This window comes from Micromonospora sp. CPCC 206060 (assembly GCF_036906895.1).
Taxonomy (GTDB): domain Bacteria; phylum Actinomycetota; class Actinomycetes; order Mycobacteriales; family Micromonosporaceae; genus Micromonospora.
Map to the genome: position 1 here is coordinate 1 of NZ_JBAKHU010000038.1, position 57,671 is coordinate 57,671.

Annotated in this window: 49 protein-coding genes and 1 pseudogene (1 of these 50 running past the window's edge); 36 read left to right on the forward strand and 14 right to left on the reverse strand. The window is 73.2% G+C overall.

What is annotated here, in order from left to right; translation table 11 throughout:
- Positions 1 to 286: 286 nt before the first annotated feature.
- The gene (locus V6U90_RS21650) at positions 287 to 1,201 is read left to right on the forward strand and encodes a DUF2726 domain-containing protein (protein WP_334439598.1); all 915 of its coding nucleotides are present in this window, start codon (positions 287 to 289) and stop codon (positions 1,199 to 1,201) included.
- Positions 1,202 to 1,433: 232 nt separating this feature from the next.
- On the opposite strand, the gene V6U90_RS21655 is transcribed toward V6U90_RS21650, so the two are convergent.
- Complete coding sequence (locus V6U90_RS21655) at positions 1,434 to 1,781, reverse strand: histone-like nucleoid-structuring protein Lsr2 (protein WP_334439600.1); 348 nt, start codon at positions 1,779 to 1,781, stop codon at positions 1,434 to 1,436.
- A 242-nt stretch (positions 1,782 to 2,023) separates the two neighbouring features.
- Here V6U90_RS21655 and lon point away from each other — a divergent pair, with 242 nt between their 5' ends.
- Positions 2,024 to 4,369: an endopeptidase La gene (gene lon, locus V6U90_RS21660; protein WP_334439602.1), complete on the forward strand. Its 2,346-nt coding sequence runs from the start codon at positions 2,024 to 2,026 to the stop codon at positions 4,367 to 4,369.
- Between the two features lie 220 nt (positions 4,370 to 4,589).
- Positions 4,590 to 4,961 (forward strand): DoxX family protein, encoded by a 372-nt coding sequence (locus V6U90_RS21665; protein WP_334439604.1) that lies wholly within the window; start codon positions 4,590 to 4,592, stop codon positions 4,959 to 4,961.
- Between the two features lie 165 nt (positions 4,962 to 5,126).
- Here the strand turns inward: V6U90_RS21665 and V6U90_RS21670 are convergent, their stop codons facing one another.
- The gene (locus V6U90_RS21670) at positions 5,127 to 5,603 is read right to left on the reverse strand and encodes a MarR family winged helix-turn-helix transcriptional regulator (RefSeq protein ID WP_334439606.1); all 477 of its coding nucleotides are present in this window, start codon (positions 5,601 to 5,603) and stop codon (positions 5,127 to 5,129) included.
- Positions 5,604 to 5,706: 103 nt separating this feature from the next.
- Between V6U90_RS21670 and V6U90_RS21675 the strand changes: the two genes are divergently transcribed.
- On the forward strand, positions 5,707 to 6,078 hold the full coding sequence (locus V6U90_RS21675) for a DoxX family protein (RefSeq protein ID WP_334439609.1): 372 nt from the start codon (positions 5,707 to 5,709) through the stop codon (positions 6,076 to 6,078).
- A 50-nt stretch (positions 6,079 to 6,128) separates the two neighbouring features.
- On the opposite strand, the gene V6U90_RS21680 is transcribed toward V6U90_RS21675, so the two are convergent.
- Entirely contained in the window at positions 6,129 to 7,853 is a 1,725-nt protein-coding gene (locus V6U90_RS21680) for a DEAD/DEAH box helicase (protein ID WP_334439612.1), read from the reverse strand.
- A 168-nt stretch (positions 7,854 to 8,021) separates the two neighbouring features.
- Here V6U90_RS21680 and V6U90_RS21685 point away from each other — a divergent pair, with 168 nt between their 5' ends.
- Positions 8,022 to 8,207 (forward strand): hypothetical protein, encoded by a 186-nt coding sequence (locus V6U90_RS21685; protein ID WP_334439614.1) that lies wholly within the window; start codon positions 8,022 to 8,024, stop codon positions 8,205 to 8,207.
- Between the two features lie 62 nt (positions 8,208 to 8,269).
- Here the strand turns inward: V6U90_RS21685 and V6U90_RS21690 are convergent, their stop codons facing one another.
- Positions 8,270 to 10,534: a family 43 glycosylhydrolase gene (locus V6U90_RS21690; protein WP_334439617.1), complete on the reverse strand. Its 2,265-nt coding sequence runs from the start codon at positions 10,532 to 10,534 to the stop codon at positions 8,270 to 8,272.
- Between the two features lie 328 nt (positions 10,535 to 10,862).
- Here V6U90_RS21690 and V6U90_RS21695 point away from each other — a divergent pair, with 328 nt between their 5' ends.
- The 8 genes from V6U90_RS21695 to V6U90_RS21730 all read left to right on the forward strand — a co-directional run bounded on the left by V6U90_RS21695 (position 10,863) and on the right by V6U90_RS21730 (position 23,208).
- Entirely contained in the window at positions 10,863 to 12,203 is a 1,341-nt protein-coding gene (locus V6U90_RS21695; protein WP_334439726.1) for a cellulase family glycosylhydrolase, read from the forward strand.
- Positions 12,204 to 12,378: 175 nt separating this feature from the next.
- Entirely contained in the window at positions 12,379 to 13,338 is a 960-nt protein-coding gene (locus V6U90_RS21700; RefSeq protein WP_334439620.1) for a DUF5715 family protein, read from the forward strand.
- A gap of 241 nt (positions 13,339 to 13,579) precedes the next feature.
- Entirely contained in the window at positions 13,580 to 15,070 is a 1,491-nt protein-coding gene (locus V6U90_RS21705; RefSeq protein ID WP_334439623.1) for a diaminobutyrate--2-oxoglutarate transaminase family protein, read from the forward strand.
- A complete protein-coding gene (locus V6U90_RS21710) occupies positions 15,067 to 16,605 on the forward strand; it encodes a pyridoxal phosphate-dependent decarboxylase family protein (protein ID WP_334439626.1) in 1,539 nt (512 codons plus the stop codon). The genes V6U90_RS21705 and V6U90_RS21710 overlap by 4 nt, the downstream gene beginning before the upstream one ends.
- Positions 16,602 to 17,975 (forward strand): lysine N(6)-hydroxylase/L-ornithine N(5)-oxygenase family protein, encoded by a 1,374-nt coding sequence (locus V6U90_RS21715; RefSeq protein WP_334439629.1) that lies wholly within the window; start codon positions 16,602 to 16,604, stop codon positions 17,973 to 17,975. Before V6U90_RS21710 ends, V6U90_RS21715 begins: the two co-directional genes overlap by 4 nt.
- Positions 17,959 to 19,884, forward strand: a complete 1,926-nt coding sequence (locus V6U90_RS21720) for an IucA/IucC family protein (protein ID WP_334439632.1) — start codon at positions 17,959 to 17,961, stop codon at positions 19,882 to 19,884. Before V6U90_RS21715 ends, V6U90_RS21720 begins: the two co-directional genes overlap by 17 nt.
- Before the next feature lies 1 nt (position 19,885).
- On the forward strand, positions 19,886 to 21,670 hold the full coding sequence (locus tag V6U90_RS21725; RefSeq protein WP_334439635.1) for an IucA/IucC family protein: 1,785 nt from the start codon (positions 19,886 to 19,888) through the stop codon (positions 21,668 to 21,670).
- A gap of 83 nt (positions 21,671 to 21,753) precedes the next feature.
- On the forward strand, positions 21,754 to 23,208 hold the full coding sequence (locus V6U90_RS21730; RefSeq protein WP_334439638.1) for a glutamine synthetase family protein: 1,455 nt from the start codon (positions 21,754 to 21,756) through the stop codon (positions 23,206 to 23,208).
- A 204-nt stretch (positions 23,209 to 23,412) separates the two neighbouring features.
- Here the strand turns inward: V6U90_RS21730 and V6U90_RS21735 are convergent, their stop codons facing one another.
- Positions 23,413 to 26,298 carry an AfsR/SARP family transcriptional regulator gene (locus V6U90_RS21735; protein ID WP_334439641.1) on the reverse strand — a complete coding sequence of 962 codons (2,886 nt, stop codon included), beginning with the start codon at positions 26,296 to 26,298 and terminating at the stop codon, positions 23,413 to 23,415.
- Positions 26,299 to 26,513: 215 nt separating this feature from the next.
- Between V6U90_RS21735 and V6U90_RS21740 the strand changes: the two genes are divergently transcribed.
- On the forward strand, positions 26,514 to 27,026 hold the full coding sequence (locus V6U90_RS21740; RefSeq protein ID WP_334439644.1) for a DinB family protein: 513 nt from the start codon (positions 26,514 to 26,516) through the stop codon (positions 27,024 to 27,026).
- 541 nt (positions 27,027 to 27,567) lie between these two features.
- Positions 27,568 to 28,224 (forward strand): lytic polysaccharide monooxygenase auxiliary activity family 9 protein, encoded by a 657-nt coding sequence (locus V6U90_RS21745; protein WP_334439647.1) that lies wholly within the window; start codon positions 27,568 to 27,570, stop codon positions 28,222 to 28,224.
- Positions 28,225 to 28,289: 65 nt separating this feature from the next.
- On the opposite strand, the gene V6U90_RS21750 is transcribed toward V6U90_RS21745, so the two are convergent.
- The gene (locus V6U90_RS21750) at positions 28,290 to 29,474 is read right to left on the reverse strand and encodes an alanine racemase (RefSeq protein ID WP_334439649.1); all 1,185 of its coding nucleotides are present in this window, start codon (positions 29,472 to 29,474) and stop codon (positions 28,290 to 28,292) included.
- 128 nt (positions 29,475 to 29,602) lie between these two features.
- On the opposite strand from V6U90_RS21750, the gene V6U90_RS21755 reads away from it, so the two are divergent.
- From V6U90_RS21755 to V6U90_RS21780, 6 genes and pseudogenes are all read left to right on the forward strand, one after another.
- The gene (locus V6U90_RS21755) at positions 29,603 to 30,619 is read left to right on the forward strand and encodes a FecCD family ABC transporter permease (protein ID WP_334439651.1); all 1,017 of its coding nucleotides are present in this window, start codon (positions 29,603 to 29,605) and stop codon (positions 30,617 to 30,619) included.
- The gene (locus tag V6U90_RS21760; RefSeq protein ID WP_334439654.1) at positions 30,616 to 31,662 is read left to right on the forward strand and encodes an iron chelate uptake ABC transporter family permease subunit; all 1,047 of its coding nucleotides are present in this window, start codon (positions 30,616 to 30,618) and stop codon (positions 31,660 to 31,662) included. Before V6U90_RS21755 ends, V6U90_RS21760 begins: the two co-directional genes overlap by 4 nt.
- Position 31,663: 1 nt before the next feature.
- On the forward strand, positions 31,664 to 32,488 hold the full coding sequence (locus V6U90_RS21765) for an ABC transporter ATP-binding protein (RefSeq protein ID WP_334439657.1): 825 nt from the start codon (positions 31,664 to 31,666) through the stop codon (positions 32,486 to 32,488).
- A 29-nt stretch (positions 32,489 to 32,517) separates the two neighbouring features.
- Positions 32,518 to 33,498 (forward strand): ABC transporter substrate-binding protein, encoded by a 981-nt coding sequence (locus V6U90_RS21770; protein WP_334439659.1) that lies wholly within the window; start codon positions 32,518 to 32,520, stop codon positions 33,496 to 33,498.
- Between the two features lie 125 nt (positions 33,499 to 33,623).
- Positions 33,624 to 33,842 (forward strand): annotated as a pseudogene (locus tag V6U90_RS21775) (carbohydrate kinase family protein); the annotation flags it as partial.
- 67 nt (positions 33,843 to 33,909) lie between these two features.
- Positions 33,910 to 34,551, forward strand: a complete 642-nt coding sequence (locus V6U90_RS21780) for a PfkB family carbohydrate kinase (RefSeq protein WP_334439662.1) — start codon at positions 33,910 to 33,912, stop codon at positions 34,549 to 34,551.
- Between the two features lie 117 nt (positions 34,552 to 34,668).
- Here V6U90_RS21780 and V6U90_RS21785 read toward each other — a convergent pair whose 3' ends face one another.
- On the reverse strand, positions 34,669 to 34,890 hold the full coding sequence (locus V6U90_RS21785) for a DUF2188 domain-containing protein (RefSeq protein ID WP_334439664.1): 222 nt from the start codon (positions 34,888 to 34,890) through the stop codon (positions 34,669 to 34,671).
- 171 nt (positions 34,891 to 35,061) lie between these two features.
- On the opposite strand from V6U90_RS21785, the gene V6U90_RS21790 reads away from it, so the two are divergent.
- A complete protein-coding gene (locus V6U90_RS21790; protein ID WP_334439666.1) occupies positions 35,062 to 36,096 on the forward strand; it encodes a linear amide C-N hydrolase in 1,035 nt (344 codons plus the stop codon).
- Positions 36,097 to 36,141: 45 nt separating this feature from the next.
- On the opposite strand, the gene V6U90_RS21795 is transcribed toward V6U90_RS21790, so the two are convergent.
- From V6U90_RS21795 to V6U90_RS21810, 4 genes are all read right to left on the reverse strand, one after another.
- Positions 36,142 to 37,074: a pentapeptide repeat-containing protein gene (locus V6U90_RS21795; RefSeq protein WP_442933642.1), complete on the reverse strand. Its 933-nt coding sequence runs from the start codon at positions 37,072 to 37,074 to the stop codon at positions 36,142 to 36,144.
- 152 nt (positions 37,075 to 37,226) lie between these two features.
- Entirely contained in the window at positions 37,227 to 38,273 is a 1,047-nt protein-coding gene (locus V6U90_RS21800; RefSeq protein WP_334439668.1) for a T3SS (YopN, CesT) and YbjN peptide-binding chaperone 1, read from the reverse strand.
- The gene (locus tag V6U90_RS21805; protein WP_334439671.1) at positions 38,260 to 38,619 is read right to left on the reverse strand and encodes a hypothetical protein; all 360 of its coding nucleotides are present in this window, start codon (positions 38,617 to 38,619) and stop codon (positions 38,260 to 38,262) included. The genes V6U90_RS21800 and V6U90_RS21805 overlap by 14 nt, the downstream gene beginning before the upstream one ends.
- A gap of 149 nt (positions 38,620 to 38,768) precedes the next feature.
- Entirely contained in the window at positions 38,769 to 40,142 is a 1,374-nt protein-coding gene (locus V6U90_RS21810) for a protein kinase domain-containing protein (protein ID WP_334439673.1), read from the reverse strand.
- A 577-nt stretch (positions 40,143 to 40,719) separates the two neighbouring features.
- Here V6U90_RS21810 and V6U90_RS21815 point away from each other — a divergent pair.
- The 10 genes from V6U90_RS21815 to V6U90_RS21860 all read left to right on the forward strand — a co-directional run bounded on the left by V6U90_RS21815 (position 40,720) and on the right by V6U90_RS21860 (position 48,399).
- On the forward strand, positions 40,720 to 41,352 hold the full coding sequence (locus V6U90_RS21815) for an RNA polymerase sigma factor (RefSeq protein ID WP_334439676.1): 633 nt from the start codon (positions 40,720 to 40,722) through the stop codon (positions 41,350 to 41,352).
- A 10-nt stretch (positions 41,353 to 41,362) separates the two neighbouring features.
- A complete protein-coding gene (locus V6U90_RS21820; RefSeq protein ID WP_334439678.1) occupies positions 41,363 to 42,100 on the forward strand; it encodes a hypothetical protein in 738 nt (245 codons plus the stop codon).
- Between the two features lie 133 nt (positions 42,101 to 42,233).
- A complete protein-coding gene (gene egtA / locus V6U90_RS21825; RefSeq protein WP_334439680.1) occupies positions 42,234 to 43,466 on the forward strand; it encodes an ergothioneine biosynthesis glutamate--cysteine ligase EgtA in 1,233 nt (410 codons plus the stop codon).
- Positions 43,467 to 43,510: 44 nt separating this feature from the next.
- Entirely contained in the window at positions 43,511 to 44,824 is a 1,314-nt protein-coding gene (egtB, locus tag V6U90_RS21830; RefSeq protein ID WP_334439732.1) for an ergothioneine biosynthesis protein EgtB, read from the forward strand.
- Between the two features lie 12 nt (positions 44,825 to 44,836).
- Positions 44,837 to 45,589 (forward strand): ergothioneine biosynthesis protein EgtC, encoded by a 753-nt coding sequence (egtC, locus tag V6U90_RS21835; RefSeq protein ID WP_334439682.1) that lies wholly within the window; start codon positions 44,837 to 44,839, stop codon positions 45,587 to 45,589.
- Positions 45,590 to 46,555, forward strand: a complete 966-nt coding sequence (gene egtD / locus V6U90_RS21840) for an L-histidine N(alpha)-methyltransferase (protein WP_334439684.1) — start codon at positions 45,590 to 45,592, stop codon at positions 46,553 to 46,555. It begins immediately after the preceding gene.
- Positions 46,556 to 46,797: 242 nt separating this feature from the next.
- The gene (locus tag V6U90_RS21845; RefSeq protein ID WP_334439687.1) at positions 46,798 to 47,382 is read left to right on the forward strand and encodes a TMEM165/GDT1 family protein; all 585 of its coding nucleotides are present in this window, start codon (positions 46,798 to 46,800) and stop codon (positions 47,380 to 47,382) included.
- 57 nt (positions 47,383 to 47,439) lie between these two features.
- Positions 47,440 to 47,859 carry a DUF1622 domain-containing protein gene (locus V6U90_RS21850; RefSeq protein ID WP_334439690.1) on the forward strand — a complete coding sequence of 140 codons (420 nt, stop codon included), beginning with the start codon at positions 47,440 to 47,442 and terminating at the stop codon, positions 47,857 to 47,859.
- On the forward strand, positions 47,856 to 48,146 hold the full coding sequence (locus tag V6U90_RS21855) for a hypothetical protein (RefSeq protein ID WP_334439692.1): 291 nt from the start codon (positions 47,856 to 47,858) through the stop codon (positions 48,144 to 48,146). The genes V6U90_RS21850 and V6U90_RS21855 overlap by 4 nt, the downstream gene beginning before the upstream one ends.
- Before the next feature lie 55 nt (positions 48,147 to 48,201).
- Positions 48,202 to 48,399: a hypothetical protein gene (locus V6U90_RS21860; RefSeq protein WP_334439694.1), complete on the forward strand. Its 198-nt coding sequence runs from the start codon at positions 48,202 to 48,204 to the stop codon at positions 48,397 to 48,399.
- Between the two features lie 58 nt (positions 48,400 to 48,457).
- Here V6U90_RS21860 and nhaA read toward each other — a convergent pair whose 3' ends face one another.
- The gene (gene nhaA / locus V6U90_RS21865) at positions 48,458 to 49,825 is read right to left on the reverse strand and encodes a Na+/H+ antiporter NhaA (protein ID WP_334439696.1); all 1,368 of its coding nucleotides are present in this window, start codon (positions 49,823 to 49,825) and stop codon (positions 48,458 to 48,460) included.
- A gap of 346 nt (positions 49,826 to 50,171) precedes the next feature.
- Here nhaA and V6U90_RS21870 point away from each other — a divergent pair, with 346 nt between their 5' ends.
- On the forward strand, positions 50,172 to 51,632 hold the full coding sequence (locus tag V6U90_RS21870) for a polysaccharide biosynthesis tyrosine autokinase (protein ID WP_334439698.1): 1,461 nt from the start codon (positions 50,172 to 50,174) through the stop codon (positions 51,630 to 51,632).
- Here the strand turns inward: V6U90_RS21870 and V6U90_RS21875 are convergent.
- Positions 51,613 to 52,245, reverse strand: a complete 633-nt coding sequence (locus tag V6U90_RS21875) for an arsenate reductase/protein-tyrosine-phosphatase family protein (protein WP_334439701.1) — start codon at positions 52,243 to 52,245, stop codon at positions 51,613 to 51,615. The genes V6U90_RS21870 and V6U90_RS21875 overlap by 20 nt on opposite strands.
- 206 nt (positions 52,246 to 52,451) lie before the next feature.
- Between V6U90_RS21875 and V6U90_RS21880 the strand changes: the two genes are divergently transcribed.
- The 3 genes from V6U90_RS21880 (at position 52,452) to V6U90_RS21890 (ending at position 56,328) form a co-directional block, all read left to right on the forward strand.
- The gene (locus V6U90_RS21880) at positions 52,452 to 53,672 is read left to right on the forward strand and encodes a glycosyltransferase family 4 protein (RefSeq protein WP_334439704.1); all 1,221 of its coding nucleotides are present in this window, start codon (positions 52,452 to 52,454) and stop codon (positions 53,670 to 53,672) included.
- A gap of 169 nt (positions 53,673 to 53,841) precedes the next feature.
- A complete protein-coding gene (locus V6U90_RS21885) occupies positions 53,842 to 55,620 on the forward strand; it encodes a DUF4012 domain-containing protein (protein ID WP_334439707.1) in 1,779 nt (592 codons plus the stop codon).
- Between the two features lie 12 nt (positions 55,621 to 55,632).
- The gene (locus V6U90_RS21890) at positions 55,633 to 56,328 is read left to right on the forward strand and encodes a hypothetical protein (RefSeq protein ID WP_334439710.1); all 696 of its coding nucleotides are present in this window, start codon (positions 55,633 to 55,635) and stop codon (positions 56,326 to 56,328) included.
- A gap of 127 nt (positions 56,329 to 56,455) precedes the next feature.
- On the opposite strand, the gene V6U90_RS21895 is transcribed toward V6U90_RS21890, so the two are convergent.
- Positions 56,456 to 57,671, reverse strand: the 3' portion of a protein-coding gene (locus V6U90_RS21895) for an MFS transporter (RefSeq protein ID WP_442933643.1). The gene runs 224 nt beyond the window's last position; the window shows 1,216 of its 1,440 coding nt (coding positions 225-1,440); its start codon lies beyond the right edge, outside the window — the gene reads right to left on this strand; the stop codon is at positions 56,456 to 56,458.

Genomic DNA, 57,671 nt, shown 5'->3' on the forward strand with positions numbered 1-57,671 from the left:
CCTACTGGATCACCGCCGAGGACCTCACCGCCTGGACCGCCACCCGCGGCTACTCCGCCTGACCAACGGCGCGCGTAGAACGACAGCAGAAAACGGTACCGAAAGGGCCGGCCCATCACGGGCCGGCCCTTTCGCGTGCGCGGGAACAGTGCGAGTACCACCAGCCGGCCGCCACGCCGCCCGGTACGCGTACCCGGCGACCGGGTCGGCCGGTGCGGACTCCTAGCATGGCCGCAGACGCCCGACGGTGACGGCGCGGGGCGTACGGACGACGGAACAGGTAAGGATGACGGCAACCGGTAACGGCGGGGGCGGCTTTCTGCGCCCGCTGGTGATGTCCGGTCCGGCGGGTGACGGTGGCACCCCCGGCCGGGGTTTCGAACGCGGCGACTGGGTGGTGCTGCCCGATCAGTCGCTCGGCGCGTTGGTGCACGCCCGGCCCCCGGAGGTGACCGGAAGCCAGTGGAACACCGCTATCCGGACCCGGTACGACTTCGTCGCCTGTGATCGGCGTACCGGTCGGCCGGTCTTCGCCGTCGAGCTGTCGGACCCGGACACCACCGGCACCGGCCGCTCCGGCGGTGCCGAGCGGGCCGACCGGATGCGGACGGCGGTCTGCGACGCGGTCGGCTTGGAGGTGCTGCGGATCGTCTCACCGATCCTGCGCCCGGCCGGTGTGGGACGACGAATCGTCGAGTACCTGCTCGACGCACGCAGCTACGCGACAGCCGTGCGGGACGCCGTCGACCCGACCGACCCGCTCGCCGAACCGGCGGTCGGCTACCGGGACATCATCGGGCGACTGCCCGACGGGCGGGACGGGTTCGTCAACGATCTCGGCGCGCTGGCCCGGGCGGCGGCGGTCGACGCGTACGTCTCCCGCCGGCTCACCGATCCGATCCTGCGCGGCCTGTACGTGCACTGGGTGGACGGCCCGGCCGAGGGATGGGGCTGGGTGGAGGTGGGGGAGGGGCGCTGCCTCTTCGAGCGGGTGCTGCTCTGGCCGCACCGGTTCTCCTGCGGGGTGCCCCCGGAGCGGCTCGCCGAGGATCTGGCCGCAGTGGCGATCGGGGAGCGGCTACGGTCCGCCGATCCGGTGCCGGACGACCGGGCCGAGGTCGCCCGGCGCTTCACGGAACTGGGTCGGCGACGGGCCGAGCTGGTCGGCGGGTTCGCCTTCGACCACCTCAGCTTCGGCTGACCGGCGGGCGCTGCCCGTTCCGGCTGACCGGCGGGGCGTCCGGCCGGGGTGGATCGGCCGGGTGGCAACGTTTCGCCGCAGATCTGCCGGGTTTCGACAACGGGTTCCGCGTCGAGCCGCAGCGTTAACCGGGGAAAGCGCACGTGTCCTACGGGCCCGGCGCGCGAAATGACGGCCGGGCCGGCAGGCAGGCGGGCGGACGTGGTGGACGGGCAACGTCCGCCCGGGTGGCTCAGCGGCTCTTGTAGGCGGCGACCACGTTGGCCGGGATGCGGCCCCGGGCCGAGATCTCGAACCCGTTCTCGGCGGCCCATTCCCGGATCGCCCGGTTCTGGTCGCGGTCAATCGGTGTGGTGCCCGGTCGGCTGGCTGTGCGGGCTGGTCGGGAGGGGCTGATGCCGCCCCGGCCGATGCGGCTGCCCGCGTTGATGTACGGGTCGAGGGCCTTCCGCAGCAGGCCGGCATTCTGGTCGGACAAATCAATGGTGTAGTTGACCCCGTCGATGCCGAACTCGACGGTCCGATCGGCTTTTCCGCCGTCCAGGTCGTCGGTGAGGACGGTGATTACTTTCCTTGCCATATGTGGTTACTCCCTGTGTAACGTAGCTGTGGTTGTTAGTTTCGCCTATCGCGGCCGGAATTCGCAACAATTCCCGGAAGGTGGCCGGTAATTCCTGGCAGAATGGCGGGTCATTCGCGTTCCGGAAGCGCCGTCGACCCCCGCCCCACCCTTGCCCGTGACCCGGCTCACACTCAGGAACAAGGTCGCCGGCCGCGAACTTGAGTCGTACACGCTCAAGTTCGACTGATGGCAGGTGTGCGATGGCAACTCTTCCGGTTCTGCCCCTGACCGACGCCGTGCTGCTGCCCGGCATGGTCGTCCCGGTGACCCTCGACCCCACCACCCAGGCGGCCGTCGACGCCGCCCGCGCCAGCGGTGACAACCAGGTCATCGCCGTACCCCGGGTCGACGGTGAATATGGCTCCGTCGGCGTGACCGCCACTATCGAGAAGGTCGGCCGGCTGCCCAGCGGCGAGCCGGCCGCCGTGGTCCGGGGTCTGACCCGGGCCCGGATCGGCTCTGGCGTACCCGGCCCCGGCGCCGCGCTCTGGGTCGAGGCGCACCCGGTCGACGAACCCGCCCCGGCGGGACGGGCCCGCGAACTGGCCCGCGAGTACCGCGCCCTGGTCACCTCGGTGCTCCAGCAGCGGGGTGCCTGGCAGGTCATCGACGCCATGGAGCGGATGACCGACCTGGGCGAACTCGCCGACTCGGCCGGCTACGCGCCCTGGCTCACCCTGGCCCAGAAGACCGAACTGCTCGCCGCGCCCGATGTCACCGCCCGCCTGGAACTGCTCGTCGGCTGGGTCCGCGAGCACCTCGCCGAGCAGGAGGTCACCGAGCGGATCAACACCGATGTCCGGGAGGGACTGGAGAAGTCCCAACGGGAGTTCCTGCTCCGCCAGCAACTCGCCGCGATCCGCAAGGAACTCGGCGAGGACGAGCCGGACGGCTCCGCCGACTACCGGGCCCGGGTGGAGTCCGCCGATCTGCCGGAGAAGGTCCGCGAGGCGGCCCTGCGCGAGGTCGGACGGCTGGAACGGGCCAGCGACGCCTCACCGGAGGCGGGCTGGATCCGTACCTGGCTGGACACCGTGCTGGAGATGCCGTGGACCACGCGTACCGAGGACAACACCGACCTCGACGCGGCCCGCGCGGTGCTCGACGCCGACCACGCCGGCCTGGCCGACGTGAAGGACCGCATCCTCGAGTACCTCGCGGTGCGTAACCGGCGGGCGGCCCGCAACCTCGGGGTGGTCGGCGGCCAGGGCTCCGGCGCGGTGCTCGCGCTGGCCGGACCGCCCGGGGTCGGTAAGACCAGCCTCGGCGAGTCGGTCGCCCGTGCGCTCGGCCGGAAGTTCGTCCGGGTCTCCCTCGGCGGGGTCCGGGACGAGGCGGAGATCCGGGGTCACCGGCGCACCTACGTCGGGGCGCTGCCCGGCCGGATCGTCCGCGCCCTGCGCGAGGCCGGCTCGATGAACCCGGTGGTGCTCCTCGACGAGGTGGACAAGCTCTCCGCCGGCTACGCCGGTGACCCGGCCGCCGCCCTGCTGGAGGTGCTCGACCCGGCGCAGAACCACACCTTCCGCGACCACTACCTGGAGGTCGACCTCGACCTGTCCGACGTGCTCTTCCTGGCCACCGCCAACGTGGTGGAGACCATCCCGGGTCCGCTGCTGGACCGGATGGAACTGGTCACCCTGGACGGCTACACCGAACAGGAGAAGGTCGCCATCGCCCGCGACCACCTGCTGCCGCGCCAGCGGGAGCGGGCCGGCCTGACCGTCGACGAGGTCACCGTCACCGAGGCGGCGCTCGCCCGGATGGCCGGCGAGTACACCCGGGAGGCCGGCGTGCGGCAGCTGGAACGGGCCATCGCCCGGGTGCTGCGCAAGGTCGCGGTCACCCTGGCCGGCAACCCCGATCCGGTACGCGTCGACGCCGACGACCTGTCGGCGTACCTGGGGCGGCCGAGGTTCACCCCGGAGTCGGCGGAACGGACCGCGGTGCCCGGCGTCGCCACCGGGCTCGCCGTCACCGGGGCCGGTGGGGATGTGCTCTTCGTCGAGGCGACCAGCATGGACGGTGAGCCGGGGCTGACCCTGACCGGCCAGCTCGGTGAGGTGATGCGGGAGTCGGCGCAGATCGCCCTGTCGTACCTGCGGGCCAACGGGCGTGCCCTGGGGCTGGACCCGAACGCGCTGGCCGGGCGGCGGATCCACCTGCACGTCCCGGCGGGCGCGGTGCCCAAGGACGGCCCGAGTGCGGGCATCACCATGGTCACCGCGCTGGCCTCGCTCGCCTCCGGCCGGCCGGTACGCCCCGAGTTCGGGATGACCGGCGAGGTGACCCTGGCCGGTCGGGTACTCCCGATCGGTGGGGTCAAGCAGAAGCTGCTCGCCGCGCACCGGGCCGGACTGACCGAGGTGATCATCCCGGCGCGCAACGAGCCGGACCTGGACGACCTGCCGGCCGAGGTACGCGCGGAACTGACCGTGCACACCCTCGCCGACGTCGCCGACGTCCTCGCCCTGGCGCTACGCCCCGCCGACGCCGACACCCTCGGCGCCCCCGGCGGGTCCGGACCGGCCCTCGCCGCCGCCTGACCCACCCGTCCCGGCGGCTGCCCGACCCACCCGCTGCCGACCGTTGATCATGGACTTGTGGTGGCCCTTTTGGTGCTACTCGTGGCATTTGCGGGGCACCACAAGTCCATGATCGGCGAGGTTGTGTTGCTCCGATGACGGATCCGTGGACGGCTCAGGTGGCCAGCCGTAGCCTGCTGCTGACGATCAGCTGACGCCGGTGCCGGGGAGGGAACGCGGGGTGAACGTCCTGCTGTGGATCGTGCAGATCGGGATCGCCGTGGCCTTCACCAGCGCCGGCCTGGTCAAGCTCACCCAGTCGGTGGCGAAGCTGCGCGACGGTATGCCCTGGGCGCGGGCTGTACCGGGGTTCGCCGTGCGGGCCCTCGGTGCCGTCGAGCTGCTCACCGCCATCGGTCTGGTCGTGCCGGCCGCCACCGGGACCGCCTCGGTACTCACCCCGGTGGCGGCCCTCGTCGTCGTGCTCATCATGATCGGCTCGGTACCGGTCTTCGCCGGGACGGGTGACCGGGTGGCGATCGCACTAAGCCTGCTGGTGCTGGTCCTGGCGGCCCTGGTCGCCTGGGCCCGGTTCGGTCCGTATCCGGTCTGAGCCGGTGTCGGGCCGGAAGTCCGGTCGCGCGCCGTGCCGGCCGCCAGCCAGGTCCGGCCGTCAGTCGGGTCCGGCCGTCAGTCGGGTCCGGCCGTCAGTCGGGTCCGGCCGTCAGTGGGGCCTGACCGTCAGCCGGCCAGTCGGGTCCGGCCGTCAGTGGGCCGGTCAGCAGGCTGACCCTGGACAGGGTGGGTCGAGGCGGGCCAGCAGTGCGGTGCAGATCTCGTCGAGCTGGGACTGCTGGGTCGGGGTCAGCGCGTCGAAGACCAGCGACCGGACCTGGGCCACGTGACCGGGGGCGGCAGCCACCACCTTGTCGTACCCGGCGTCGGTCAGCACCGCGCGCCATCCCCGGCCGTCGCCCTCGGCGCGTTCCCGCCGGACCCAGCCCTGCCGTTCCAGCCGCCCGATCAGGTGGGACAGCCGCGACTGTGATCCGTTGACCAGGGCGGCCAGCTCGCTCATCCGCCGGGACCGGCCGGGCGTCTCGGAGAGCATGGCCAGTACCCCGTACCCGAACTGGGTCAGATCGGCGTCACGCTGCAACTGCGCGTCGAACTCGGCCGGCAGCAGGGTCAGGACCGCGACCAGTCGTCGCCAGAGCTGCTGCTCGTCCTGGTCCAGCCACCGGGTCGGTTCCATGCCGTCAGCATACCGTTTACTTGACGCTTCAAGTACCTGCACCTAGGGTGTCCTTGAACCTTCAAGTATCTCCGTGTGCCCATCCCTCCTTGGAGACGACATCATGAACACCCTGCTGTGGATCGTGCAGATCCTGCTGGCCCTGGTCTTCGCTGCTGCCGGCCTGGTCAAGCTCAGCCAGTCGAAGGAGCAACTCCGTACCAAGATGGCCTGGGTCGACGCGGTCCCGGCGGGGGCGGTCAAGGCGCTGGGCGCGGTCGAGGTGCTCGCCGCGATCGGGCTGATCCTGCCCGCACTCACCGGGATCGCTCCGGTGCTCACCCCGCTCGCCGCCGTCGGGCTGGTCGTCGTGATGATCGGCGCGATCGTGGTGCACGCCCGCGTCCGGGAGTACCCGGCGATCGGCGCCAACGTCGTCCTGCTGCTCCTGGCGGCGCTGGTCGCCTGGGGCCGCTTCGGCCCGTACGCCTTCTGACAGTCGATGGCGGGGGCGACCCGGTGCCCGGGCCGCCCCCCGCCGACGGCTCAGTGCTCCCGGTCGCGATCCCGGCGGACGGTGACCTTGCGGCCCTTGATGGTGCTGCCGCGCAGCCCTTCGATCACGTCGTTCGCGGCGGCGTGGGGGACCTCGACCAGCGAGAACCGGTCGGCGATCTCGATCGAGCCGATGTCCCGGCCGCGCACCTGGGTCTCCCCGGTGATCGCGCCCACCAGATCCTGCGGACGCACCCCGGCCCGCCGGCCCAACCCGATGAACAGGCAGGTCATGCCACCCGGCCGGGGCCGGCCGCCGCCGCGCCGGTCGTCCCGGCCACCGGTCTCCCGCCGGGGCCGGGCCTCCCGCTCGGCGCGGAGCGCAACCTGCGGGATCTCCTCCTCGTCCACGGTGACCCCGGCCGACTCGTGTGCCAGCTTCACCGCGGCGAGGGCCACCTCCATCACGTCGAACTCGTCGGTGAGGGTCTCCACGATCACCCGGAACGGCTCGAGATCGTCCTCCAGCAGGCTCTCGTGCAACGCGGCCCGGGTCGACTCCAGCCGCCGGGTCCGCAGGTCGGCCACGGTCGGTATCCGTTCGATCGAGATCCGCTGCCCGGTGACCCGCTCGATGGTCTTGAGCATCCGGTGTTCCCGGGGCTCGGCCAGGGTGATTGCCACCCCCTGCCGGCCGGCCCGACCGACCCGGCCGATCCGGTGCACGTACGACTCCGGCGCCGACGGCACGTCGTAGTTGACCACGTGGGTGAGCTGCTCGATGTCCAGCCCACGGGCGGCCACGTCGGTGGCCACCAGCAGGTCCGCCGTGCCGGCGCGCAACCGGCCCATCACCCGGTCCCGCTGCTCCTGGCTCATCCCGCCGTGCAGCGCCTCGGCCCGGTAGCCCCGGCCGTTCATCGTCTCGGTCAGCCGGTCCACCTCCTCCCGGCTACGGCAGAACACGATCGCCGCGGTCGGCGACTCCACGTCCAGCACCCGGCCGAGGGCAGCCGGCTTGTACGCCCGCGCCACCACGTACGCGCTCTGCCGCACCAGCGGCGCCTCACCGGAGACCGGTGCCGGGCGACCGATCTCGATGCGGACCGGTTCGCGCAGGTGCTGCCGGGCCATCCCGTCGATCCGGGCCGGCATCGTCGCCGAGAAGAGCACCGTCTGCCGCTGCTCGGGCGCGTGGGTCAGGATCGCCTCGATGTCCTCGGCGAAGCCCATGTCGAGCATCTCGTCGGCCTCGTCCAGCACCACCGTCGCCAGTCCGCCGAGGCGCAGCGTGCCCCGGGAGATGTGGTCCAGGGCCCGGCCCGGGGTGGCCACCACCACGTCCACCCCACTGTCCAGGGCGCGTAGCTGCCGGCCGATCGGCTGGCCGCCGTAGATCGGCAGCACCCGGACGCCGAGCTGCCGTCCGTACCGGTGGAACGCCTCGGAGACCTGCACCGCCAGTTCCCGGGTCGGCACCAGGACCAGCGCCACCGGATCACCGGTGGGTCGCTCCGCCGGCAGTTGGTGCAGCATGGGCAGCGCGAATGCCGCGGTCTTGCCGGTCCCGGTGGCAGCCTGGCCCAGCAGGTCGCCCCCGGCGATCAGCGGCGGGATCGCCTCCCGCTGGATCGGGGTCGGCTCCTCGTAGCCGAGGGCGCCCAGCGCGTCCAGCAGCTCGGCCCGTAACCCCAGATCGGCGAAGCTGGTGGTGTCGTCGTCGGTGTTTACCGGGGTGCTGGTCGGCGGATCGGGCCGTACGCTTTCGGAACTCATACCCGCAAGCTTTCCATCCCGCGATCGACGCGTTCCGCCGACCGCTCACCTGGCCGGTGCATGCCGGCGTGCGAGTGCCGGGAAGCCCTACCTTAGTGCTCCCGGTTCTGGCGCCGAGGGGCACGACGACATCGTGACCGATCAACAGATCCACGGCAGTCCCGGCGGGTGGACTACCGGCTGTCGTTGGGGGAGGGCAACGCCCGGATCACCGGCCGGTCCGCCTCCGTCGACGGCCGGGTTCCGCTGGAACGGCTGCTGACCGCCGCCGCTGGAACGGCTGCTGACCACCGCCGCCGGTGCGGCGGTGTGGGCACCCGGCACCGCGTGACGCACCGCGTGCCGGCCCGGTGAGCTGACAGGTGTTAAGAAGGGCCCCCTGTACAACGGAAAGCGTTAACAAGGGGCCCTTCCTTCTATCGGTACATGCGGAGGTAGTCGAACTCGGCGGTCACCGCCGGTTCGGTGCCGCCGTGCGCGACCAGCCCGATGCGCGGGGTGGTACCGGCCGGGAAGGTCCACACCCCGGACCAGGTCCAGTGCGTACCGTCCCGGCTGGACCCGGCCCGGAACTCGTGTTCGCCGTTGACCGGGTCGACCCGGTGGGCCAGCCGGAGCCAGGTCGTGGTGGCCGGGGCGCCGCCGATGTTCCCGCCGTACGCCAGCCCGTCGCCGAACGGCAGCTCGTAGCCGTACTCGACCTGCCGGGTGTTCCAGATGGCCACCTGGCTCAGCCGGGCGAACCGGTCGTCGTCGACGTACGCCACCAGACCGGCCTGCTGGTAGTTACGGACCGTCTCCTCGCCCAGGTCCAGGGTCAGCCTCGTCTCCACCACGTAGTCGCCGTCCGGCGTGTCGCGCAGCAGCACGCCGGCGGTGTTGCCCGACCCGACCAGGTCGGCTGACTGCACCGGCCAGCGCAGCGCGCCACCGGCCACGGTGACCTGGCCGTCCGGGCGGACCCACTGCCAGCCGGCGCCGACCGTGTTGCCGTCGAACTCGTCGGAGTACGCCGGCAGCAGCCCGCCGACCCGTGGCGGGGGTACCGCCCGGCGGACCGGCTGGTGCAGCCGTGCGGCACTGACGTTGTCGAACTCGGCCGGGCCGTCGGCCTGTACCCCGACCGGTCCGGCGACCGGCCGGTCCAGGCGTGCCGACACGGTGGCGACCTGGTCGCCGAGCCGGGCCGGACTCAGTTCGGCGACGAGCTGCCGGCCGCGTACCTCGACCGCCAGGTTGTGCCAGTCCCGGCCGGTGAACCCGGCCGGCAGCGGCGCGCTGCCGAGCGTCGCGCCGCCGGCGTGCACCGTGAGTCGTCCGGCGCCCGGGTCGACCAGCACCGCCACCCCACCGAGGGTCAGCCCGGCCACCCCACCGGGGGTCGGGCCAGCCGGGTCGGCGGTGGTCAGCCGCAGGTCGGTCTCGGCGCGCAGGTCGCCGCCGAGTGCCCGCCGGCTGACCAGCGTGCCGGTACCGGTGAGCCGCCCGGCTGCCTCGGTCCCGGTGACCTGCCAGCTACCGCCGGTGACCCGCCAACCGGCCAGGGTCGGCCGGTCGAAGCGGTCGTCGACGGTGCCGGTGGTCACCGGCGCGGCGGTGGGGCCGTCGGAGGGGCCGGCGCCGGCCCGGACCGTCGGCCAACCGTCGATCCAGTCGAGCCGGTCCAGCAGCATCGGCCGTTCGTTGATCCCGAACGGCTCGTCCAGGTACGGGTCGGCCCGGTCGATGGCGTGGTAGACCAGCCAGTCCTGACCGGCCAGGTCGGTGAGGAACCCGTTGTGGCCGGTACCGATCCAGCGGTTGCCGTTCTGGGTCAGTACCGGGGTGCCACCGGCGCGGGAGGCGACCAGCGGTAGCCCGTCGGCGTCGGTGAACGGCCCCCGGGGGCTGGTCGCCCGTCCGACGTGGACCGAGTAGCCGGTGGCCGGTCCGGCGCAGCAGTTCGCCGTGGAGGCGAAGAGGTAGTAGTACCCGTCGTGCCGGACGACGTGGCTGCCCTCGAACTTGTTGTCGATCGCCACCAGGGTCGGCTGCCCCACCGCGCGCAGCCCGTCCGGGCTCAGTTCGGTCACCGAGATCCCGCCGTAGTAGCTGCCGTAGTAGAGGTACTTCCGACCGTCGACGTCGGTGAACTGGGCCGGGTCGATGGTCCAGAGCCAGCCGCCGCCCCCGCCGGGGCGGGGGGCCACCACCGGGTCCGGGGCCACCGTCCACGGTCCGGTGGGGGTGGGGGCGGTGGCCACGCCGATGGCGAAGTCGCCGCCCTCCGTGGAGACGGTGGTGTCGGTGACGGTGAAGTACATGACGTACCGGCCGTCGAGGAAGCGCACGTCCGGAGCCCAGAAGGCCGCGCCGGGCGCGGCGTACGGCGGCTGCTGGTCGGCGGTGAACGCGTCGCCGACGTAGGTCCAGTGGACCAGGTCGGCCGAGCGGGCGGTGGGGATGCGGTGGAAGACCCGCTCGCCCTCGTGCAGCGGGTCGGTGGTGCCGTAGGCGTACCAGAACCCGTCCCGGCCCCGGACGATCACGGGGTCGGCGAAGGTGTCGGCGAACTCGGTGGAGATCGGGTTGCGCAGTGTCGGCCGGGGCTCTCGGCCGGCGACCGTCGGTACCGGAGTGAGCGTGGCCAGGAGCAGCCCGAGTACGGCGGCGATCGTGCCGCCGCGACGGAGGTGTCCCATCAGACCTGCCTCAGGGGGTCGGGGGAGGAGCCGGCGCGGCATCGGACCGCGTCGGTGCCCCCGTTTCTACAACGTTGTATCCAACGTTGCAAAGACCGCCTGTGGCGAGCTCCGAAACCTGTTCGGTGTTGCCCCCGTCCGGCCGTGGCCGGCCCGCGTGCGCGGATCGACCGGCCGTCGGATGCGTTGCGAATACATTTAAGTTTCTTTATATTTTCGAGAGTGTTCGACAGGTGTTGACCGGCTACCGTCGCCGTCCGGCTGGCGGAGATCCGTCTGGAGGAGTCCCGTGACGCGCATCGGCAGATCCGTCCTCGCCGCCGGCCTCATCGCGGCCACAGCCGTGGCGTCCTGGGGGGTGACCGTCGTCGCGCACGCGGCGACGACACCGACCGCGACGTTCAGCAAGGTCGCCGACTGGGGGTCCGGCTGGGAGGGGAAGTACACCATCACCAACGGCGGTTCGGCCACGGTCGGCTCGTGGCGGCTGGAGTTCGACCTGCCGTCGGGTACGACCGTGGGTTCCCACTGGGACGCCCTGCTGACCAGTGCGGGGCAGCACCACACCTTCACCAACCAGTCCTGGAACGGCACGATCGCGCCGGGCGCCTCGGTGACCTTCGGATTCATCGGCAACGGCTCCGGTGCGCCGACCGGCTGCCTGCTCAACGGTCAGCCCTGCGGCGGCGGCACCACGCCACCCACCACCACGCCGCCCACCACGGCGCCCCCCGCGAGCACCCCGGTGGCGGCCAACGGGCAACTGCGGGTCTGCGGCCGGCAGCTGTGCAACCGTAACGGCAAACCGATCCAGTTGCGCGGCATGAGCACCCACGGCCTCCAGTGGTACGCCAACTGCGCGACCCCCGGATCGCTCGACGTGCTCGCGCAGGAGTGGCACGCGGACGTCCTGCGGATCTCGATGTACATCCAGGAGGGCGGGTACGAGACCGACCCGCGCCGGTTCACCGACCTGGTGCACAACTACATCGAGCTGGCCACCGCCCGGGGCATGTACGCGATCGTCGACTGGCACATGCTCAGCCCCGGCGACCCCACCTACAACCTGACCCGGGCGAAGACCTTCTTCGCCGAGATCGCCGACCGGCACCGGGACAAGACCAACGTGCTCTACGAGATCGCCAACGAGCCCAACGGGGTGAGCTGGGGCACCATCAAGGGCTACGCCGAGCAGGTCATCCCGGTCATCCGCGCCCGGGACCCGGAGGCGGTGGTGCTCGTCGGCACCCCCGACTGGTCCTCGCTCGGTGTCTCCGGCAGCGGGGGCGGGGTCGACACGATCGCGGCCAACCCGGTGACCGGCGGCAACCTGATGTACGTCTTCCACTTCTACGCGGCCTCGCACCGGGACGCGTACTACAACACCTTCGCCCGGGCCGCCGACCTGCTGCCGCTCTTCGTCACCGAGTTCGGCACCCAGGACTACTCCGGTGACGGTGCGAACGACTTCACCATGGCGCAGCGGTACCTCGACCTGATGGCCGCCAGGAAGATCAGTTGGGTGAACTGGAACTTCTCCGACGACTTCCGCTCCGGCGCGGTCTTCACCACCGGGACCTGCGGCAGCGGGCAGTTCGGCGGCACCAGCCGACTGAAGCCGGCCGGTAGCTGGGTGCGCGACCGGATCCGTACCGCCGACGACTTCTGACGTTGGGCGCGGCCGGTGGGCCGGGGCGGCCGATGCCCCGGCCCACCGGCCGTTGGCGTGCCCACCGCCCCGAAAAGGTGAACGGGAGCACTTCTCGTCCGGGCATCGGGCGCGACTCGTTACGTTCCGGACAGGTGCCTCCTGTACCGCCCGGACCGGGAGAGAGGACGCGACGATGCGAGGAACCGGTAGTGGTCCGTGGCGGGCGCACGTCCCGCCCGCCGCCGGCCCCGACCTGGCGCCCGGCCGGCGCCCGGCCGTCCCCGGGCCCGATCTCGACGCCTACCGCGCAGCGGTGGCCGGGCTGCTGACCGAGATCCCCGACCTGACCCACGGCGGCGCCGAGGAGGTGCTGGCCGAGCGGTTGGCCGACCCGGCCATCGCGGCGGTGCTGGCCGCCACCGGGCAGGGCGTGGTCGGTGCCCGGGAGACCCTGCTGCTGGAGATCGCGCGCTACCGGCCGAACGACCGCAGTTCCGCCCGGGACCTGACCGCGCTGATCCGGATCTACCTGCTCTCCCGGATCGAGATCATGTGGTGGGGGGACGAGCCGACGTACCTGACCGACGCCCAGGTGCTCGACGGGCCGGGTCTGGTCGACCTGGACCGGCTGTGCCGCCAGGGGCTGCTCCGGTTCCGGTACCGACGGCAGGCGACCACCCTCTTCGGCCGGGGACTGCGGGCGGCGCAGCGGCGGTTGGCGCCGGACCGTACCCCCCGGACCGCCGGGCTGCGGTTCGCCCGGACCCGTCCCGAGGTGATCGCGCTGCTCAGCCGGATCGCCTACGAGTTCGCCCTGGCCGCACCCCCGGGTACGCCCCCGCTCTGGGTCACCAGCCTGGCCCGGAGCATGGAGCACCAGTACCGGTTGCGGCGGCTCGGGTACGCGGCGGTGCTGCCGAGCGCGCACTGTGTGGGGTACGCGGTGGACATCGAGATGGACTGGTACCGGCGGTTCGGTGCGCACGAGGCGCTGGCCACCCTGCTGCTCGGCCGGCAGGACGCGGGCGAGATCAACGTGATCGACGAGGGGCAGGCCTGGCACGTCTGCGTCGCCCCGACCGCCCTGCCCGGGCTGCGGCGCGCCTTCGATCTGGAGATGGGGGAGGTGCCGACGTGTGCGGTATCGCCCTGAGCGTCGGCCCGCCCCGACCCGCCGCCCGCCCCGACCCGCCGCTCACATTGTCGATCATGGAGTAGTGGTGCCCCACAAAAGCCACTGAACCGCCCAGAAGCCCCACCGCAAGTCCATGATCGACTGTCGTTCGTGGACGATTTTCGGCCACATCCCGTTCATTCTTGTTACGTATCTGCGGCAAAGGTATGCACCGCCATGACTCTGTGGTACTTAGGTAAGGCTTACCTATGGAGGTGTCATGGTCGTCGCGTACCGACCGCAGTCCCCGCCCGACCCCCGGGCGGCCCACGAGGTGCTGCGCCGCCAGCGGCAACGTGAGTCCGCCGCCCGGACCTACGCCCGGACCCTGCCGATCGTGCCCATACGCGCCGACGGACTGCGCGTCGAGGGCGCCGACGGCCGGGTCTACCTGGACTGCCTCGCCGGTGCGGGCACCCTCGCCCTCGGCCACAACCACCCGGTCGTCACCGAGGCCATCGGTCGGGTACTCGCCTCCGGGGTCCCGCTGCACACCCTCGACCTGGGGACCTTCGACAAGGACGAGTTCACCGACACGCTGCTGTCCACCCTGCCCGGTGGACCGGACGACTGGCGGGTGCACTTCTGCGGGCCGGCCGGTACGGACGCGGTCGAGGCGGCGCTGAAACTCACCCAGACCGCCACCGGCCGCGCCGGGATCCTGGCCTTCACCGGGGCGTACCACGGGATGACCGCCGGTGCGCTGGCGGTCAGCGCCAACGTCGAGGTGAAGGCCCCGCTGCCACCACCCGCGTTGGAGGTGACCCGGCTGCCCTTCCCGTACGACTACCGCTGCCCGTTCGGCATCGGCGGCCGGACCGCCGCCCAGATCGCCGCCCGCTACGCCGAGAACCTGCTCACCGACTCGCACTCCGGGGTACGCCCCCCGGCCGCGATGATCGTCGAGCCGGTGCAGGGCGAGGGCGGCGTGCTGCCCGCCCCCGACGAGTACCTGCGTGACCTGCGCCGGATCACTGCCGAGCAGGGCGTACCGCTGATCGTCGACGAGGTGCAGACCGGCGTCGGGCGTACCGGCACCTTCTGGGCCGTCGAGCAGGCCGGGGTCGTACCCGACGTGCTGGTCTGCTCCAAGGCGATCGGCGGCGGGCTGCCGCTGGCGGTGATCGCCTACCGCGCCGACCTCGACGTGTGGCGACCCGGCGCACACACCGGCACCTTCCGGGGCAACCAGTTGGCCATGGCCGCCGGGGCGGCCACCCTGCGCCACGTCCAGGCCACCGGCCTGGCCGGGCACGCCGCCCGGCTCGGCGCCCGGATGCTCGACGTGCTGCGGGGACTGCGCGACCGGTACGACTGCGTCGGTGACGTCCGGGGCCGGGGCCTGATGCTCGGCGTGGAGATCGTCGAGCCGGACGGCCCGGCCGACCCGCGCGGCGCCCGGCCACCGGCGCCGGAACTGGCCCGTCGGATCCAGGCCGGCTGCCTGCGCCGGGGCCTGATCGTCGAGCGGGGCGGCCGGCGGGACGCGGTGGTCCGGCTGCTGCCCCCACTGATCATCACCGACGAACAGGCCGACGACGTGCTGGCCCGGCTCGCCGACGCGGTCGACGACGCCCGGCGGACCTACCCGGGGCCGGCCACCCGTGCGGACGCCGGGCGGGAACCGACCACCCGTGCGGAGGCCGGGCGGGAACCGACCACCCACACCGGTCCCGGGTCGGCCCCGGCCCAGCCGGGGGCGGGGGCGTGACCGTACCGACCCGGGCCGCCCCGACAGCGCCGCCGCCCGGTGGGCCCGCCGCGCTGGCCGGTGGCCTGACCGGTCCGGACGCGCTCGGACCGCTGCTGGACACCGCCCGGCACGCGCTGCGGACCGGCGCCACCCGACGGGGTGGCCCGGTGCCCGCCGGGGGGCCGGCCGCCACGACCGCCGCCGTCCGCCTCGCCTTCGGACCCGACCTCCTGCCCGAGCAGGGCGATGACCCGGCCGCCGTGCTGGCCGGCCTGGCCACCGCGCTGGTGGCCGGCACGGCGGACCCGGCCGACCCGCACTGCGCCGGGCACCTGCACTGCCCACCGCTGGCCGTCGCGGTCGCCGCCGACCTGGTCGCCACCGCGGTCAACCCGTCGCTGGACTCCTGGGACCAGGGACCGTCGGCCACCGCCCTGGAACCCCTGGTCATCGACGCGCTCGGCCGACTGGTGGGGCTCGACGGCGGCCCGGGCGCGGGGGTACTGACCAGCGGCGGTACCGAGTCCAACCTGATGGGAATGCTGCTGGCCCGGGACGCCGTGGTGCAGCGGGTCACCGGCCGGTCGGCCGCCGCCGTCGGGCTGGGCGCTCTCGCCGACCGGCTGCGCTTCTTCTGCGCCGAGGTCGCGCACTTCTCGGTACGCCGTAACGCCGCCCTGCTCGGCCTCGGCGAGCAGGCCGTGGTGCCGGTACCGGTCGACCAGGGGTACCGGATGGACCCGGCCGCCCTGGCCGACCGGCTCGCCGCCACCACCCGCGCCGGCCTGTTACCGGCGGCGGTGGTGGCCACCGCCGGCAGCACCGACCTCGGCAGTGTCGACCCGTTGCCGCAGATCGTCGACGTCTGCGCCGCGCACCGGGTGCACTGCCACGTCGACGCCGCCTACGGCGGCGGCGCACTGCTTTCCACCCGGCTGGCCGGGCTGCTCACCGGCATCGAACGGGCCGACTCGGTCACCCTGGACCTGCACAAGTTCGGCTGGCAGCCGGTACCGGCCGGGGTCTTCCTCACCGCCGACCCGGCCCGGCTGGCGCCGTTGGCCCGCCGGGTCGACTACCTCAACCCGGCCGACGACGAGACGGCCGGCTATCCCAGCCTGCTCGGCCGATCGCTGCGGACCACCCGCCGGGTGGACGCGTTCAAACTCGCGGTGACCTTCCGGACGCTGGGCCGACGCGGGCTCGGCGCCCTCGTCGACCGCTGCCACGATCTGGCCCGGTACGCGGCGACCCGGATCGACGTCGATCCCCGGCTGGAACTGGCGGCCCCGCCGGTGCTCTCCACGGTGGTCTTCCGCCACCGGGGCCCGGCCGGCGTCACCCCGGCCGACCGGGACCGGGTCAACGCCGTCCTGCGCCGGCGACTGCTGCACACCGGAGCCGCCGTGGTCGGTCGCACCCGCGTCGCCGACGCGGTGTGGCTGAAACTCACCCTGCTCAACCCGCATGCCACCGAGACCGACCTGGCCGCCCTGCTGGACCTGGTGGCCTCGGCCGGCGACGACGTATCCCACCGGGAGCCGCACCGATGACCTCCACGACCGCCGACTACGACCTCGTCGGGGTCGGTATCGGCCCGTTCAACCTGGGCCTGGCCGCCCTGGCCGAGCCCCTGGCCGACCTGCGGACGCTCTTCCTCGACGCCCGTCCACAGTTCCACTGGCATCCGGGGCTGCTGCTGGACTCCGCCCGGTTGCAGGTGCCCTTCCTCGCCGACCTGGTCTGCCTGGTCGACCCGACCAGCCGCTGGTCGTTCCTGTCGTACCTGCGGGAGCACGACCGGCTCTTCCCGTTCTACTTCGCCGAACGGTTCCACGTGCCGCGCCGCGAGTACGACCACTACTGCCGCTGGGTGGCCCGGTCCCTGCCGAGCTGCCGGTTCGCCTCCCTGGTCGACGGGGTGGGCTGGGACGCCGGGTCGGCCCGGTTCCGGGTCGACGTCACCGACCAGGCCACCGGTACCACCAGCCGGGTCACCGCCCGCAACGTGGTGCTCGGCGTCGGCACCGAGCCGGTGGTCCCGGACGCGCTGGCGCCCCTGCTCGGCGCGGAGATCTTCCACGCCGGGGACTACCTGCACCGGCTGCCCGACCTGGCCGGGGCCCGGGACATCACCGTGATCGGCTCCGGCCAGTCCGGCGCGGAGGTCGTCCTCGACCTGCTCCGCCGCGCCCCCGACCACGGCTGGCGGCTGCGCTGGCTGACCCGGTCACCCGCCTTCGCCCCGATGGAGTACTCCAAACTCGGGCTGGAACACTTCACCCCGGACCACACCCGGTACTTCCGGGACCTGCCCGCGGCGACCCGCGACCGGTTGGTCGGCCAGCAGTGGCAGCTGTACAAGGCGATCAGCGCCGAGACCATCGCCGAGATCCACGACCTGCTCTACGAGCGCTCGGTCGGCGGTGGGCAGCCCGAGCTGACCATGGCCGCGAACGTGGACATCCGGGCCGCCCACCGGGTCGGCGCCAGCTACCTGCTGGACTGCCACCAGACCCGCCAGGAACGCAGCTTCCGGGTCCGCACCGACCGGGTGGTGCTCGCCACCGGGTACGCCGCGCGTCGACCCGACCTGCTCGACCCGCTCGCCCACCTGATCGACGTCGACGCCGACGGACGCTACCGCGTCGACGGCGACTACCGGGTGGCCGTCGACCCGACCGTCACCGGCGGGCTCTACGTGCAGAACGCCGAGCTGCACACCCACGGTGTCGGCACCCCGGACCTCGGGCTCGGTGCCTGGCGCAGCGCCACCATCCTCAACGCCGTCACCGGCCGCACCGCCTACCGGCTGCCCGCGCGGACGGCGTACACCACCTTCGGGGTGCCCGCCGACGCCGAGCCCGTCCCGACGGCCCCCGCCACCCCCGCCCTGGAGCAGAGCCATGTCGTCCGCCACTGACCCGCTCACCGCCGCCCGCCCGGCGGACGCCGGCACCCGGCCCGCCGCAGCCGGATCGGCGGAGTCCGCGACATACACCGCCGCCGGCCGGGCCCTGCTGGCCAGGGCCATCGCCGAACTGTGCTATGAGGAGATGCTCGTCCCGGAACCCGGCGGGGATCTGCCCGGCCGCTGGCGGATCCGGCTGCCGCACCAGGTCGAGTACACCTTCCACGCCCGGCGCGGCGGCTTCGGCGCCTGGCGGGTGGACCCGGCCTCGATCCGGCGCCGCGCCGACGGACGGACCGCACCGGCGACCGACCCGACCCGCTTCGTCCTGGACGCCCGGGAGGTGCTCGGCCTACCCACCCCCGCCCTGGCCGAACTGGTCCGGGACCTGATCGCCACCCAGGTCGCCGACGCCCGGCTGCGGGCCACCGCACTGCCCGCCGCCACGCTGGCGGACCTGGGCCACGAGGAACTGGAGGCCCACCAGACCGGGCACCCCTGCCTGCTGCTCAACAAGGGACGGCTCGGCTTCTCCGCCGCCGACGCCGACCGGTACACCCCGGAGGCCGCCGGTGACGTCCGGCCGGTGTGGATCGCGGTCGCCGGGCACGCGGCCCGGTTCACCGCCGTACCCGGGATGGACGCGTCCACCCTGCTCGCCGGGGAACTCGACGCCGCCACCCGGGCCGGTTTCGCCGCCCGGATCACCGCCCGCGGCGGCGACCCGGACAGCTACTTCTGGCTGCCGGTGCACCCGTTCCAGTTCGACGAGGTGGTCCGTCCCCTCTACGCCGGGCAGTTCGCCGACGGCACGATGGTCGTGCTCGGCGAGAGCCCGGACCGGTACCGGCCGATGCAGTCGATCCGCACCCTGACCAACGTGGACCGGCCGGAGCGGCACAACGTCAAGCTGCCCCTGATGATCCGCAACACGCTGGTCTGGCGCGGCCTGTCGGCGGCCCAGACCGGCTGCGCCCCGGTACTCACCACCTGGCTGTGCGGCCTGCGTGACACCGACCCGTTCCTGCGCGACGAGTGCCGGGTGGTGCTGCTCGGTGAGGTCGCCTCGGTGACCGTGCCGCACCCGGTCTACGCCGAACTGCCCGACGCGCCGTACCGCTGGCACGAACTGCTCGGCGCGATCTGGCGCGAGCCGGTGCACCGGCATCTCGCCCCGGGCGAACGGGCCCGGACCATGGCCACCCTCCTGCTGGAGGGCGCCGACGGGCGGGCGGTCATCGCCGAGCTGGTCGCCCGCTCCGGGTTGACCGCGCGGGACTGGCTGCGGGCGTACCTGCGGGCACTGCTGCCGCCACTGCTGCACCTGCTCTACCGGTACGGCGCCTCGTTCACCCCGCACGGGGAGAACGTCGTGCTGATCAGCGACGCGGCCGAGGTACCCACCCGGATCGCGGTCAAGGACTTCGGCGCCGACGTGGAACTGCTCCCGTTCGACCTGCCCGAGTACGCCGACCTGCCGGCCGACACCCGGGACCGGCTGCACCGCTGGCCCGCGCAGGATCTGGCGCACTCGATCCTCTCGGCGATCTGCGCCGGTCACTTCCGGTTCCTCACCGACATCGTCGAACGGCACCTCGGCGTGCCGGAGGCCGACTTCTGGCGACTGGTCCGGGAGCCGGTCGACGCGTACCACGGGCGTTTCCCCGAGCTGGCCGAGCGGTTCGGCTGGTTCGACCTGCTCGCCCCGGAGTTCGGCCGGGTCGCGCTCAACCGGGAGCAGCTGTTCGGCATCGGTTTCCACGACCGGGCCGACCGGGACGCCGAGTTCGACGTCATGCACGGCACCGTCGCCAACCCGCTGCATGCCGCCGGACCCGTCGGCGTGATCCAGCCGCGACCGGCGGCCGACGGGCTGGTCCAGCCGCGACCGGCGGCCGACGACCCTGCCCGGGAGCGGTGACGTGCGGACCCCACCCGAGCTGACCCCACAGCACTGGCAGCGGGCCAGCGCCACGCTGGCCGCCAAGATGATCGCGGAACTCGCCTTCGAACAGGCACTGACCCCCGAGCCGGTCGAACCCGGCACCTACCAGGTCACCGTCGCGCCACAGGTGACGTACCGGTTCACCGGCCGGCCGCTGGCCCTGGGCTCGTGGCGCGTCGACCCCGGTTCGCTGACCCGGTGCACCGCCGACGGCACCGGCCCGGCCGACCCGTACCGCCTCCTGCTCGACCTGCACGCCGGGCACCGGCTGGACCCGGCGGTCACCGCGCTGACCGTCGGCGAGCTGACCGCCACCCTCACCGCCGACGCGCACCTGCTCGCCACCGGCCGGCCGGTCGCCGAGCTGGCCGACCTGCCCCACCTGGAACTGGAGGGACACCAGGGCGGCCACCCCTGGCTGATCGCCAACAAGGGACGGGTCGGCTTCTCCGACCCGGACCGGGCGGCGTACGCCCCGGAGGCCCGCCCCACCATGCGGTTGTGCTGGCTGGCCGCGCACCGGTCCCTGGCGACGTACCACGGGGTGGCCGGACTGGACGCGGACGCGCTGGTCGCCCGGGAGCTGGACGCGGCGACGGTGACCCGGTTCACCGGGTTGCTCACCGCTGCCGGTGTGGACCCCGCCGACTACGTCTGGCTGCCGGTGCACCGCTGGCAGTGGGACGAGGTGGTGGTGCCGCTCTACGCCGGGCAGCTCGCCACCGGGCTGCTCGTACCGCTCGGCGAGGCCCCCGACCGGTACCGGCCGCAGCAGTCGATCCGTACCTTCGGCAACCTCGACCATCCGGACCGGTTCGACGTCAAGCTGCCGCTGTCGATCCTGAACACCATGGTCTACCGGGGTATCCCGGACGAGCTGGTCCGGGCCGCCCCGCCGACCACCACGTGGCTGCACGCGCTGCGCGACGCCGACCCGTTCCTGCGTGACGAGTGCCGGCTGATCCTGCCCGGTGAGGTCGCCGCGGTCTCGGTCCGGCATCCGGTCTACACCGAACTGCCGCACGCGCCGTACCGGTACCGGCAGCTACTCGGCGCGATCTGGCGGCAGCCGGTCGCCGCCGCCCTCGCCCCCGGGGAACGGGCCCGTACCCTCGCCGCGCTGCTGCACGTCGACCCGGCCGGACGGGCCTTCGTCGCCGAACTGGTCGCCCGTTCCGGGCTGTCCGCGCAGCGGTGGCTCGCCGCGCTCTTCGCCGCCGTCCTGCCGCCGCTGCTGCACCTGCTGTACCAATACGGGATCGGCACCAACCCGCACGGGGAGAACGCGACGGTGGTCTACGACCACACCGACGTGCCGGTCCGGCTGGCCGTCAAGGACTTCGTCGACGACCTCAAACTGCTCCACGATGACCTGCCCGAGTACGCCGGACTGCCGGACCAGGCGCGGGCGGTGCTGATCCGCTGCGACGACGACGAACTGCGCGGGTCGGTGGTCAAGTCGCTGCTGTTCGGCCACTTCCGCCATCTCGCCCCGCTCGCCGCCGAGCAGCTCGACGTGCCCGAGGAGCAGTTCTGGGCGCTGGTCCGGGAGCAGGTGCTCGGGTACCGGTCCCGGTTCCCGGAACCGGCCGACCGGCACCGTCGTTTCGACCTGCTCGCCCCGACCTTCCCCCTGGTCTGCCTGAACCGGGAACGGCTGCTGCCCGGCGGCTACCACGACCGGGCCGAACGGGACGCGCACTTCGACGTGCCGGCCGCCCCGGTGGTCAACCCGCTGCACGACCCGGCGGTCGACCGGTGAGCCGGCCCTTCCCACCGCCGGTCCCGGCGCCACGGCCGGGGCCCGCCGGGGCAGCGCCCACGCCGCTTCCGGAGCCGCTGCCTGTGCCGCTGCCGGTGGACCGGTTGCGGGCCGAGGTGGCGGCCGGGCGGATCGAGACGGTCATCGTGGCGGTGCCCGACCTGGCCGGCCGGTTGCAGGGCAGCCGGCTGGACGCGGAACACTTCTGCGACCGGGTCCTCACCGACGGCTTCGCCGCCTGCGGCTACCTGCTCGCCACCGACGTGGAGATGAACACCGGCCCCGGGTACGCGCTCGACGCCTGGGGCAGCGGCTTCGGTGACCTGCTGCTCACCCCCGACCCGGTGACCCTGCGCGAGCTGCCCTGGGATCCGGGGACCGCGCTGGTCATCGCCGACGCCCGCTGGCCGACGGACCAACCCACCGGCCCGGACGCCACCGGCGGACCGGCGCCGTCCACATCGGGCGGGCTGGTGCCGTTCGCGCCCCGCCGGGTCCTCACCGCGCAGCTCGACCGGTTGGCGGAGCGGGGGCTCGTCGCGTACGCCGGCACCGAACTGGAGTTCCTGCTCTTCGCCGAACCCTTCGACGAGGCGTACGACCGGGACTACCGCCGGCTGCGCCCGGCCACCCGGCACAACGTGGACTATTCGCTGACCGGGGTGACCGGCATCGAGCCGGTGGTCGGGCGGATCCGGCGGGAGATGAAGCGGGCCGGGCTGCGCCTGGAGTCCGCCCGGGGCGAGTGCCATCCCGGCCAGTACGAGATCGTCTTCCGGTACGCCGACGCGCTGACCACCTGCGACAACCACGTGCTCTACAAGACCGGGGTACGGCAGATCGCCGCCCAGGAGCAGGTGGCGGTGACCTTCATGGCCAAGTACGACGCGGGGGAGGGCAACTCCTGTCACGTGCACCTGTCCCTACGGCATACCGACGGCACGCCCGCCTTCGCGGCTCCCGGCGCCGGGACCAGTGCCGGGGTCGGGGCCGTCGGGAGTGGACGGCCCGGCCCGACCGCTGGCATGTCGGAGCTGATGGCGCACTTCGTGGCCGGGCAGCTCGCCGTCCTGCCGGAGCTGACCCTGCTCTTCGCGCCCGGCGTCAACTCCTACAAGCGGCTGGCGCCCGGCTCGTTCGCACCGACCGTGGTGGGCTGGGGGCGGGACAACCGGACCTGTCCGGTACGGGTGGTCGGGGCCGGTGACTCGCTGCGCCTGGAGCACCGGGTGGCCGGCGGGGACGCCAATCCGTACATGGTCGTCGCCGCGATCCTCGCCGCCGGGCTGTACGGCATCGACAACGCGTTGCCGCTGCCACCGCCGGTCACCGGCAACGCCAACGAGCGGGCCGACCTGCCCCGGCTGCCGGCCACCCTGGCCGAGGCGGTGGCGCTCTGGGAGGGCAGCGGGCTGGCCCGGTCGGCGTTCGGTGCCGACGTGGTCCGGCACTACGCGGCGGCGGCCCGGGCCGAACTGGCCGAGTACGGCCGGGCGGTCACCGACTGGGAACGGCACCGCGGCTTCGAACGCTGGTGACCAGCCGGGCGCGCCTCGGGTGACCGAGAGCGGGCGTCGACCTTCACCCGGCCGACGGGGACCGTTCGCGTTGATCATGAAGTTGTCGTCACCTACCCCGGCGTGTCGCGACAACAACTTCATGATCAACTCTTTGGTCGGGGTGGGCCTCCCATCGCGTCGATCGCCGATTGATGCGCCCGGGTCAGGACGGGTCAGGACGGGTCAGGACGGGTCGCCGCCGCCGGAGGCGGCCAGCAGCGCCACCCCGCGCACCGGCGGCGGTGCCTGGTATCCGGGATGACTGTCCAGTTTCGCCCGCAGCCGGTCGGTGTCGGGGTGGTCGAGGTCGTCGAAGATGGCCAGCGCGTCCCGCCAGGCGTGCCGTGCGGCGGCGCGGTCCCCGGCGGCCTGGTGGGTGTCCCCCATGTTCTCCAGCACCTCGGCCTCGTCGTACCGGTCGCCCAGCTCCCGGTGCAGCAGTAGTGCCCGGCGGTAGCAGGCCAGCGCCCGCTGGTGCTGGCCGAGCTGGTGGCGGACGTAGCCCAGGTTGTCCCAGGCCAACGCGACGCCGTGCCGGTCCCCGGTCTCCTCGTGCAGTTCCAGGGCCTGCCGGCAGCACGCCAGTGCCAGCCGGTGGTCGCCCAGCCGGGCCTGGAACCAGGCGAGGTTGTTGAGCGCCTTGGCCTGCCCGACCCGGTATCCGGTGGCCCGGTACAGGGTCAGGGCCCGGTCCGCGTGGGTCACCGCCTCCCGGTGCCGGCCCTCGCGGGCCAGTACCCAGCTGATCCCCAGGTGGGTGTGCGCCTGCCCGGTGTCGTCGGCCAGTTCGCGGTAGAGGTCCAGATCGCGCCGGTAGTGCCGGTGTGCCTCGTCGTACCGGCCGAGCCAGGTGCAGCAGATGGCCAGTCCCCGGTGGGCCCGGGCCTGCCCGGCCAGGTCACCCTGCCGCTGCGCGGCGTGCAGTGCGGTGCGCTGCACGGCGTCCAGCTCGGGCCAGTGTCCCCGCCGGTCGAGGTAGGTGGTCAGGGCGGCGGCCAACCGCCAGGCGTGCCCGTCGAACCCGGTGGCGGCGGCCTGCGCGACCGCGCCCAGCAGCACCTGGTGTTCGGTACCGAACCACCGGGTTGCCCAGGCGTGGTCGGTCCGGGCGTCGACCGTCACCCCGGGGCGGGCCGGTTCGGGCGCGACCGGCTGGGCGAGCCGGTACGGGTCGAGCAGGTCGTCCGCCGCGTGGGTGGCGTGCAGGTAGTGGTCGAACAGGCGGTGCCGGGCGGCGGTGCGTTCGGCGTCGCCGTCGTCGGTCTGGCACAGCTCTGCCGCGTAGGCCCGGAGCAGGTCGTGCAGGGCGTACCGCCCGGGTACCGGCTCGACGAGCAGGTGGGCCCGGGTCAGCGCGGCCAGCAGCGGACGGACCCGGGCCGGTGGCAGCCCGACCAGGCTGGCCACCGCCGGCAGCGCCACGTCCGGTCCGGGGTGCAGCCCCAGCAGCCGGAACAGCCGCGCCGCGTCGGTGTCCAGCATCCGGTACGACCACGAGAAGACCGCCCGTACGTCGGTCGCCGGGTCACCGGCGTCCAGCGCGTACAGCGGCCCGGCGGACTCGGCCAGCTCGGCGGCGAGCGCGCCCAGCGGGAAGGTGCGGTTCGCCGCAGCCCGCGCGGCCACGATGGCCAGTGCCAGTGCCAGGGGCAGCCGGGCACACCGGCTGACGATCTCGTCGACGGCGTCCGGTTCGGCTGCCGCCCGGTCCCGGCCGAGGCGCCGCCCGAGTAGTTCCCGGGACTCGGTGGGGGAGAGCAGGTCCAACGTCACCGGGTGGGCACCCTCGGTCACCACCAGGCCGGTGAGCCGGTCCCGGCTGGTCACCACGACCAGGCAGCCGCCGACGCCGGGCAGCAGGGGGCGTACCTGGTCGCAGTCGCGGGCGTTGTCGAGCACGATCACCATCCGCCGGTCGGCCAGCAGGGTGCGGTAGAGGGCGGCCTGCTGGTCCAGGTCGTTCGGGATCCGGTGCGGCGGGACGTGCAACGCGGACAGGAAGCCGCGCAGCGCCTCGTCGGGGGAGACGGCCCGGCCGTCGAGGTCGAAGCCGCGCAGGTTGACGTAGAGCTGCCCGTCCGGGAACCGGTGCGCGACCCGGTGCGCCCAGTGCACCGCGAGGGTGGTCTTGCCGACCCCGGCGGTGCCGCCGATCGCGGAGATGGCCACCGCCCGGCCGGTCTGCGCCCCCGGGCTGGTCTCCGTGGCCGGCAGCAGCCGGTCCAGTTCGCGCAGCGCCGCAGTCCGGCCGGTGAACCCGGCCAGGTCCCCCGGCAGTTGCGCGGGCGCCGTGGCCGGTCCGGGAACCTGTTCGGGTACGACGGCGGGCGCCACCTCCTGGCGCAGTACCCGCAGGTGCGCCTCGGCCAGCTCGGTGGCCGGTTCGACGCCCAGTTCCTCGACCAACCGGTCCCGGGTCTCGGCGTACAGCCGCAGGGCGGCGGCCTGCTGGCCGGTGCCGGCCAGCGCGAGCAGGCACCGGGCGACGAGTGCTTCCCGGAGTGGATGCGCGGCGACCAGGGGCTGGAGGGTCCGCAGCACACTGTCGTACCGGCCGAGTGACAACTCCACCGAGGCGAGCTGCTCGTACGCGGTCAGCCGCTGCTCGTCGAGGCCGTCCGCGGCGGACCGGACGAACGTCCCCGCCGCGCCGGCCAGCGCCGGGCCGCGCCAGAGGGCCAGACCCGTGGCGAACTGCCGGGCCGCCTCCTCGGCGTGACCGGCGCCGATGGCCGCGCGAGCCCCGGCCACGGCGTGGGTGAACCGGGCCAGGTCGAAGTCGTCGTCGGCGACCGTCAGCCGGTACCCGCCACCGGTGCTGACCAGCACCTCCGGGAGGCCGGCGGACCGCAGCGCGGCCCGGATCTGCGACACGCAGACCTGGACCTGGGTCCGCGCGCTGGCGGGCGGGTCGTCACCCCAGAGCGCTTCGACCAGGTGCCCCGCAGAGACCACCCGGTCGGCGTTGAGCAGCAGCAGGGCCAGCACGGCCCGCTGTTGCGGTCGACTGATCGGCAGGACCTGCCCGTCCACGGTGACCTCGACGGGGCCGAGGACGCGCCACCTCATACTTCCTCACCAACTGTGGTTACCCAGCGACATCCTAGGGGTGTCGGTGGTCGATCCGACCAGCGCACAGCGGTCGGATAGTGGACGCCGGGTTCTCCTGCCCAGCGGGTCACCCGCCGCCCACTGTAGACACGGGGTGGACGGGCCGCGCTCCCCGGCGACCGGTCGGAAAACCGGCGGCGGCCGGTCCGTCGGTCGGGCTAGCGTCGCTGGTCATGACCCTCTCCCGGATCCGTCCCCCCTTCATCGCCGACGAGCGGACCCAGTTGGTCGGCTGGCTCGACCTCCAACGGGCCATCGTCCACTTCAAGTGCGAGGGGCTGTCCGACGCGGACGCCCACCGGCCGGTCCTGCCGACCTCCCCCCTGATGACGATGGCCGGCATCGTCTCCCACCTGAGGTGGACCGAGCAGGCCTGGTTCGAGGTGCTCTTCCTCGGCGGGCCCGCCGACGGTCCGCAGTTCCGGCAGGACCCGGCGGACGCCGACATGATGGTCGACGGTGTCCCGCTGGCGGACCTGCTCGCCGACTACGAACAGCAGTGCGCCCGGTCCAACGAGATCATCGCGGCGCACTCCCTGGACGAGCCGGGTCGCCATCCGGACTTCACCTCCGCGCAGGCGTCCCTGCGCTGGATGATCATCCACATGGTCGAGGAGACCGCCCGGCACGCCGGCCACGCCGACGCCATCCGCGAACTGCTCGACGGCGGGAAGGGCTACTACTGATCGTCCGCCGGTACGGGTAGCCGACCGGGAGAGTATCGGATCGGTGGAATTGCCACCGGCGGCGATATCAGACGTATAGCCCGGATGAATGCGAGGGCCATTCGACTCATCCATTGTCGGGCGGCCCTCGTCGGCTATTTCGGCGCCACTCCGATTGCATGGTTCCGGAGTGGCGCCCATTTCGTCCTTGACGTGCCCGGTGGCGGCTTATAGCCTTTCGTCGACGGAGCGCGGAGGATTCCGGATCGGGTGGTGACAGGCCTGGCCAGGTGAAACGCCCTCGTGATCCGGTCGAGTACGTGATCCTCTGATCTATTTCCCGCTCTGCATTCTTTCCCGCCGGTCCCGATGGCGTCACCATCGAATATCGCCATGACGCTGTTTTGCACGAAACGGTCGATGGCTATTTCCTGAGTAACCGGCCGCCTCCGGCGCGGCGTCAACTCGGCCCCCGACATTTCTTCCCGGATTGCCGCCGCTACCCACCCCCACACGACGGTGACGGCGCACGGCCGCCACGGACGACAGCAGGGAGGACCATGTGACCACGCAGCAGACCGAACCCCAGCACGCCGGAGGGACGGGCGGGGAGGCGACCGGCCTGATCGGCCACCAGCGCGGGGAGTCCCGGCACGGGGCGATCTCCAGCCCTCGCTCCCGTGCCATGATCTACCTGGCCGAATGGCAGGCCAACGGGCTTGAGGCGGGCAAGTTCTTCCCCGCCACCGAGAGCGGTCTCAATGATCCGTTCGCGCCCAGCGACCAGCCCAACGCCGTACCGCCGGCCGACGGGCAGGTCGCCAGCGCCGGCAAGGACTTCGCGGCGCTGCTCGACGAGCCCCGGACGGACTGGGAGAAGCACCGGGTGGTGGCGGGGGAGGCGGTCACCCTGAGCTGGACGTACCACGCCCCGCACAAGACCCGCCGGTGGAACTACTTCCTGACCCGCCCGGACTGGGATCCGGCCGAGAAACTGACCCGGGCGCAGTTCGCCACCGACGCGGTCCAGACCATCCTCTACCCGGCGCAGCCGTACTGGGAGCACGACCTGGTGCCGCCGGACCCGACGGTGCACACGGTGAAGATCCCCGGGACCTACCGCGGGTACCACGTCCTGCTCGCGGTCTGGGAGGTCGCGGACACCGGCAACGCCTTCTACCAGGTCATCGATCTCGACGTCGTCGAGGCGGCCGAGTAGGCCGGTTGGGCACGCCACGGCAGGCCCGGCCCGCGCACGGGGGCGCGCGGGCCGGGCCTGCCGGATCAGCGCAGCAGCCAGCGCCGGGCGGGCGGGTGGCTGAGGAAGTGGGGCAGGGCGAACTCCCAGCCGTACGAGCCGGCCATCGGAAAGACCACCAGGTCGCCGGCGCGCACCCGGGGCACCGTCACGTCCCGGGCCAGGGTGTCCTCGCTGGTGCAGAGTTCGCCGACCACGGTGACCGGGACGTCGTCGACCTGCGGTCGGGGGTACGGGTGCGGCCAGTCGTCGACCGGGAGCACGGCGAACCGGTGCGGGATGTCCCAGGAGATTGGCAACGCGAAGTGGTTGATCCCCCCGCGCAGCACCACGAACCAGGTGCCGTGGTTGTGTTTGACGTCGACCACCTCGGCGGCGTACCAGCCGGCGTCGGTGACCAGCCAGCGGCCCGGTTCCAGTACCACCCGGCAGCCGGCCGGCGGGGTCAGCCCGGCGAGCAGCTCACCGAACCGGTCCAGGTCGAAGCCGTCGCCGCCGTCGAACGGTACGCCCAGCCCGCCGCCCACGTCGACGGTACGCAGCTCGATCCGGTGGACGGCGGCGGTGCGGGCGCTCCAGTCGAGGCACCAACGTACGTAGGCGGCGTGGGCCCCGGCGTCGAGGTTGTTGCCAACCACGTGCACGTGGAAGCCGGCCACCCGCAGATCGGGCAGGGTCGCCGCGAGGGCCAGCGCGGCCGGTACGTCCGCCTCGGTGATGCCGAACGCGGTCGCGGCACCGCCCATGGCCAGTGCACCGGTGACCGTCACCACGTCCGGGTTGACCCGCAGGGACACCTCGACCCGCCGACCCGCCCGCGCCGCGACCGCCTGCACCCGGTGCAGCTCCAGCGGACTCTCCACGTTGACCACGTCGGTACCGGCCGACACCAGGGCGGTCAGCAACGCCTCGGTCTTGGCCGGTCCGGCCGCGACCAGCAGGCCGTCCGGCCGTACCCGACGGGCCAGCGCAGCCTCGGTGGCCGACGCCACTTCGAACCCGTCCACGTGGGCGCCGAGTGCGGCGACCAGGGGAGGATGGGAGTTGGCCTTCACCGCGTAGCAGACCCGGGCCCAGTCGGGCAGGGCGGCGCGTAGCGCGGTGGCCCGGTCCACCGCGACCGCCGGGTCGTAGAGGTAGCCACTGACCGGCTCCGGTCCACCGACCCGGGCCAACAGGGCGGCCCGCACCCCAGGTGGGAGCTGGTCCACGGGGAGGGACGGTCGGCCGGCGGCGGACGGCGGAAGCTGCACGGAACCCCCTTTTGACCAAGGTTAGGCTCACCTTATAGCCTGCGGTGGTCCGGTCCGCCCGACACCCCGCCGACGAGAGGCTCCCGTTGTCCACCGCCCGCACCGCCACCCGCCGTACCGGCGCGGGCTGGCTGGTCATCGGCGCTGCCGCGCTGCTCGGCGCGGTCGCCCTGAGCTTCTTCGTCGGCGCCCGCGCGATCAGCCCGACAGTCACCCTGGACGCGCTGCGGGACTTCGCCGGAACGCCCGAACACATCATCATCCGCGAGATCCGGCTGCCCCGGACCCTGCTCGGACTCGCCGTCGGCGCCGCGTTCGCCGTGGCCGGGGCGGTCATGCAGGGCCTCACCCGCAACCCGCTGGCCTCCCCGGAGGTGCTCGGCATCGGCAACGGTGCCGCCTTCGCGGTCGTGCTCGCCATCTACCTGGTCGGCATCACCAGCCCGCACGGCTACGTCTGGTTCGCCGTCGCCGGGGCCGCCGTCTCCGCCGTGGTGGTGTACCTGCTCGCCGGCGCCGGGCGGGGTACCGCCACCCCGGTCCGACTGGCGCTCTCCGGCGCGGTGCTCGCCGCCGCCACCTTCTCCTGGACCAGCACCCTGATGGCGCTCGACGAGCGCACCCTCGACGAGGCCCGGTTCTGGATCGCCGGTTCGCTCGCCGGCCGCCCGACCGGAGTGCTCCTGGCGGTACTGCCCTTCCTCGTCGTCGGCGGCCTGCTCACCGTCCTGCTGATCCGGCCCCTGGACGCCCTGGCCATCGGCGACGACGCCGCCGCCGCGCTCGGTTTCGACCCGGTCCGCTACCGCCTGCTCGGCGCCCTCGCAGTGACCCTGCTCGCCGGAGGCGCGGTCGCCGCCGCCGGCCCGCTGGCCTTCATCGGCCTGGCCGCCCCGCACCTGGCCCGGCAACTCGTCGGCCCGGACCACCGGATCCTCCTGCCCGCCTGTGCGCTGTTCGGCCCGACCCTGCTGCTGCTCGCCGACGTGGTCGGTCGGATCGTGCTCATCCCGCTGGAGTTGGAGGTCGGTATCGTCACCGCGTTCCTCGGCGCGCCGGTCCTGATCATGCTGGCCCGCCGGGCCCGGGTGGTGGCCACATGAGCACCACCACCGTCAGCCCGCCGGTACCCGGAACGGCCACCCCGGCCACCGTCGCCCCCACCCGTCGCCTGGTCGGCCTGCTGGTGGCCGCGCTGCTCACCGGTACCGCGCTGCTGGCCACCTGGGCGCTCACCCTCGGTGACTACCCGATCGGCCTGGCCGGGGCTGCCCGCGCCGTGGTCGGCGCCGGTCCCCAGGCGGATCTGCTGGTGATCCAGCAGTGGCGGCTGCCCCGGGTGCTGGCCGCCCTGCTGGCCGGGGCGGCGTTCGCGGCGGCCGGTGCGCTGCTGCAGTCGCTGCTGCGCAACCCGCTCGCCTCACCCGACGTGATCGGCATCAACATGGGTGCCACCGTCGCCGCAGTGGCCAGCATCGTGCTCGGGGTACCCGGGTTGTTCGTACCCGGTGGCGCCCTGCTCGGCGCGGTGGCCGCCGCCCTGCTGCTCGCGGTGCTCGGCTGGCGCGGTGGCATCGGCGCCGACCGGCTGGTCCTCATCGGCATCGCGGTGCAGGCGGGGCTCTACGCGATGAAGACGTTCCTGCTGTTGCGCTGGCCCGACGACGTGGTCCAGCAGGCGGTGATGTGGACCATCGGCACCCTCTACAACCGGACCTGGTCGGAGGTGGCGGTCGCCGCCGGCGCGCTGGCCGTGCTGCTGCCCGCCGCCCTGCTCCTGCTGCGCGCCCTCGGCGTGCTCGACCTCGGCGACGACCTGGCCACCGGTCTCGGCCTGCGGGTACGCCTCACCCGGGCCGGCATCCTCGCGGTCGCCGTCGCTTTCGCCGCTGTCGCGGTCGCCCTGGCCGGGCCGTTGCCCTTCGTGGCGCTGGCCGTACCCTTCCTGGCCCGGCTGATCGCCGGCCCGCTCAGCCCGGCGACGCTGCTGCTCGCGGTGGTGCTCGGCGCGGCGCTGCTGCTCGCCGCCGACGTCGTCGCCCAGCACGCGTTGCCCACCGCGCTGCCGGCCGGAGTGGTCACCGCCTCGGTCGGCGCCCCGCTCTTCTTCTGGCTGCTCTGGCGGCACCACCGCAGGGAGGCATGACGTGACCGAGCTGACCGGCCGCGACCTCACCCTCGCCTACGACGGGCGGGTGGTGGTCGACGGCGTCGACGTCGACCTGCCCACCGGGCGGTTCACCGTCATCGTCGGGCCGAACGCCTGCGGCAAGTCCACCCTGCTGCGCGGGCTGGTCCGGCTGCTCGCGCCGACCCGGGGCGCGGTACTGCTCGACGGCACCGACATCAGCCGGGTACCCACCCGGGAGGTCGCCCGGCGGATCGGCCTGCTGCCGCAGTCGCCGGCGGTACCGGCCGGGCTGACCGTGGAGGCACTGGTCCGCCGGGGTCGCTTCCCGCACCAGGGGCTGCTGCGCGGCTGGACCCGCGCCGACCAGGAGGCCGTCGACCGGGCCCTGGACCGGGCCGGCATCGTCGCGCTGCGGTCCCGTGAGGTCGACGAACTCTCCGGTGGCCAGCGCCAGCGTGCCTGGATCGCGCTGACCCTGGCCCAGGAGACCCCGCTGCTGCTGCTCGACGAACCGACCACCTACCTCGACATCCGGCACCAGTTCGACGTGCTGGACCTGGTCGCCGGCCTGGTGCACGAGGGCCGTACCGCGGTCGCCGTGTTGCACGACCTCAACCAGGCGTGCCGGTACGCCGACCAGCTCGTGGTGATGCGGGCCGGTCGGGTGGTGGCCGCCGGCCCACCCGCCGGGGTACTCACCGCCGACCTGGTCACCGACGTGTTCGACCTGCCCTGCGACCTCATTCCCGACCCGGTCACCGGCACGCCCCTGGTGGTGCCGCACGACCGGCGCCCGCAGCGCCGACCGGTTCCCGAGCCCGCCGGCACCTCTACCCACTGATTTCTCAGCTCATCGAAGGAAGGCTCCACATGCGTTCCGCCACCCTGCGCCGGCTCACCGCCGCGCTCGCCCTCGGCGCCGTACTCGGCCTCACCGCCGCCTGCGGTGGGGACACCGACACCGACTCGGCGCCGGCCGACGCGGCGGCCGGTTTCCCGCGTACCGTGCAGCACGCCATGGGCAGCACCACCATCAAGACCAAGCCGGAACGGGTGGTCGTGCTGGACACCCCGGAGGCCAGTGCCGCCCTGCTGGCCGGGGTGAAGCCGATCGCCGCGGTCTCCGTCGACCCGGTCAACAAGACCTACCCGGCCCATGTGCGGGCCGAGCTGGAGGGCGTGCCGGACGTCGGCCCGCTCGCCGAGCCGAACATCGACAAGATCCTCTCGCTCAAGCCGGATCTGATCATTTCCTCCAAGCAGCGGCACGAGAAGATCTACGACCGGCTCAGCCAGATCGCCCCCACCGTCTTCGCCGCCGCCCCGGGCAGCGGCTGGCAGCAGAACATCGGCCTGTTCGCCCAGGCGATGGGGCGGGAGAAGGAGGCCGAGGCGGCGCTGACCGCGTACCGGACCCGGGCCAAGGCCCTCGGTGAGGCGGCCAAGGCCAAGAACAACGGCACCATGCCGACCTTCTCGATCGTCCGGTTCGTCGACGGCCCCACCCGGCTCTACCAGCCCAGCAGCTTCAGCGGTACCGTCCTGGCCGACGCCGGCCTGGCCCGCCCGGCCAGCCAGCAGGACGCCTCCGCGGTGATGACCGAGATCGGACCGGAGCTGATCGAGAAGGCGGACGCCGACTACGTCTTCGTCTGCGCCTACGGTGACCCGGCCAAGACCCAGCAGGCCGCCTTCCAGGCCAGCCCGCTGTGGAACAGCCTGACCGCGGTGAAGAACCAGCGTGTCATCCCGGTCAGCGACGACACCTGGATGACCGGCATCGGCGTGCAGGGTGCCCACCTGATCCTGGACGACATCGCCAAGGCCGTCGGCGTCGACGCGCCCCGCTGAGGGGTGCACCTGCGGGCCCGGGCCGGTCGGCCCGGGCCCGTCGCATTCCCGGGACCAGCGACCGGACCCACCGGCCCGGCCGACCCTGCGGAGTGAAACGCCGCCGCCGGGGTACCAGTCCTGCCATGGCGGTGGACGTGCTGGTGGCCGGGCAGGTGGCGCGGGACCTCGTGCTGCTGGTCGACGGGGTACCCGGAGCCGGCGGTACCGCCGAGGTCCGGCGGCGTCGGGAACTGCTCGGCGGCAAGGGCGCCAACCAGGCGGTCGCGCTGGCGCAACTCGGCCTCACCCCGGGACTGCTCGGTGTGGTCGGCGACGACGAGGTCGGCCAGCGGTTGCTGGCGCAGGCTCGTAGCGACGGCATCGACACCAGTACGACCATCCGTCGCCCCGGCAGCCCGACCGCTGATCGTGGACCTCGTCGACCGGCACGGCTCGTGGCGCTACATCCAGGACATCCCGCCGGCCACCCTGCTCACCGGGGCCGACGTCGCCAATGCCGCCGGAGCGGTACGCGCCGCCCGGGGCGTACTCGTGCAGTTGCAGCAGCCCCCGCCGGTCGCCCTGGCGGTGGCCCGGCAGGCGAGGTCCGCCGACCGGCTGGTGGTGCTCGACGGCGCGCCCACCGACCCTGCGGTGGCTGACGACCTGCTCGCCGCCGCCGACGTGCTGCGGGCCGACGCGCGGGAGGCCCGGCTGCTGACCGGCGCCGACCTCACCGACGCGGACGCGGCGCTGCGGGCCGGGCGGGACCTGCTCCGCCGGGGTCCCCGGTTGGTCGCCCTGGCCGTCGACGGGGTGGGCAACGTGTTCGTCTGGCCGGACCGGTCGCTCGTCGTGCCGCTCAGCGACACCGGGGTGGTCGACACCACCGGTGCCGGGGACGCCTTCGTCGCCGCCCTCACCGCCGGCCTGCTCCGGGGCGACGAGCCGGAACACCTGGCCCGGTACGCCGTCGCGGCGGCCGGCACCTCGGTCGGGCACCCCGGTGGGCGTCCGGACCTCAGTGGCCCGGCCATCGACGCCCAACTGGCCCGGATCCCCGCCACCTGACGCCGGGCGGGCGCCACGGCGGCGGATCATCGCACATCGGCCGTTGACCAGCCCTGTCCCGCACGACCGTGCCCGCCCCGGGAGGAGAGGGCGGGCACGGAGGATCAGGTGCGCGGCTCAGCCGGCCGGCGGGTACGGGTCGCCCTGGTAGGTGTACTCGGTCTCGATCCGCCCGTCGGCGGTGTGCACGACAAGCTGGCTGGGTTCGCTGGTCCGCGCGGCCTTCCGGCCCGCCTCGACCGCCACCTGCTTGGTGTCGTACGTGCCGACCTCCCGGCCGCCCTGCTCGACCTTCCACCGGCCACTGTTCGGTACCACGTGGTATTCGGTCCGCTTCATGTCCGCCCCTTCCGTGTCCCTCGACTCCGCCCCTCTCGTGTCCCTCGACCGGTCAGATACCCGGACCGGGCGGCGGGAAACGTGCTGACCGTCCACACCGGTGCGCTCCGGCGGGCCAACCGTCCACAACGGCTGGACAACCGGAAGGCGGGCTTCTAGCGTTCTGTGGTTATGCGACGAGGGCTGGTTCTGCGACGACGTACGGTGCTCGCCGGGGTGTTGCTGGCGGCGGTGGCCGGGTGCGCCGACGGCGCTGCGGCGCCGACTTCCGCGACCACCCCGACCGGTTCCGCCGCCACCCCACCGGTCGGCTCGTCCCGGCAGACCCCGGCCGAGGTCGACCGGACCCTGGCCAGCCTGCGCCGCGTCGACGAGCTGCCGCTGTACGAGATGACCTACACCGGGGACTACGACCCGACCACCGGCCTGGACCCGGCACCGACGTCGCCGTTCGGCTGCTCGATCTTCGTCGCCTCCGGTGACCGGGACCGGCCGCTGTTCGCCCGCAACTTCGACTGGGATCCGCACCCGGCGCTGCTGCTGCACACCGACCCGCCCGACGGGTACGCCAGCGTGTCCGTGGTGGATCTGCGCTACCTGGGCATCGACGACGCGCCGCAACCGGGTGACCGACGGCTGCTCGACGCACCGCTGCTGCCGTTCGACGGGATGAACGAACGGGGTCTGGCGATCGGGCTCGCCGCCGACGACGCGGCCACCGCGACGCCGGAGCCCGGGAAACCGAAGGTGGGCAGTGTCCGGATCCAGCGGCTGGTGCTCGACCAGGCCGCCACGGTCGACGAGGCGGTGGCCATCTTCGGCCGCTACAACCTCGACTTCGAGGGCGGACCGCCGCTGCACTATCTGCTCGCCGACGCCAGCGGCGCGTCCGCCGTGGTCGAGTTCGTCGACGGGCGGATGCGGGTGCAGCGCGGCACCGGCGCCTGGCAGGCGTTGACCAACGTGCCGGTCATCGGGGTACCTGCCGACAAGCTGCGCACCGACCGCCGGTACGCCACCATCGAGGCGGCGCTGACCCGCTCCGGTGGCCGGGCCGACGCCACCGCCGCCCTCGGCATCCTGGCGGACGTCGCGCAGTCGCACACCCGCTGGTCGGTGACGTACGAGCTGCGGACCGGTGCGGTCCGGCTGGTCGCCGGCCAGCGTTGGGCGAAGACGTACCAGTTTCCGCTCGCCGGGTCCTGACCGAGCCGGCCCGGCCGACGATGGCCGGCGCCCCTCAGCGGTGCCTCAGCGGCGTCCGGACGCCGGCCGGGCCCGCCGGTCCCGCCCGGGGTGGCCGCGCCGGACCGGGGTGAGCGGGAGCGTCCCCCAGTGCGCCGGCTGGGCCAGCGACGCCGACAGCCGTGTCGTCCGGTCGCCGCGTGCCGCGTCGAGCTGCGACTGGATGAGGAAGATCGCCCCCCGCAGGTCCGCGCCCCGCAGGTCCGCCCCGCGCAGATCGGCGCCGATCAGGTCGGCTCCCCGCAGGTCCGCGTGGCGCAGGTCGGCGCCGATCAGGTACGCCCCGCGCAGGCTGGCCGCGCGCAGGTCCGCGTTACGCAGGTCGGCCCCGATCAGGTCGGCGCCCCGACGGTCGGGCCCGGGGCGACCGTTGCCGGCCCGTGCCTGCTCACTGGCGCGCAGCAGCAGTCCGTTCACCCGCTGCCGCAGATCGACCACGTCCAGCGCGAGCAGCTCGGTCGGGGTGCCGGCGGTGAGTGCACCGGTCTGCTCCCGCGCGGCGGCCAGCTCGGTGACGAGCGGGGCGTCCGGAGCCAGGGTCAGCGCCTCGGTGAGATACCAGAGCAGTTCGTGCAGATGACGCATGACCGTGAACACCCCGAACATCTCCCCGGCCCGCTGCGGCGCGGTCCGCCAGTCCTGCCCGGCGTAGGTGACCTGGGCCACCTGCTGGCCGGCGCCGAAACAGTCGAAGACCGTGCAGCCGGGAAAGCCCCGTTGCCGCAGCTCGGTGTGGATGCCGCAGCGGAAGTCGGCGCCCAGGTTCCGGCAGGGCTGCCCGGCGGGCTTGTCGACGGCGAAGTCCGCCGACCGGGCGAAGGCCGGTGCCACACAGCACAGCCCGACACACCGGGCACAGTCGGCGCGCAGGTGACGCCGTCCGTCGTCGGACGGGTGGGGTGGCGGCTGCGACGGACGGGGTGCGGGCTGCTCGGACACTGCGACGGATCTCCTGCCGGTCGACGGCGCGCCGAGCCTACCAACCCGCCGGGGCCGCCCCGGGCACCCCGGGCCGGGTGTCCGCCGGTGCCGGTCGGGCCGGTCCGGTCACCCGTGGCGGCGTCGCGCCGGCCCACTCGTCGGTCGATGCGTCACGCCGGCCGGGCCCGCCGCCCGCGCAGGACGTCGATCACCTCGTCCAGCCGCCCCTGCCGGGTCAGCAGCCGCAGCAGCGGTCCGGCGGCGCTCCAGTCGTCGTCGTTGAGGGCCGCCCGCAGCACCGGTACCGCGTCGTCGGCGCGACCCTGGGTGGCCAGCAGCGTCGCCAGCTCCGCCCGGGCGCTCGGTTCACCCTGGTCCGCGGCGCGGCGCCACCACCGCTCGGCCTCCACGTCCTGGCCGTCGGCGTGCAGCAGCCCGGCCAGCCGGGTCGCCGCGTGCCAGTCACCGCCGTCGGCCAGGGACCGTAGCTCACCGAGCCGGCCCCGTTCGGCGAGCAGCTCGACCAGGACACTGCGCGCCGACCCGGCCCCCCGGGCGGCGAGGCGGCGCAGGTAGTTGGTGGGATCGGGCACCGCGAAGAGCCCGGCCGGGGCCGAGTCGAAGAACCGGTTGCCGCCGAACTCGGCCCGTAACCGGTCGTCGAGATCGTCGGCGAGGTCGCGCATGTCCTGTACCGCCATGGCGAGGTGGCTGGGCTGGAAGTCCTCACCCACCACCGGGACCGAGGCCCAGACGGTGTCGCCGGTGCAGTACACCCGGCCGATGGAGAGGTCGTTGGTGTGCTCGGAGAGCCGCCGGTAGAGGCTCTCGTTGGGCTGCACCCCGGTGAGCAGCGGAGAGAACACGTCGACCAGCGGCGGATCCTCCTGCGCCCGTACGAAGATCATGGCGGAGCCGGCGCGGATGCCGATGTTGCCGTCGGAGTCCATCCGGAGCTGGTCGGGGGGTGTGTCCAGCAGCCCGGCCAGGACGGCCTTGACCCGGTCCAGCAGCTTGTCCCCCTGCGCGGCGTCGGCGTGCAGTCGGGCCACGTCGAAGCCGGCCGGCCGGGGCGGGGCGGCCCGGGTCACCGGCCGGGCGGCCAGCGCGGCGGCCAGCCGGGTACGGGTGGGCAGCGGGTAGGACGCCGTGGTGGCTGACGGCCGGGCGGCCAGGGCGTCCACCAGGCGGGCCAGGAAACCGTCATGCGCCGTCATCCGCGTGCCCTTCCGGTGTGTCCAGCTCGGTGCCGGAGGACTGGTCGAGCATCCGGATCTGGTCGAACATCTTGGCGATGACCAGCGGGGCGGTGACCCCGAGGATGAAGGTCGCGAACGGGTCGTCGGCCACCCCACCGGCCCCGGCGGCAGCAGCCAGACCGGTGCCGGCGAAGGTGCGCAGCGACACGGCGAGCAGCACGATCGGCCGGTCCCGGCGGTCCCGCCAGGGCCACTGCCAGCGCCCCTTGGACTCCGTGCTCGGGCGCATCATCGCGTACAGGTTGAGCGCCTCGGCGACACCGCTGCCGACCAGGCCCCAGATCGCGGCTATCCATAGTGGCACGTCCCTACCCTACGCAGGCCCCGCATCCGCACCCATCGACGGGGGTGAGGCCGGTCGGAAGGCTCTGCTCAGCCCCTGTTCGAACTGTACGCCGCGCCGGCAACGGACACCCGGTGCCGGAACGCGACGACGGCCCACCCGCCGGTGGTCTACTCGGTGGTGCCGCCCTCGCCGCCGGGCCCCGCCGTCGGGCTGGGTACCTGGTCGGTCGGCCGGTCCGACGGGACCGGGTCGGTCGGCTCGGCGGTGGGTTCGACCGGCCCGGAGGTACCGGTCGGGGTCGGCTCGGGCACCGCCGGGCCGCTCGGTCCGCCGGTCGGGACCACCGTCGGTGAGGCGCTCGGCGTGCTACGCGGACCGGTCGGGCGGTCCGGCCGGTCCGACTCGGTCGGCCCGGACTCGGTGGCCGTCGCCTCGACGGTGGCGCTGGGCGCCGAGGGCTGCGGCGGCAGGTTCGTCGCGGGCGGGTTCGCGTCGGACTGGAAACTCAGGGCGACGGCCAGTCCGGTCAACCCGACCAGCGCCGCCGCGACCGCGCCGGCCAGTGCGGCCCGGCGCCCCTGGGGCCGGGCGGCGGCACCGGGGACCACCGCCGGCTGGTCGGTCAGGGTGTGGGGGCCCGGGCCCGCCGTGGTCGCACCGGCACCGGCACCGGCACCGGCACCGGCACCGGCCGCCGTCGGCCCGCCGGGTACTGCCTGCCGCGCGGTGCGGGCCGCCTCGGCGAACGCCGCCGCGCTCGGGAACCGGTCCGCCGGGTCCTTGGCCAGTGCCCGGGACACCAGCTCCGCCACCGGGGTGGGGATCTCCGGTGGCAGCGGGGCCGGCTCGTCATCGAGGTGCCGGACCGCCACCTGCAACGGGTTGTCCCCAGTGAACGGCGGGCTGCCGGTCAGACAGCAGTACGCGACCGCGCCCAGCGCGTAGATGTCGGTGGCCGCCGACACCGGGCGGCCGGCGGCCTGCTCCGGTGCCATGTAGAGCGCGGTGCCGGGTACCGCGTTGGCGCTGGTGATGCTCGTGACGCTCGCGGAGCGGGCGACGCCGAAGTCGACCAGCACGACCGTGCCGTCCGGTTGCACGAGCAGGTTGCTCGGCTTGACGTCCCGGTGGACGATGCCGCGGTTGTGCGCGGCGTGCAACGCCTGGGCGGCCTGCGCGACCACCGACATCGTCTCGGCAACGCCCAACTGCCCGGCCGCCTCGATCCGTCGGGACAGCGGCTCGCCGTCGACGAACTCCATGACCAGGTAGTCGGCCCGGCCGCCGTCGGGCAGGGCGTCCTCGCCGCAGTCGTAGACCTGCACGATGCCCGGGTGCCGCAGCGCGGCCATCATCCGGGCCTCGGCCCGGAACCGGGCGATGAAGTCGGGGTCCGAGACCAGCGCCGGGAGCAGCACCTTCACCGCGACCTCACGGCCGAGTACGACGTCGGTGCCACGCCAGACATCACCCATGCCACCGGTGGCGATCCGCTCGTTCAACCGGTAACGATCGCTGAGTACGACTTCTGGAGACAGCACCGCATTACGGTACCCAGGTTGGTGATCGACTACGCGGGGCCGCACCCCACCGCGATACCGCTCCGGTCGGGCGGCGTGATCCGTTCGCTCCGCCGGCCAACCGGCGACCCCGTTCCGTCACGACGCCACTACCGAGGGTGCGTGGCGGGGTTGTTCCGCCCGCCGCCCCGGTCGGCGTGGAACGGGCTGCTCAGCGCGGGGGTGTCCACAGGTTACCGAGAGCTGGTTCCGGTGGCGGCGCTAGCTGATCCGGCAGTGCTACGTCAACTCACCGGCCGGACTGATGGAGATATCTCACTGTTCCGACGGAGGACCGCAACTTGTGAGTAGCCGGACGTACCCCTAACCTTGACCGCGCCCTGGGCCGCTCCGGGACACCGGCCGCGTACGGCGCACGCCGTCCGGACGGTGCCGCGCCGGGGCATCCCGTCGGGACCGGTGGTGCCCCGCGGACGGGATCATTGCGACACGGGCCGGGATCGATGCAGCAGGGGGCTGATGGTGCTGGTCACATACCGGCCGTGTCGAGTGCGGGTCGCGGGGGCCCGGCCCACTGGCAGGTCCCGGTGGAGCGGCCATGGGCACTGACCTGACCGCAGTGGTCCGCGCCGCGCAATCCGGTGACGAGGCCGCGTTCCGGCAGCTCTACCGGACCCTGCAACCCGGCCTGCTGCGTTACCTCACCGCGCTGGTCGGCGCGGACGCCGAGGACATCGCCTCGGAAACCTGGCTCCAGGTCGCCCGGGACCTCGCCACCTTCACCGGCCAGGAGTTCCGGGCCTGGACCGTCACCATCGCCCGCAACCGGGCCCTGGACCATCTGCGTCGCGAGCGGCGCCGGCCGGCTGTCCCGGTCCCGGTGCAGGAACTCAGCGAACTCCCCGCGACCTCCGACACCGCCGAGCGGGCGAGTGAACGCCTGGGTACCCGCGCGGCCATCGAAATGATCGCCCGGCTGCCGCAGCGGGAGGCGGAGGCCGTGCTGCTGCGGGCGGTCATCGGGTTGGACGCGGAGTCCGCCGGGCGGGTCCTGGGCCGCCGTTCGGGTGCCGTCCGTACCGCAGCGCACCGGGGCCTGCGTCGGCTCGCCGCCGAACTGCGCCAGCAGGACGACCCGGCGGCGACCGTCACCCGACCGGCCCCCCGTTCCGTCCCCGCCCCGCCGGCGCCCCACGGCTCCGACGTCGAGCCGACGGACGGCAGACGTTGAAGGGGAAGAGATGAGATTCCGCCGTTCCGGTCGGCCGGATCGGGATGCGGCCGACCGGCTCCTCGACAGCCCGACACCGCCCACCGGCGCCGACCCGGATCCCCTGGCCCGGTTGCTGGCCGCCGCCGCTGCACCGGCACAACCCGACGAACTCGCCGGGGAGGAGGCCGCCATGGCAGCGTTCCGGACCATACGGGCCGCTGCGCCGGAACCGGCGACCCCGCCCGCGTCGTCCCGTCGACGGGGTACCGGCGCGGTCGCCTGGATCGCCGGTCTCGCCACGGTCGCCACGGCCGGGGTGGCCGTGGCCGCCGGTGGTCTCGGCCGTACCGGCAGCCCGACGCCGCCCCCGACCCCGGTCACCCCGAGCGGGTCCGCAGCGGCCACGTCGACCGCACCGGCCACCACCACGACCCGGTCCGGGGCGGCCCCGACGACATCCGGCGTCCCGAGCCTGACCACCGGCACCACCCGCCCCAGCTCCGGGGACCTCGACGCACGGGGGCTCTGCGCCGCCCTGCTGAGCAAGGGCAGCGCCGAACGTGCCCGGGAGATCAGTTCACCCCGCTACCGCCAACTGGTGGTCGCCGCCGGAGGGCAGCAGCAGGTGGAGGGGTACTGCCGGCAGCTGCTCCAGACCCCGCCCGAGCCGGCACAGCGGCCCACCGAGCGTCCGGACCGCCCCAGCAGGGTGCCCACCGAGAACCCGATCCGCACCGGCAGCCAGCTCACCCCCGGCCCGCGCTGACCCGCTCTGTCATCGGAAGGTACCTGTCTGTTTACCGCAGGCGTTTAGTCTCACCATCTGCTAGACAGGGGAGGAGGAGCCCCGGTCGCCTCTACCGGCCGGAGCCGCTCCCTGGGCGGAAGGGGGACTGCCGGTGGTGACGTCGCCCGGGCTGGACCGGACCGAGGTGCTGCGCGAGGTCGGCGCCGCCGAGCGGCACCTGGCCAGAATCTGCTTCAAGACCGGCCCACCCACCTACACCGGTACCGAGCTGGAATGGACCGTCCACGACGCGGTCGACCCGGCCCGTCCGGTGTCCCGGGACCGGTTGCGCACCGCACTCGGCCGGTACGCCCCGCAGACCCTCGGCGTGGACCGGGACGCGGACCTGCTGCCCCGGGGCGGTGCGGTCACCGTCGAACCCGGCGGCCAGATCGAGATCTCGACCCGCCCCCAACGTTCCCTGGCCGCCCTGGCCGACGCCACCGACGCCGACCTCGCCACGCTCACCGAGCTGCTGGCCACCGCCGGGCTGGCCCTCGGCGGCAGCGGCATCGATCCGCACCGACCACCGCGTCCGGTGGTCGACACCCCGCGCTACCGCGCCATGCGGTGCGTCTTCGACCGGCGCGGACCGGCCGGCCGCACCATGATGTACAGCACCGCCGGCCTCCAGGTCTGCCTGGACGCCGGGGAGCCCGGGCAGGTCGCCGCCCGCTGGGTCGCCGCGCACGCGCTCGGACCACCGCTCATCGCGGCGTTCGCCACCGCCGGCCGGCACAACGGCCGGCACACCGGCTGGGCCTCCGCCCGGATGGCCGCCTGGCTGCACATCGACCCGGCCCGGACCAGCCCGGTCTGGTCACCCACCGCGACCGGTGACCCGGTCGACGCCTGGATCCGGTACGCCCTCGACGCGCCACTGCTCTGCCTGCGCGCCGACCGGACCGACTGGACACCCCCGGCCGGGGTCACCTTCGCCGACTGGATCGGCGGTGCCCTACCCCGCCCACCCACCACCGACGACCTCGACTACCACCTGAGCACCCTCTTCCCGCCGGTACGACCCCGCGGCTACCTGGAGATCCGCTACCTGGACGCCCAGCCGGGACGGGGTTGGCTCACCCCGGTCGCCGTACTCACCGCCCTGCTGGCCGACCCGGCGACGGTGGCGGAGGTGTCGGCGACCTGCCTGCCGGTGGCCGACCGCTGGGACAGCGCGGCCCGGCACGGGCTGACCGACCCGGCGCTGTCCCGGGCCGCCGCGACCGTACTCGGCCTGGCCCTTCGTGACCTGGACCGGACCGGCCTGCCGGCCGACCGACGCACCGAGATCAGTGACGACCTGCGGCGCCGGATCGCCGCTGCGGAAAGGGGACACCGGTGACCACCCCAGCCGTCCACCCGCCGACCGCCGGAGGGCCGTCGGGCCTGCCCGACACGCAGCTGCGCGACCGGATCGCCGCCGAACTGGCCCGGACCCGGCAGCGCACCGCCCTGCTCACCGACTCCGTCGACGCCGACGACCTGATGCGCCAGCACTCGACGATCATGTCACCGCTGGTCTGGGACCTGGCCCACGTCGGCAACCAGGAGGAACTGTGGCTGGTCCGCGACGTCGGCGGGCGGGAACCGGTCCGGCACGACATCGACGACCTCTACGACGCGTTCAAGCAGCCCCGCCGGGACCGCCCCGCGTTGCCCCTGCTGCCCCCGGCCGAGGCCCGCGCCTACCTGCGTACCGTCCGGGACAAGGTGTTCGACCTGCTGGACCGGGTGCGGTTCGACGAGCGGCCCCTGGTGGCCGACGGGTTCGCCTTCGGAATGATCGTCCAGCACGAACAGCAGCACGACGAGACCATGCTCGCCACCCACCAGCTGCGGATCGGCCCGCCGGTGCTCACCGCACCACCGCCCCCGCCGGCCGCCCGCCCGGTACGCGGCGAGGTGTTCGTCCCGGCCGGACCGTTCGAGATGGGTACCGCGACCGACCCGTGGGCCCTGGACAACGAACGCCCCGCCCACCGGGTGCACCTGCCGGCGTACCTCATCGACGCGGCCCCGGTCAGCAACGGCGACTACCGGGCGTTCATCGCCGACGGCGGGTACGACGACCCGCGCTGGTGGAGTGACGAGGGCTGGGCGCACCGGTGCGTGGCCGGGCTGACCGCCCCGATGCACTGGCAGCGTGACGGCGACGACTGGTCGTACCTGCGCTTCGGCCGCTGGTCTCCGGTCCGCGACGACGAACCGGTGGTGCACGTCTGCTGCTACGAGGCCCAGGCGTACGCCGCCTGGGCCGGTAAGCGGCTGCCCACCGAGGCGGAGTGGGAGAAGGCGGCCCGCTGGGACCCGGCCACCGGCCGGTCCCGCCGCTATCCCTGGGGCGACGGGGATCCGACGCCCGCGCACGCCAACCTCGGGCAGCGGCACCTGTGGCCGGCGCCGGTCGGTGCGTACCCGGCCGGGGCGTCCCCGCTCGGGGTGCACCAGCTGATCGGGGACGTCTGGGAGTGGACGTCCACCCCGTTCACCGGCTACCCGGGCTTCACCGCCTTCCCCTACCGGGAGTACTCCGAGGTCTTCTTCGGCGACACGTACCGGGTGCTGCGCGGCGGCTCCTTCGGCACCGACCGGGCCGCCTGCCGGGGCACCTTCCGCAACTGGGACCTGCCCATCCGGCGGCAGATCTTCAGCGGGTTCCGCTGCGCCCGCGATCCCCGACCCGACGAAGCCGGACGCTGAGGGGCCCGGCTGATGTGTCGGCACCTGGCCTACCTCGGGCCACCGGTCACCCTCGCCACGCTGCTCTACGCACCGCCGCACTCGCTGGTCCGGCAGTCCTGGGCGCCCCGGGACATGCGCGGCGGCGGCACGGTCAACGCCGACGGTTTCGGCGTCGGCTGGTACCCGGCCGGCGCCGACCAGCCGGTGCGCTACCGCCGGGCCGAGCCGATCTGGGGCGATCCGGCACTGGCGGCCCTGGCCGGGGTGACCACCGCCGGGGCGGTGCTGGCCGCGGTGCGCTCGGCGACGGTCGGGATGCCGGTGGTGGCCACCGCAGCGGCGCCGTTCGGTGCGGAACGGTGGCTGTTCAGCCACAACGGGGTGGTGGCCGGCTGGCCGGACTCGGTGACCGGGCTCGCCGGTGCCCTGCCGGTGCGGGACCTGCTCACCCTGGACGCCCCGACCGACGCCGCGCTGCTCTGGGCGCTGGTCCGGCACCGGCTGCGTGCCGGGGACGATCCGGCCGACGCGGTCGCCGCGACGGTCCGCGCGGTGGCCGCCGCTGCCCCCGGCTCCCGGTTGAACCTGCTGCTCACCGACGGACGGACGGCGGTGGGCACCGCCGCCGGGCACGCCCTGTCGGTCCGTTCCGGCCCCGACTCGGTGCTGATCGCCTCCGAACCGCTCGACGACGACCCCGCCTGGCAGGCCGTGCCGGACGGGCACCTGGTGGTCGCCACCACCGCGTACGTGCACACCGATCCGATCGCGAAGGAGAGCTGAATGGGCGCCGAGCCGTTGGAGATCTACCTGGAGGAGCACGACCTGGCGACCGGGTTGCGGGACGACGTGCGCACCGGGCTCACCGCAGCACAGAAGTGGCTGCCACCGAAGTGGTTCTACGACGCCCGGGGCAGTGCGCTCTTCGAGGAGATCACCAGGCTGCCGGAGTACTACCCGACCCGGGCCGAACGGTCCGTCCTGGTCGGGCGGGCCGCCGACATCGCCGCGGTGACCGGCGCGAAGACCCTCATCGAGTTGGGCTCCGGCTCGTCGGAGAAGACCCGCCTGCTGCTCGACGCGTTCACCCGGCACGGTGGGCTCGGCACGTTCGTACCGCTGGACGTCTCGATCAGCGCACTGCGGCAGTCCACCGCGCAGATCGCCCGGGACTATCCCGGGCTGCGGGTACGCGGCATCGTCGGGGACTTCACCCGGCAACTCGACCGGCTGCCCACCGGCGGCCGGCGGCTGGTCGCCTTCCTCGGCGGCACCATCGGCAACCTGCTACCGGCCGAGCGGGCGGAGTTCCTCGCCGCGATGCGGGCGGCCCTGGAGACGGGGGACTGGTTGCTGATCGGGACCGACCTGGTCAAGGATCCCTCGGTGATCGTGCCGGCGTACGACGACTCCGCCGGGGTGACCGCCGAGTTCAACCGCAACGTGCTGCACGTGGTCAACCGGGAACTGGGCGCCGACTTCGACCCGGGGTCGTTCGACCATGTGGCCCTCTGGGATCCGGAGCAGGAGTGGATCGAGATGCGGCTGCGGGCCACGCGGCCGATGCGGGTCCGGGTACTGGACCTCACCGTCGACTTCACCGAGGGCGAGGATCTGCGTACCGAGGTGTCGGCGAAGTTCCGCCCGGAGGGGATCGCCGCCGAACTGGCGACGGCCGGTTTCGCCGTACCGCAGTTCTGGACCGATCGGCGGGGGCTGTTCGGGGTCAGCCTGGCCCAGGCGGTGTGACGGGCGGTCCGGTCGGCCGGGGTGAGCAGGGCCACCTCCGCCGCCGGGCGGGCAGCGGGATCGGTTAGGCTCGTGGCTGCGAAGGGGAGTAGCTCCCAATGTCGTGGTCGACATACTGATGCGTTCGCGCATCCGGCCACGCGGCCTCACTTCGGTGGGGCGGGCGAGACCTTCGACTCAGGCTGTTACAGCCGGGTCGAGGTCGCCCGTACCCCGACCCGGTGCTGACCGGGAAGGGTGTCATGGAAGGTTTTCTCGCGGCGCTGGTGATCAGTTTCGGCGTCATCTTCGTCGCCGAACTGGGCGACAAGTCGCAGTTGATGGCGTTGACGTTCGCCACCCGTTTCAAGCCGGTACCGGTGCTCATCGGCATCACCGTCGCCACGGCGGTGGTGCACCTGGTCTCGGTGGCGATCGGCTACGGCCTGGGCGCCACGCTGCCCACCGGGTGGATCTCCCTCATCGCCGGTGTCGCGTTCCTCGGCTTCGGGGCCTGGACCCTGCGGGGGGACAGGCTCACCGAGGAGGAGAAGCGCAAGGCCGAGCGGGGCGGCAAGTCGGCGGTGCTGGCCGTCGGGGTGGCGTTCTTCCTGGCCGAACTGGGTGACAAGACCATGCTCGCCACCATCACCCTGGCCACCCAGTACGGCTGGTTCGGCACCTGGATCGGCTCGACGGTCGGCATGGTCGCCGCCGATGCGCTGGCCATCCTGGTCGGCCGGCTGCTCGGCCGGAAGCTGCCGGAGAAGACCATCAAGTACGGGGCGGCGATCCTCTTCGCGATCTGCGGGCTCTGGCTGATCCTGGAAGCCCTGCCCCAACTGTAAGGAAGGGCCCCTGCTTAACGTTTTTGGTAGAGGAAGGGGCCCTTCTTAACACCTGTCATGGCATACCGGGCCCGGCGCCGGGTACCCGCCGCCGTGTCGTCCGGGGAACTCCTGCGCCAGGGTGACGAGATCCTCGTCGCCTTGGTGGAGGTCGCCGGAGCCGTGGTGATCTTCGTCGGGGCGGCCTGGGCGGCGACCCGGTTCGTGGTGGCCGGGCTGCGTCACCGCGACGCCGCCGTGTTCACCCCGATCCGGCTGTCGCTGGGCCGGTTCCTGACCCTGGGGCTGGAGTTCCAGCTCGCGGCGGACATCCTGCGGACCGCGGTGTCACCGACTCTGGACCAGATCGGTCAACTGGCGGCGATCGCCACGATCCGGACCGCGTTGAACTTCTTCCTCCGCCGGGAGATCGAGCAGGAGCAGCGGCAGGTGGGCACCGGACCTCCGGTACGTCCCGACGCGTCGGCGGCACGGTGACGGCGCTGCTCAACGCGCTCACCGCCGCCGCGCTGGGGGCGGCGCTGGTCACCCTGGTCGGTACCGGCTCGTGGCGGCTGGCCCTGCGGGTACTGCTGGATCTAATGATGGCGGCCGGTCTGCTCCGCCTGGCGGGTAGGCCGGCGCTGCCCGACCTGGCGGTCGTGGTGGTGGTCGTGGCGCTGCGGTTCGGCCTGTCCACGGCGCTGGGAATCGGCAGCGGCAACCAGCCCGGCACCGGCAGGGCTGCGGGTACCGGGTGTCATGCGGGGCGTTGCCGGGAATGAACCGACCCGGACAGACCGCCACCGGGCAGTCAGCACGGACCGGAAGGACGAACGTATGCGCCGGCACGACGAACCGAACGAGTACGGCTTCGCGGGGGATGCCACCGCTCCGGAGCCGCCGGACCGGGCCATCCCGGACGAGCTGGACCGGGCCGAGGCGGTGGCGGTGCCCGGTGACGATCTGACCGAGGACCTTTCCGACGCGCTGGTCGACGAGACCGGACAGGACCGCCGGCCCGAGCGCCGCGGTTGAGTACCCCGGGTGGCCGGACGGGCGCGGCGGGACCGTCACCGGTCCCGGTGCGCCCCACTCACCCCTGTTGCCCGGGCTGCTGGTAGACGTCGGGTACGCCGTCGTGGTCGCCGTCCCGGGTCTCCCGTTCGTGGATCCGCCGGTACACGGTGTTCCGGCGGACCAGCACGATCGAGGCGAGTACGGCCGAGGCCAGCGATCCGGCCAGTACGGCGGCCTTGACCCGGTCGTCGGCCGGGCTGCCCGGCCCGAACGCCAACTCGCCGATGAGCAGCGAGACGGTGAACCCTATGCCGGCGAGCAGGGACACCCCGAGCAGGTCCGACCAGGAGATGTCCTCGTCCAGCCGGGCCCGGGTGAACCGGGCGAGCAGCCAGGTGGAGCCGAAGATCCCGATGGTCTTACCCAGGACCAGAGCGGCCATCACCCCGACCACGATCGGGTCGGTGAACACCGCGCCCAGGTCGGTACCGCGCAGCGAGACGCCGGCGGCGAAGAACGCGAAGACCGGCACCGCGAATCCGGCCGAGATCGGCCGCCAGCGGTGTTCCAGGTGCTCGGCGAGGCCCGGCCCGTCGCCCCTGCGCCGCAGCACCGGCACGGTGAAGCCGAGCAGCACCCCGGCCACCGTGGCGTGCACCCCGGAGGCGTGCATCAGGGCCCAGGCCAGTACGGCGAGCGGGATCAGTGCCCACCACCAGGTCTTCCGGCGCTGGATGAGGAAGGCGAAGGCGGCGATCGGCAGGAGCGCGCCCAGCAGCGGCAGCGGGTGGAAGTCGGCGGTGTAGAAGACCGCGATGATCGTGATGGCCAGCAGGTCGTCGACCACCGCGAGGGTGAGCAGGAACGCCCGTAACCCCTGTGGCAGGTGCGAGCCGATCACGGCCAGTACGGCCAGCGCGAAGGCGATGTCGGTGGCCGTCGGGATGGCCCAACCGCGCAGGCCCTCCCCGCCGGAGGTGAGGGTGACCCCGATGTAGATCAGCGCGGGTAGCAGCATCCCGCCGACGGCCGCCACCACGGGCAGCGCGGCCCGGCGGGGATCGCGCAGGTCGCCGGCCACGAATTCGCGTTTCAGTTCGAGCCCGACGACGAAGAAGAAGATGGCGAGCAACCCGTCTGCGGCCCACTTCGCCAGGTTCAGGTCCAGGTGCAGCGCCGCTCCACCGGTCCAGGGGACGTAGCCGCTGAGCGCGGTGTACGACCCGGACCAGGGGGAGTTCGCCCAGACCAGCGCCAGTACGGCGCCGAGCAGCAGCAGGGCGCCGCCGACCGTCTCGGTACGCAGCACGTCGGCGATGAACCGGGCCTCCGGCCAGGAGCCGCGCTGGAAGAGCCGGCCCTGCGGACCCGTCGGGTCGCCGTCATGGCCCGTTGGATGGCCGTCATGGCGCGTCGGATCGCCGTGCGGAGTGTGCGGGGGCATGGTGACGCGGTCACCTCTCGTCGCCGGAATCAGGGGTCGGTGAATCCGTTGCCGACCAGACTTCCCGGCACACCAGTGCCCGCCAGCCTACCGAGAGGCTGGTCAGCCGGCTACTTGTCGGCAGGCCGTCGGTCGGCCGCAGCGCCGCGACGACGGCGCCGCGACGACGGCGACGCGCCACTTCCCGGTTCGTTGGGTGAATGGGGCATGCCGTGCCTCATCGTCATCTACATTCGGTGGGATCCCTTATGGGGTAAATATGGGTAATTTTCGGTTTAGGTGGACCGGCCGGCGGGGCTTGTGTGTGGATCGCTCGGTTGGCTGCTGAGACGGGAGTTCTGGGCTGATGGACCTGTACAACTACCTGCGCCTGATACGACGGCAGTGGTGGATCATTTTGATCACGGTCATGATCGCGTTGGGGGTCGGGGCGTTCGTCACAGTCCGGGCCCAGCCGCGTTACGCGGCCACGGTCACCTTCTTCGTGACCACCGCCACCGACCGGATAACCGACGCCTACCAGGGCGGTCTCTTCCTCCAGCAGCGGGTCAAGTCCTACGCCGACCTGCTCACCAGCGACCGGCTCGCGCAGGCCGTGGCCAGCCAGAACTCTGTCGGCATGACCGCCGACGAGATTCGCGGCCGGGTCAGCACCTCCACGGAGACGGGGACGGTGCTGCTCCGCGCCACCGTCGTCGACAGCGAACCGGCCCGCGCGCTCCGGCTGACCGAAGCGCTCTCCGCCCGGTTCGTCGACCTGGTCCGACAGATCGAGACCCCGTCCGGCGGCGAGAGCCCCATGGTCAAGATCGAGGTGATCAGCGGGCCCCGGGTCGGCACCGCCCCGGTGTCGCCCCGCCCGGTGCGTAACCTCTCCCTCGCCGCACTGCTCGGGCTGGTGGCGGGGATCGCGGTATCGGTGCTGCGCAGCATGATCGACACCCGGATGCGGGACGGGCGCAGCCTGGAACAGGCCACCGGCGCCCCGCTGCTCGGCGAGATCCCGTTCGAGGCGGCGGCCCGTATCGCGCCGCTGATCGTCGGCGACGCGGCCCGGTCCGTCCGCGCCGAGGCGATCCGCAAACTCCGTACCAATCTCCGCTTCGTCGACGTGCACGAGGCCGCGCGGGTCATCGCGGTCAGCAGCGCGATGCAGGGCGAGGGGAAGACCACGACCTCCTGCAACCTGGCGATCGCCCTGGCCGAGGCCGGCTGGCGGGTCCTGCTGGTCGACGCCGACCTGCGCCGGCCGAAGGTCTCCGAGTACCTGGGTATCGAGTCCGCCGTCGGGTTGACCGACGTGCTGCTCGGTGACGTGCAGGTGGGTGACGTCGTACAACCCTGGGGCGACCGGTCGCTGTTCGTCCTGCCGGCCGGGTCCACCCCGCCCAACCCCAGCGAACTGCTCGGCTCCAAGGCGATGGCCGACGTGCTGGCGCTGCTGCGGGAGTCCGCCGACATCGTCATCATCGACACCCCGCCGCTGCTCGCGGTGACCGACGCCGTCGTCGTCGCGGTACAGGCAGACGGGGCGCTGCTGGTCGCCCAGCACGGCCAGACCAGCATGTCCCAGGCCGCCGCCGCAGCCAATGCGCTGCACGCGGTGTCGGTACGACTGCTCGGCTGTGTCCTGAACATGTCCCGGGTGACCAGGACGGACAGTTACCAGTACGAGGCGTACCGGGTGGCGACCACGCGGGTGGATAAGACGGTGCCGGGCGACCGGGCGTCGACGGGCGGACGGGCGGCGGTGGGTCAACGAGCCGCGGTGGACCCGACCCAGGTACTCACCCGGCTGCCGCGATGAGGCCCACGATCGGCAGTACCGCCGCCTCGATCTCGTCGGCGCAGCGGTGGAAGTCGGCCGGCGTGCCGCCGATCGGGTCGGTCAGATCGTCGGCCTCCGGCCCGGCGGGTTGCAGCAGGCTCCGGGCGCGGGCCGCAGCCGCCACCGCAGCCGGCAGCACGCCGATCCCCGTGATGGCGTCCGCCGCCGGCAGTAGCCCCACCCCGCCGGCGGTGGGTGGTACGCCCACCCCGCCGACGGTTCCCGCCACGCCTCGTCGGACCGGGCCGGCTGCGGCGGCGAGGCGGGCGAACTGGCGCAGCGTGAAGGTCCGTCCGATGGCGGCCGGTGCCGTCGCGACGCAGTACGCCCGCTCCCGGCGGCTGGCGGCCAGGACGAGCCCGGCACCGGTCAGCAGGTCACGGGTCACCTCCCGGCTGCGGAACCCGGTGGGGTCCAGACCCCGCCCGTCGAGGATGCCCGCCGCGTACGGGTGCATCGACCGGCCGGGTACGGCATGGGTGCCGGCGCTGGCCACGGACACCCCGTGCCGGGTCAGCACGGCCCGGGCCAGGTACTCGGCCATCGGGGACCGGCACAGATTGGCATGGCACACGAACAGCACATCGTTCACCGGGCGGGCCCTCCTCGTCGACGTGACGGATCACCGGCACCGGGGCGTGCCGGGGGACGTGAGGGGGTTCTCCGGATCCTACGGGCGTACCCGGCCGGTGCCCCGCCCCGGCGCGCCGGACGGGTCGAGTGGCCCGGGCGGACCGGTTCGGCGCGGCCCGGGCGGACCGGACCGGGTGGGACCGTGAAGACAGGCCGGGTGGGACCGTGAAGATCGGGATCCTGTCGTACTACTTTCCGCCGGAACCGGCCTTCATCCCGGGCAGTCTCGCCGAGGAGTTGGCCGCGCGCGGTCACGAGGTACGGGTGCTCACCGGCTTTCCCGACTACCCCGGCGGGCGGGTGTACCCGGGGTGGCGCCAGCGGTGGCACCACGAGACGCACAGTGAACGGCTGACCGTCCGCCGGGTGCCGCGCTATCCCGGCGGTGACGGCAGCTCGCTGGCCGGCCGGTACGCCGGTTACCTCTCCTTCGCCGGGAGCGCCGCCCTGACCGGCCCGCGTTACCTGACCGGGATCGATGCGCTCTACGTGTACCACCTGCCGGCGACCATGTTCGCCGCGGCCGGGCTGCTGCGGTTGCTGCGCCGGGTGCCGACCGTGCTGCACGTGCAGGACGTGTGGCCGGACGGGGTGGACCTCGACCGTGGGCTGTGGCGTACCCGGCTGGACCGGACCATTCGGCAGATCTACGACGCCGCCCGGGCGGTGGCCGTGATCGCACCGTCGATGCGGGAGCACGTCATCGCCGAGGGCGCCGATCCGGCGAAGGTCCGGGTGGTGCTCAACTGGACCGACGAGCGGATCTTCCAGCCGGTCCGGCCCAGTGACGCGGCCTGCCGGCTGGTCCGTCGCGACGACCGCTGCGTGGTCATGCACGCGGGCACGATCGGTCCACGCCAGCACCTGGAGACGGCGGTCCGGGCCGCCGCCGCGGTGAACGGCAAGACCGACCTGGTGCTCGTCGGCTCGGGGCCGGAGGAGGACCGGCTGCGCCGGCTGGCCGCCGAGTTGAGTGCGGCGAACGTGCGGTTCGAGGCCCGTCGTTCCCCGGTGGAGATGCCGGACCTGTACGCCGCCGCCGACTACCAGTTGGTCTCCCTGGCCGACCGCCCGGTACTGCGCGGGGCGGTACCGGCCACCCTGCCGGCGGCGTTCGCCTGCGCCGCCCCGGTGGTGGCCTCGGCGGCCGGTGACACCGTGGATCTGGTGGAGCGCGCCCGGGCCGGGCTCTCCTGTCCGCCGGGGGACTGGTCGACGCTGGCCGACCGGTTCTGGTTGGCCGCCACCATCCCGGCCGGGGCCCGCCGGGAGATGGGGCAGCGGGGGCGGGAGAGCTACCTGCGCCGGATGTCGATGCAGGCCGGGGTGGACCAGATCCAGCGGTTGCTCTACGAGGTGGCCACCGGTCGTGCCGGGCCCCGGTGACCTGGGCACCAACTGGCGCTCCGCGTGCCATCGGGCGGCCGGCAGGCGTCACCATCATCCGACAATCGCCGCGAATAACGCGAAACTACCGCAAACAGCGACTGTCCGCTGATATAGAGATATACGTCCAATAAGTGTGTTCAGGGAATATTCAGGAAAGTGGGGCGCGGTGACGGAGCCCGGTACCACCCGACGACGGCGACGACGGGCAACCAGCCGTCGCCTGCGGCGCATCCTGCTGGCCGGGCTGGTCGTGACCTCGGTGCTGTTGCTCACCGCCGGCTGGGTCGGCTACCGGGGCTGGCGCGCGCACGGGCACCTGACCAGTGCCGCCGCGATGACCCGACAACTCGGCGGCGAGGTGTTCGACGGCGACCGCGACCGCGCGCACCGGACCCTGGCCGCCCTCCAGGAACAGACCGCCTCCGCCCGTTCCGCCACCGCCGACCCCGGCTGGTGGCTCGGCGCGCACGTCCCCTACAGCGGGGACGACCTGGCCGCCGTGCGGGACGTCGCGGTGGCGGTCGACGACCTGGCCCGACACGCCTTCCCCGCACTGCTCCGGATCGACCCGGCTGTCCTGGTGCCCCGGTCCGGGCGCTTCGACGTCGCCAGGCTGCGGGCCGCCGCGACCAGTATCGACGAGGCCGACCGGGCGGTGCGCCGGGTCCGGACCCGGATGCAGGGCGTACCCGACGGGAAACTGCTCCCGCAGGTACGCTCCGCGGTCGTCGCGCTCCGGGACGAGCTGGCCGAACTGGGTACGGTGACCGGCGGGGCGAGCACAGCGGCCCGGCTGCTGCCGGCACTGCTCGGCGGGGACGGGCGCCGCAACTACCTGCTGGTCTCACAGAACCCCGCCGAACTACGCGCCACCGGCGGCATGTTCGGCGCGTACACCCTGGTGCAGGTGACCGATGGCCGGCTGCGACTGGTCCGGCAGGGCGCCTCCACCGAGATGGGCCAGTTCGACCCGCCGGTGCTGCCACTCAACGCAGAGCTGCGTGGCCTCTACCGCGACCTGCCCGGCATCTACCCGGCCGACGTCAACCTGACCCCGCACTTCCCGACCGCCGCCGCCCTCTACCGCGAGATGTACCGCCGGTACTCCGGCACCTCCGTGGACGGGGTGCTGGCCATCGACCCGGTGATGCTCTCCTACCTGCTCGAGGCGACCGGCCCGGTGGCCGTACCGAAACACACCACCCTGGTCGCCGGGACCGTGACGCGGAGCCTGCTCTCCGACAGCTACCAGCGGCTGGACCCGCGCGAGCAGGACAAGTACTTCGCCGCCTCCGCGATGGCGGTGTTCAACTCCCTGCTCAGTCGGACGGTCGACCCCCGCGCCATGCTGGCCGCCGTCGACCGCGCGGTGACGGAGCGGCGCCTGCTCTTCTGGAGTGCCCGTCCCGCCGAGCAACGCGAGATGGCCGGTACCCGGGTCGGCGGCGTACTACCCGAGCGGGAGACGACCCCGACGGTCGGGGTGTTCCTCAATGACGGCAGCGGCGCCAAGCTCGGCTGGTACCTGCACCCCGCCGCCGAGTTGACCGTCGGCGACTGCCGACCGGACGGCCGCCGTGACCTGCGCCTGCGGGTGACCCTGCGGTCGGCCGCCCCCCGCTCGGGGCTCGCCAAGTCGGTGACCGGCCTGGCCATGTCGGGCGATCCGTACACGGCCCGGACGTTGGTGAACGTGCACAGCCCGGTCGGTGGTGCGGTGGTCGCCGCCAGGCTGGACGGCCGGCCCATCGGGGTCGGCAGCGGGGTAGAACGGGGCCGCCCGGTCGCCATCGCCAACGTCGAGGTCCGGCCCGGCACCACCCGGACCCTGGAGATCACCCTGCTCACGCCGGTCGGGGCCGGGGACGCCGCCGATCTCTGGCTCACCCCGGCAGCCCACCCCTGGACCACCCGGATTCAACCCGCATCAACCTGTGACCAGTAGAGAGGATCCATCATGCGGCTATCCCGCATCATCATCGCACTCATGGCCGGCTTCGCCATGCTGGCCGTGCCGACCGCCGTGGGGGCGGCACCAGCGGTTCAGCCGCAGCCAACTGCCCCCGGGCAGACCCAACCGCCCTACCCACCGGGGCTGGGTGACCTCACCGTCAGCCAGTCCACCGTCGTCGCCGGCGAAGCGGTGGAGCTGCACGGTGAAAACTTCACACCTGGCGAGACCATCGACATCTTCGTCAGCATCAACCCGCTGGCCAGTGCCCCGCTCGACGCCCCGCTCGACGTCCAGCAGGGCCGGCGCAGCGACGGCACCACCGTGGCGATGGCCCCGGTCGCGTACCAGCGCCAGCCCAGCCCGACCCTGCCCGGTTCGTCCCCGCTGCACCTGATCGTGGAGGCCGACAGGGACGGCGAGTTCGACGTCACCTACCGTCCGGGCAGCGCCGGCCGGTACGTCTTCACCGCGGTCGGCCGTACGTCCGGGCACACCGCCACGGCGACCCTGACCGTGCTGGGAAGCGCTCCGCAGCCGACGGCCACCGCTCCGGGGGGCGGGGGCGGCCTGCCGAAGACCGGTGACAGCCTCGGCGTCACCCTGGCTGCCGGGGGCGGCCTGGTCGGGGTCGGCGGGCTGCTGCTGGTCCTGGCCCTGTACTGGCGGCGGCGCCGCTCCGGAACACAGGCCATCGGCTGACAGTTCAGCCGTGACCGGTGCCGGCCGGGCCGGATCCGAAACGGGTCCGGCCCGGCCGGCACCATCTGCATCTGCACCATCTCACTGCATCTGCACCGTCTCACCGGGGGCGTCGCCGCCGTCGACCTCACCGGGGACGTCGCCGCCGCCGACGGCCAGCGAGGTTGTCGGCGAGATCCACCACCAGCGCCAGCAGCACGAACCCGACCGCCACCAGCAGAGCGTCCCGGAAGGCCGGGGACCAGTCCGCCGCAGCCGCCTCCAGGATGCCGAAGAAGACCGCCCCGACCGCGGCGATGCCCGCCGCCGCACCGAGCCGCTGGCCGGTCTGCAACATGCCGGCGGCGCTGCCGGCCCGCGGTACCGGCACCTCGGCGAGGGTCAGGGTCTGGTTCGGCGTGATCACCAGACCGCTGCCCAGCCCGGCCACGGTCAACGGCGCCACCAGCAGCCACGGCAGCCCCGGGCCGGGCCGCGCGGCACCGAGCAGGGCCACCACCACCAGACCCGCCGCCACCAGGCACAGGCCGACCGTGACCAGGCTGCGGCCGTACCGGTTGACGAGCCGCCCGCCGAGCGCGGACGCCACCGCCGAACCGAGCGCGAACGGGGTGATCGCCAGACCGGCGGTCAGTGCGTCGTAGCCCAGCCCGTTCTGCAGGTAGAGGGTGAAGACGAAGAAGATCGCGGTGAACCCGGCGAAGTAGACCAGGGCGACCAGCGATCCGAGCGCGTACGAGCGGATCCGGAACAGGGCCAGGTCGAACAGCGGTTCACCGTGCCGGGCGTACCGCCGTTCCCACCAGGCGAAGGCGGCCAGCGCCACCAGCCCGGCCGGCACGAGCAGCCACTTCTGCGCCCCGGGCCAATGCTCCCGCTGCACCAGCGGCAGCAGCAGCGCCACCACCCCGGCACCGAGCAGCAGCACCCCGACCGGGTCGAGGGACCGCGTCCCGGTCCCGCCCCGGGCGGGGACGAACCGCCAGCCGAGGAGCACGGTGACCAGGCCGACCGGCACGTTGACGAAGAACACCCACCGCCAGCCGTGGTCGGGCCCGCCGAGCCTGATCAGCAGACCCCCGAGCAGCGGGCCGACCGCAGTGGACAGGCCGATGGTCGCGCCGAGCAGACCGAACGGGCGGCCCCGCTCGGCGGGGGCGAACATCTGCTGGATCAGGCCGGTCACCTGGGGACTGACCAGGCCGGCCGCCGCACCCTGGAGCAGCCGCGCCACCACCAGCCAGGTCGGCGACCCGGCCAGGCCGGCCGCCGCGCTGGTCAGGGTGAACAGTGCCAGGCCGACCGCGAACACGGTCCGTCGCCCACGGGCGTCACCGAAGCGT

Coding starts and splice junctions, on each gene's coding strand:
- V6U90_RS21820 (WP_334439678.1), top strand. CDS start 41,363: ATGAGATTCCGCCGTTCCGGTCGGCCGGATCGGGATGCGGCCGACCGG.
- V6U90_RS21800 (WP_334439668.1), bottom strand. CDS start 38,273: ATGACGGCGCATGACGGTTTCCTGGCCCGCCTGGTGGACGCCCTGGCC.
- V6U90_RS21845 (WP_334439687.1), top strand. CDS start 46,798: ATGGAAGGTTTTCTCGCGGCGCTGGTGATCAGTTTCGGCGTCATCTTC.
- egtC (WP_334439682.1), top strand. CDS start 44,837: ATGTGTCGGCACCTGGCCTACCTCGGGCCACCGGTCACCCTCGCCACG.
- V6U90_RS21675 (WP_334439609.1), top strand. CDS start 5,707: ATGAACACCCTGCTGTGGATCGTGCAGATCCTGCTGGCCCTGGTCTTC.
- lon (WP_334439602.1), top strand. CDS start 2,024: ATGGCAACTCTTCCGGTTCTGCCCCTGACCGACGCCGTGCTGCTGCCC.
- V6U90_RS21770 (WP_334439659.1), top strand. CDS start 32,518: ATGCGTTCCGCCACCCTGCGCCGGCTCACCGCCGCGCTCGCCCTCGGC.
- V6U90_RS21705 (WP_334439623.1), top strand. CDS start 13,580: ATGGTCGTCGCGTACCGACCGCAGTCCCCGCCCGACCCCCGGGCGGCC.
- V6U90_RS21860 (WP_334439694.1), top strand. CDS start 48,202: ATGCGCCGGCACGACGAACCGAACGAGTACGGCTTCGCGGGGGATGCC.
- V6U90_RS21760 (WP_334439654.1), top strand. CDS start 30,616: ATGAGCACCACCACCGTCAGCCCGCCGGTACCCGGAACGGCCACCCCG.
- V6U90_RS21850 (WP_334439690.1), top strand. CDS start 47,440: ATGGCATACCGGGCCCGGCGCCGGGTACCCGCCGCCGTGTCGTCCGGG.
- egtD (WP_334439684.1), top strand. CDS start 45,590: ATGGGCGCCGAGCCGTTGGAGATCTACCTGGAGGAGCACGACCTGGCG.
- V6U90_RS21870 (WP_334439698.1), top strand. CDS start 50,172: ATGGACCTGTACAACTACCTGCGCCTGATACGACGGCAGTGGTGGATC.
- V6U90_RS21815 (WP_334439676.1), top strand. CDS start 40,720: ATGGGCACTGACCTGACCGCAGTGGTCCGCGCCGCGCAATCCGGTGAC.
- V6U90_RS21740 (WP_334439644.1), top strand. CDS start 26,514: ATGACCCTCTCCCGGATCCGTCCCCCCTTCATCGCCGACGAGCGGACC.
- V6U90_RS21735 (WP_334439641.1), bottom strand. CDS start 26,298: ATGAGGTGGCGCGTCCTCGGCCCCGTCGAGGTCACCGTGGACGGGCAG.
- V6U90_RS21785 (WP_334439664.1), bottom strand. CDS start 34,890: ATGAAGCGGACCGAATACCACGTGGTACCGAACAGTGGCCGGTGGAAG.
- V6U90_RS21700 (WP_334439620.1), top strand. CDS start 12,379: ATGCGAGGAACCGGTAGTGGTCCGTGGCGGGCGCACGTCCCGCCCGCC.
- V6U90_RS21715 (WP_334439629.1), top strand. CDS start 16,602: ATGACCTCCACGACCGCCGACTACGACCTCGTCGGGGTCGGTATCGGC.
- V6U90_RS21650 (WP_334439598.1), top strand. CDS start 287: ATGACGGCAACCGGTAACGGCGGGGGCGGCTTTCTGCGCCCGCTGGTG.
- V6U90_RS21890 (WP_334439710.1), top strand. CDS start 55,633: ATGCGGCTATCCCGCATCATCATCGCACTCATGGCCGGCTTCGCCATG.
- V6U90_RS21690 (WP_334439617.1), bottom strand. CDS start 10,534: ATGGGACACCTCCGTCGCGGCGGCACGATCGCCGCCGTACTCGGGCTG.
- V6U90_RS21670 (WP_334439606.1), bottom strand. CDS start 5,603: ATGGAACCGACCCGGTGGCTGGACCAGGACGAGCAGCAGCTCTGGCGA.
- V6U90_RS21720 (WP_334439632.1), top strand. CDS start 17,959: ATGTCGTCCGCCACTGACCCGCTCACCGCCGCCCGCCCGGCGGACGCC.
- V6U90_RS21790 (WP_334439666.1), top strand. CDS start 35,062: ATGCGACGAGGGCTGGTTCTGCGACGACGTACGGTGCTCGCCGGGGTG.
- V6U90_RS21655 (WP_334439600.1), bottom strand. CDS start 1,781: ATGGCAAGGAAAGTAATCACCGTCCTCACCGACGACCTGGACGGCGGA.
- V6U90_RS21680 (WP_334439612.1), bottom strand. CDS start 7,853: ATGAGTTCCGAAAGCGTACGGCCCGATCCGCCGACCAGCACCCCGGTA.
- nhaA (WP_334439696.1), bottom strand. CDS start 49,825: ATGCCCCCGCACACTCCGCACGGCGATCCGACGCGCCATGACGGCCAT.